Genomic DNA, 57,671 nt, shown 5'->3' on the forward strand with positions numbered 1-57,671 from the left:
GACGCGTTTCACCGTCTTTACCGGAGTATCGGCCAACACCGGGGGGCTCCTTATGTTTTCTGAAATGTGTTCTGACAGCGGAGGAGCGGGCCGGCCACCAGACGGGGGATGCTGGTGACCGGCCCTGTCAAAGGGGGCAATGCCTTACAGTCTGCGGAAGCCGCCTGTAGAGGCTCTGTACATCTCCTGTAGACCGGCTCGGCAGACTCAGCACCAGGCGATCAAGCGGTGGGGCCGCTCCAGGACCGCGGCCACATCGGCGAGAAACCTGGAGCCGAGCTCGCCGTCGATCAGACGGTGGTCGAAGGAGAGGGCAAGGGTCAGGACCTGACGGGATTTCACCTTTCCCCTGTGTATCCAGGGCCGGGGTCGGATGGCGCCGATCGCCAGGATCGCGGCCTCGCCAGGGTTCAGGATGGGCGTCCCGGCATCGACCCCGAAGACCCCGATGTTGGTGAGCGTGAGGGTACCGCCGGTCATGTCGGCCGGGGTGGTCCGGCCAGCTCTGGCCGCATCCACCAGGCTGTCCAGCGCCTCGGCCAGTCCGGCGAGAGACAGGGCTTGCGCGTTCTTGATGTTGGGGACCAGGAGGCCGCGGGGCGTGGCGGCTGCGATGCCCAGGTTCACATGATGCTTGAGCACGATCTCCTGGGCGGCCTCGTCCCAGGCCGCGTTGACCCCGGGGTTGCGGGCCACGGCGGTGAGCACGGCCCGTGCTGCTATCAGCAGCGGGGTGATGTGAAGGCTGTCGAACCCCGGCTCGCAGCGAAGCTCCCGCACCAGCTTCATGGTGCGGGTCACGTCTACCGTCATGAACTCGGTGACGTGCGGCGCCGTGAATGCCGAGGAGGTCACGGCCGCGGCGGTGGCCCGGCGGACACCTGTCACCGGGATCCGGGTCTCCTGCTCCGCTGGGTCTGCCGCCGCGGAGATGAGCCGGGTTGGCGTGGAGAGGGCCGAACCTGCGCGAATCGCCGCCGCGTGGATGTCTTCGCGGGTGATGACGCCGTCAGGGCCGGTCGGGCTAACGGTGGTCAGGTCCACCCCGAGGTCCTTGGCCAGTTTGCGGACCGGCGGCTTCGCCCGGACCTTCCTGGCGCTCGGATCGGGGGGAGGGTGCGAGCTGCCCGCCCGGCGGGGCCGACGCCGCGAGGCCCCGGGGGCGACCCCGTACCCGACAAGCACCGGCTCTCGCTCCCCGGACGGGTCTGGCACGGCCCGGGCTTCGCCCGCGCGGTCCTCCGGCCTGGGCTCCGGGCCACCGTGCGGTTCCGCGTCACCCGCGTCGGCGACGGCGATGATCACCGCGCCGACTTCTACTGTCTCGCCCTCCGCGAAGCGAAGTTCACGTACCACCCCGTCGAACGGGATGGGCAGTTCTACCACGGCCTTGGCCGTCTCGATCTCGCACACCACTTGGCCGTCGGTGACTCGGTCGCCGGGCTGGACGTACCATGCGAGAATCTCCGCCTCGGTAAGCCCCTCGCCCACGTCGGGCATCCGGAACTCGCTCAGGTGGGTCGCAGTTTCGGTCATGGATGATGTCCTCAGTAGGCCAGCGAGTGGTCAACCGCGTCGAGTACCCGGTCGAGGTCGGGCAGGAACTCCTTCTCCAGGCGGGCTGCCGGGTAGGGGGCGTGGTAGCCCCCGACACGCAGCACCGGCGCCTCCAGCGTGTAGAAGCAGCGGGTCGTCACACGGGCGGCGATCTCCGCGCCTGCCCCAAAAAAGACCGGCGCTTCGTGTACCACCACAAGCCTGTGGGTGCGCTCCACCGACCGCTGGACGGTATCGAAGTCCACTGGGGAGACCGACCGGAGGTCCAAGACTTCCAGCGACTTCCCCTCGGCGACAGCGGCCTCGGCCGCCTCCAGACACAGCTGCACCGTCGGCCCGTATCCCGCGAGAGTGAGGTCGGTGCCGGGGCGCACCACGCGGGCCTGGTGGAGCGGATCCGGCCGGGCGGACAGGTCTACCTCGGCCGTGTCCCAGTAGCGGCGCTTCGGCTCGAAGAAGATCACTGGGTCGTCGCTGCGGATCGCCTGCCAGAGCATCCAGTAGGCGTCCGTTGGATTCGACGGCGAGACCACCTTTAGCCCGGCGACATGTGCGAAGAGTGCCTCCGGTGATTCGCTGTGGTGCTCGACGGCACCGATACCGCCGCCGTACGGGATCCGGATGACCATGGGCATCCGGATGGTCCCGTGCGAGCGGGCGTGCAGCTTGGCCAACTGGGTGACGATCTGGTCGTACGCTGGGAAGACGAACCCGTCGAACTGGATTTCCACCACCGGGCGGTACCCGACTAGGGCTAGTCCGATGGCGGTTCCTACGATGCCGGACTCGGCGAGCGGCGAGTCCATCACGCGGTCCTGGCCAAAGTCCTTCTGCAGGCCGTCAGTCACCCGAAAGACGCCGCCGAGTGTGCCGACGTCCTCCCCCATGACCAGGACGGAGGAGTCTTCCTCGAGTGCGGTGCGCAGGGCCTCGTTAAGTGCCCTGGCCAGTGTCAGTCTCTCCGCAGGCATGCCTACTCAGTCTCCCCGTCGGCGAAAGATCGGTGGTACTCCTCGAACTGCTCCCGCTCCTCGTCGACCACCGCGTGGCCTTCGGCGTACACGTGGTCAAACACGGCCAGCCGGTGTGGGTGGGGCAGGATCCGCGTGTCATGGCGGATGCGGTGGGCTAGCTTGCGAGCCTCTTCCTCGACCTCTTCGAAAAACACCGGTGCGGTGTCGTCGGCGTGGGACAGGTGGGTGCGCAGCCGGACGATCGGGTCTCTGGCCCGCCAGTGCTCCACCTCGGCGGGGCGGCGGTAGCGGGTGGGATCGTCAGAGGTGGTGTGAGCGCCCATTCGGTAGGTGGATGCCTCGATGAAGAACGGACCGTTGCCCGCGCGTACGTGCTCCAGCGCGGCACGAGTCACGGCGTGTACGGCGAGGGCGTCGTTGCCGTCGACCTGCACGCCCGGGAAGCCGAAGCCGTCGGCGCGGCGGTACAGGGGACCGCGCAGCTGACGTTCGACAGGCTCGGAGATGGCCCACTGGTTGTTTTGACAGAAGAACACCACTGGCGCGCTGTGGACGGCGGCAAATGTGAAGGCCTCGGCCACGTCACCCTCGCTGGTGGCACCGTCTCCAAAGTAGGCGATCGCGGCGGCGTCGCTGCCCTTCTTGGCAAGCCCCATCGCGTAGCCGGTGGCGTGCAGCGCGTGCGACCCCACCACAAGGGTGTAGAGGTGGAAGTTGGTCTCCCTCGGGTCCCAGCCGCCGTTGGTGACGCCCCTGTACAGCTTGATGATGTCGAGAGGGTTGACGCCCCGGCACCAGGCGACTGCGTGCTCCCGGTAGCTGGGGAAGACGTAGTCGTCTGCGCGTAGCGCGTGGGCGGACCCGACCTGCGCTGCCTCCTGTCCGGCCAGCGGCGGCCACAGGCCCAGTTCGCCCTGTCGCTGGAGGGCCGTGGCTTCGGTGTCGAAGCCACGGGCCATCACCATGTCCCGGTAAAGGGCCCGCAGTAATTCCGGATCATAGCCGGGGGTGCGGTCGGGGGGCGCCACGAGGGCGCCCTCGGGGGTCAGTAGCTGGAGCATGCCCGGGTCTTCGCGGTGTGACATGAAGGCGTTCAGCGCGTCCGCGAAGTCAGGCACGGCGGGCTCGTCGGTCCCTGGCGGGCGCTGGTTACCGTTAGCGGTCATATCGCTTCCATCTCGAGCGGCCAGGTGGTTCCACCGGCCGGGTCAGCTGCGGGTGGGCATGGATGTGCGGGGCGTACGGTCATGTCGAGGGGCGCGGTCCGGGGGTCGTACGGTCAGAAGCGGGGATCCCGAGGGCGATGCATGAACGTTGGTCCAGAGTGATTGCGAGTCAATGGGATCCGTGCGCAGGACGAGAGGAAGCCGCCGCCCGTCTTTGTGGTTATGTGATCACTGGGCTCGGCGCCGTTTCAGGAAATGAAGTCGTAGGACAGCCGGTCCTCGGTGTCTGGCCAGGTCTCGAACCGGCGCAGCCCGTACAACAAGGGCTGGTGTTCCTCGACGAGACGGCTGACCGCAGTCACCTGCCCCATGATCACAACGTGGTCGCCGACGACGTGGTGGGCGGTGACCCGGCAGTCGGCGATGGTGTGCGCTGCGTCGAGGAGGTGAGGGCCGGCGGCCTGGCCGGTCATCCGCCAGGGCACGCGGTCGAAGCGGTCCTGCGCCCCGGAGGCGAAGAGTTCGGCGGTGGCCCGGGCCCTGCGGTGCAGCAGATTGACCGCGAACTGGCCGCCAGCCTCAACGGCTTCGAGGGTGGGGCTGCCGTGGCGCATGCACACCAGCAAGACGGGCGGTTCCAGCGAGACGCTGCACAGGGAGGTGAGCGTCATGCCGCGGGGCACACCGTCGATGCCAGCCGTGGTGACGATGGTGACACCGGTGGGGAAGCTGGCCATCAGGGCCCTGAAGTCGGCCGGGTTCTCGTGGCTCATGGGGTGGTCTCCTGTCGGGACGCCGCGGCCACAGCTCCAGCGGGGGCCAGCCGGGCCAGGGTCTGCGTGATCTCAGCGGCCAGCACCTCGGTGAAGGCGGGGAACGTCTTCCCGAGGAAGTGGAAGTGGCCGCCCTGAAACAGCCGTCGGCGGAACTCGCCACTGGTCTCCTGTGACCATGCCGGCACCCCGGGCACCGGAGCGAGCGCATCGTCAGTGGAGGCGAACACGGTCAGGTCCGCCGACAGCGGCTCCCGCTCGGGGTCCGGCCGGTAGGAGTCGAGGGCGCGCAGATCGGACCTGATCAGTCGGAGGAACCGATCGCGGAACTCAGGAAGTTCATCGATACGGTCGGGCATGCCGCCGAGCCTGGTGAGCTGCCGGGCGAGTTCCGTGTCGGACAGGCTGGGGTCGAGGAGCCGTACGGCCGGCTGGATGCCGGCCGCCTGTCGGCCGGAGACCCCGACCCACACGGGCGCACGGCCGCGGGCCTGCAGGGAGCGGGCGGTCTCGGAGGCGATGACGGCGCCCAGGCTGTGCCCGAACAGGGCCAGTGGGGTCCCGTCGTCGAGGACCGTGATGTCCTCGGTGACCCGGGCGACGAGCGAGGCCATGTTGGTGAGCGGGGGGTGCGCGTACCGCTTGCCGCGGCCGGGCAGGTCGAGCAGGAGCAGGTCCCAGCCGGGTGGGAGGACCCGGTGCATGGGGTGGTACACGCTGCCAGAGCCGCCCGCGTGCGGGATGACCACGAGGCGGAGTTCGTGTGCAGTGGCCGTCCGTGGTCGGATGAAGGCGTCGGTGGCCGTGGGGGTTCCCATCCCGGCGGGGTTGGTGGGGGCGCTGATTCCCGTCCCGGCGCGGCTCATGCGGTCACCGCCGCTCCGGCCGCCGTCGCCAGAATGCTCTCGGCGAGCTTGCCTATCAGGTCACGCAGCGGCATGTCGAGGGAGAGCTGATCAGCGGTCAGGCCGACCTCGTAGCGTTCTTGCACCTTGGCGATGAACAGCGTCGAAATGAACGAATCGCCGCCCACGTCGAGGAAGGAGAGGGCGGGGTCCAGTTCCTCGGCTTGCAGAACGTCCCGCAACTGCTCCATCAGGTAGCCGGTCAGCGCTTCCAGGCCCGGAAGCCCGGGGGCGGCCGGTGCGGCGGGACTGCCGACGGCCGGGCGGGGTGCATCGGCGGCGGGCTCGTCGATCCAGTACCGCTGGCGGCGGAAGGGGTATGTGGGCAGCTCTGCGGTGAAGCGGGCGCCCGGGGCCCGGAGGGCGGCCATGTGCAGGTCGGCTCCGTGGATGAAGAGGACGGCCAGTGCAGCGTGTAAGAGGGCGGGCGCGTCTTCGGGACGGTTGCCCGCGAGCGGCAGGGTGTGGTGCTTTCCTGCAGCCCCCCAGGTGAGCTCGGCCCGGGCCGCCGCGGTGCCGGCCACCGGGGTACGGTCGCCCGGGCTGTTGTCAGCCCGTCCGGGCCGTGTGCGTACGCCCAGCCGATCGAGCATCGTGCGGAGGCGGCTGGTGGGGTCCGGGGACACGCTTTCCGGGACGGCCAGGTCCGGGTGGGCAGCGCTCAGTTCGGCGACGACCTGGGAGAGCGCACCATCCGGGCCGGAGATGGTCAGCACGGGGCGAGGCGGCTGCACAGCGGCACCCACCGCATCTGGGGCGCTTCTGGGTGCCGTGGCCCGCCAGTCGGCGAGGGCGTCGGCGAGGTCCCGGGCGGTGGTGCCCGTGACGGCCAGTCGTTGAGGGAAAGCCGCCCGCCCGGCGCGCAGGGTGTGGCAGAGGTCGGCAAGCCGTTCGTCCCCGGTCCGACGGAGCAGGGACCCGACCTCGTCGGCGATCCGGTCCAGGGCCTCCGGGTCCTTGGCCGACAGGGTGAGTAGTTCGGAACCGCGCGGCCCGGCGGCCGGGGCGCCTTCGTAGGCCTCTAGGACGGCGTGGACGTTCGTTCCGCTCATGCCGAAGGAGTTGATCCCTGCGACCCGGCGGGACAGCCCGGCCGGCCACGGCTGGACGGTTCGGGGTACCTCGAAGCGCAGCCGCTCCCACGGGATGTGGGGGTTCAATTCGCCGTCCTCGGGGTCGGCGGCGGCGGGAATCACCCCGTGCTGGAGCATGAGCACGGTCTTCATGACGGACGCGATGCCGGACGCCCCTTCCAGATGTCCCAGCCGGGACTTGACGCTGCCGATTGACAGCGGGGTGTCGCGTCGTCGGACTGCCTCGCCGAGCACCCCGTCCAGCGCTCCGATCTCGATCGGATCGCCGAGGACGGTGCCGGTGCCATGGGCCTCGACAAAACCCACCTCGGCCGGGTCGATCCGGGCGTCGGCCAGCGCCGCTCTGATCACCTCCTGCTGGGCTGGGCCGTTAGGCGCTGTCAGGCCGGAGGCCGCGCCATCGTGGTTGACGGCGGTTCCCCGGATAACCGCAAGCACCGGCCGGCCTTCGGCTTCTGCGTCGTCCAGGCGCATAAGCGCCACCATGCCTATGCCCTCGCCGCGTCCGTAGCCGTCGGCGGTGGCCAGGAAGGACTTGGAGCGGCCGTCCGGGGACAGGGCCCGGGTCTGACACAGGGAGACCATGAGGCTGGCGGAGAGCAGCAGGTTGGCGCCCCCGACCAGGGCGTACCGGCACTCCCGATTGCGTAGACCCTGGACCGCGAGGTGCAGGGTGGTCATTGAGGAGGAGCAGGCGGTCTCCACCCCCATCACGGGGCCGGAGAAGCCCATCGAATGGCTGATCCGTCCGGCACCGAAACTGAGTCCGCCGCCGGTGATGTAGTACGGGTCGATGCTGGACAGGTCCGAGCGGTCCTCGTTCCGCTCGCTGTACTCGGAGGTCATCATCCCGAGGTAGATACCTACGTTGAGACGGTCGGAGCGGCGGACGGCGATGCCTGCCCGCTCCAGTGCCTCCCAGGCGGTTTCCAGCAGCATCCGCTGTTGCGGGTCCAGGAGCCGGGCCTCGCGTCGGGAGATTCCGAAGAACTCCGCGTCGAAGTCGGCTATGCAGTCAAGGAAGGCGGCCCGGTCGACATAAGAGCGCCCGACCCGGCCGGGGGCAGGGTCGTACACGGCCCGCAGGCTGGGCCGGTCCTCCGGCACCGGAGCCAGCGCGGTGCCCTCCCCGCACAGGAACGACCAGTAGGCCTCGGGTGAGTTGATGGTCGGCGGGAGTCGCAGGCCCATGCCGACGACGGCCACTGGGGCGTGTCGTTCGTCCGACAGCTCGGCGATTCTGGTCCGCAACTGGCGGGAGAGCCTCAGCTGGTCCTCCATCAGCGCGCGGATTCCGTCGGTGTCCATGGGGTCACTCATGCCTGCGTCTCTCCTTGCTGGGCGGAAACGTCGCTTCGGACGGCCTGGACGAGCTCTTCGAAGGACAGCTGCGAGAGGTCCGGGGGACCGGCGTCCTTCTCGTGACGCGGGCCGGTTCCAGCGTCGGGGGTACCCGCGGCGAACGGGGCAGACAGGGCGCTGGCCCTCCCCGGGCCGCCCGCGGCCGTGGTCGCCGGGGCGCCGGTTTCCGAATGCGGCAGCTTGAGGGCCGCGAGGATGTGGTCCGCCATGCGCGGGACTGTGGGGTGGTCGAGGGCAACCGTGGCCAGCAGGTCCACGCCTAGAGCGTGAGAGAGGCGGGTCCGCAGGTCGATCACCATGATCGAGTCCAGGCCCATGTCGGCGAAGCTGGTTTCGTCGTTGTCGGAGGCGGGCTCGCCGAGGGTCTCTCCGGCCGTCTCGCGGATGAACTCCTGCAGGGCCTCTGTGCGGGCGTCCGGGTCCAGGTCCCCTAGTCCCGCGCTGAACCAGCCCCGTGGCCGGTCGCCGGCTGTCACGGCGTCCCGCTCGGGGCCGGAGGCGAGGGAGGCGAGCAGCTGGGCCCTCGGATGCCCGCCCAATTCCGCGGTCCAGCGGGTTGGTGCGATGTCCACGGCGGTGATCCGTGCGGGCCCGTCGACCGGGGCATCCAATACGGCCGTCAGCACGGGTTCAGCCGCCTCATCGGTGAGGGGGCCGACGCCGATTCGGGTGGTGGACCGACGGACCGCCTCAGCTGCGGCCAGCCCGCCTTTCCCTTCTGGTATCCATGGCCCCCAGGCCACGGCGGTGGCGGGCACGCCCGTTGCGCGGAGTATCTCGGCCAGGCCGTTGAGGTAGCCGTTGGCCGCGGCGTATGGGGTCTGCCCGGCGGAGCCGAGGACTGCGGACGCCGAGGAGAAGAGAACGAACGCGTCGAGCTCGTGGTCGCTCAGTGCCTCGGCGAGGGTCGCGGCGCCGTGCGCCTTGGCGGCGAATACCCGCTCGATGCTTTCCCGGTCTACGCGGGCGAAGGCGCGGTCGTCCGTGACTCCGGCCAAGTGCAGGACGAGGCGCAGGGGGTGCCCATCACCGGCTCTGGCGATGGCCCGGGCACAGTCGGCGGGCCTGGTGACGTCGCCGCGCACGAGGTGGACACGGGTGCCGGTGGCGGTGATCTCGGCGATCTGGCGCCGGGCCTCGTCGTCGGGCTCCGAGCGAGCCATCAGGGTGACCGCAGGGCAGCCGTGCCGCGCGAGGATGGCCGCGCTACTCAGTCCGAGCGCGCCCAGTCCGCCAGTGATCAAGACGGCGCCTGTGGGGCGGTCGGCGTCCGCGCCCGGCACGGCAGCGGGTACCAGGCGGGCGGCCTGGATGCCATCGGAACCGACCGCCAGCCGGGTCTCGGGGAGTCCGGCGTCGAGGCCGCGGCCGAGGGCGCCGAGCAGCGCGTCGGCGTCCCAGCCATCGGTGAGGGTGATCCGGATCAGCCGTCGGTCCGTCTCCTCAGCTTCAACGGAGGCCAGCAGTCCCCATAGGCTCTCGCGCACGGGGGCCTGCGCGGCGGTGCTGGAGGCCAGGACGGCGTAGGGCACGGCAGCCGGAACAGTTCGGAGGGTGGCGACGACGTCGAGCACGGCCTCGGCGGCCTCTCCAGGGTCGGTGTCGGCGCCTGGCTCGGCGAGGAAGCGGGCGTCGACGATCAGGTCGGCATCGGCCAGGCCGGCCGCGGCGAGGTCCGCCGCGGCCGGTCCGGCGGTCCGGCGGTCCGGGCTGTCCAGGCCAGGTGCGGTCACCCGGTGCCCGGCTTCCTGGGCGGCCTTCGCCAGCGCCCGGCCGACCTCAGTGCCCGAGCCGAGAACGACCAGGTGCCGAACGGACGGCTCCAGGGTGGCGGACTTCTGGGGGAGTTCGGTCCAGGCGAGGCCATAGGTGTGCTGGGTGCCTTGTCGGAGCGAGGCCTGGAGCAGCGAGCGGGAGGCGAGCCGGAACCGGAAGCCGTCCATGGCCAGTACGGTGGCGCCGGTGCCGTCGAAGATGTGCAGGTCTGCGGTCTCCACCTGGTGGAAGCCCGATTCGGGGGCGTCCCGCAGGACGGCCCGGACGTGGCCCCAGAGCGGTCGGCCGGGCACCGGTCGGCCGGGGAACGAGACCCGGGCGGCGGCGAACGGGATGACCAGCGCCTGCTCCTGGCCGGCCGGTTCGGGGTCGCCCTCATGTACGGCGAAGCTGACGGAACTCTGCAGGCAGGAGTCGAGCAGCCCGGGGTGGATTTGGTAATCCTCGGCGGGCTCGTTCATTTCATCGGGCCAGTCGAACCGGATCAGCGCCTCGTCACCGCGGATCCATGCGTCGCCGACCCAGCTGAACGAGGGCCCCAGGAGATAACCGATGCCCCGCAAATGGCGGTAGAAGGCCTCCCCGCTGAGGTGTCGGTCGGCTCCGGCGATGAACATCTCGGGATCGGGCGCGGCCCTCGGACCGCCCGGGTCATCGTTCAGGAGGCGGGCCGTCAGATGTTCCTGCCAGTGGCCGTGTTCGGGATCGAGCAGACTCTGTACGCTGACGGTGTGGGTGCCCGTGTCCCGGTCGGGTGCGCGCTCGATGACCTGGAGCTCGTAGCGTTCCCCATCGTGCAGGACGAGGGCCCGCGGGAAGTGCAAGTCCTCCAAGACGACGTGGTCGCCATCGCTGCCAAGTGCGGAGAGCACCGTCGCGGTCTGCGAGGCGCCTGCTACCTGCACGGTGCCGAACAGACGGTGGTCGTCGAGGTGCGGCGGGTAGACGGTGCTGCGTTCGGTGACGAACACCCGGCCGGTCAGGGCGGGCGAACGGAGCTCGGTGCCCCATGGCGGACCGGCCGGCGCAGCGGCGGATCCGGAGGCGGAAACGTCCGCAGCCTGTACTTCGGCCTGCGGGGCGGCCGTCCCCGGCTCCGCGCACCGCCAGTGGGCGCTGTCGGCGAACGGGTAAAGCGGGGCGTTGCCACGCTGGACGCGGCGCGGTGCCTGCATCGCCGCCCAGTCGATGTCCCCGCCTAGCTGGTAGAGAGCCTTCGCCGCGGCCGCCATGGCGGCCCGGTCTCCGCTGCCGCGAAGCAATGAGGGCACCAGCCGGGCGGTTTCACCGCCAGGGGCAAGTCCGCCTGACCGGACGAGGTTGACCAGGGTCCGGTCCGGCCCGATCTCCAGGCAGACGTCCACGTCCAGCGCGCCCAGCTGCCGGGCTCCGTCATGGAACCGGACGGGATTGCGGGCATGCTGGACCCAGTAGTCGGCGTCGAAGGTACCGGGTCCGGCGGGCTCCCCGGTCAGATTGGAAATCAGCGGGACCTGCGGGTCGCCGAACTCCAGGGCGGCGGCGGCCTCGCGGAGCTCCGACCGTATCGGGTCGAGGAGCCGGGAGTGGAAGGCATGCGAGACGGTGAGGCGGGCGGTGCGCACCCCGTCCGCAGCCAGTTCACTGGCGAACCGGTCAATTTCCTCGGGCAGTCCGGCCACGACGGTCGACTCGGCTGTGTTGACAGCCGCGACGTCAAGCAAGGTGCCCGTGATGCGCCGTAGCACTTCGGCCTCGGGTGCCTGTACGGCGAGCATGGCGCCGCGCTGGGTCCCCTGCATCAGCGCGGCTCGTCGGGCGATCAGTTGGAGTCCGGACGGAAGATCAGTAACCTCGGCGTGGACGGCTGCGGCGACCTCGCCGACGCTGTGGCCCATGACCACGGCGGGGGTGACGCCCCAGGACTCCCAGAGTCCGGCGAGAGCCAGTTCCAGGGCGAACAGCGCCGGCTGGGTCACCCGTGTCTCGTTCACGGCGTTCGGGTCGTCGCCGTACAGGGTGAGTTCCACGAGCGAGTTGCCGAGCAGCGGGGCGAGCCCGCGGTCGCATTCGTCGAAGATCTCTCGGAACACCGGTTCAGTCTCGTAGAGTTCGCGTCCCATGCCGAACCGCTGGCTGCCCTGTCCGGAGAACAGGAACGCGACTTTCGGCTGACCGGCCGGGCGGGCCGGTAGCGGGGTGGCGAGCTGGGCGGCCAGTTGCTCGCGGGTCCTACCGAGCAAGGCCCATCGGTGCGGAAAATGAGCGCGGCCGACGGTTGCCGCGGCTGCCAGGCCAGGCAGTTCTGTGTCCGAGGCCGCAGCCAGGCGCTGTTCCCAGGCGGCTGTGAGCCGTTCCAGGCCCGCCTCGTCGGGCGCGGAGAGGGGGATGAGGTGGGGGGGTCCGGCCGAATCGCCGTCGCTTGTGGCGTTGGGAGGTCCGGCCGGTGGCTCGGCGATGATCACGTGGGCGTTGGTGCCGGTGAGTCCGAAACCGGAGACTCCAGCCGCCCGCGGATTCCCGCCGGAACGCCAGGGCGTGGGGGTGTCCACCACCCTGACGTTCATTTCGGCCCAGTCCACGTGCGGGTTGGGTTCCGCGAAGTGGAGGTTGGCCGGGATGAGATCGTGTCTCAGCGCGAGGACGGTCTTGATGACGGCGGCCATGCCGGCGGCCGACTCGCAGTGACCGATGTTGCTCTTGATGGAGCCGACGTGCAGCGGCTCCCCGGGCTTGCGACCGGGCCCCAGAACTCGCCAGGCGGCGCCCAACTCGATGGGATCGCCGAGGGCGGTCCCTGTTCCGTGTGCCTCCAGATAGGAGATCTGCGATCCATCGAGGGAGGCGTCACCGAGAGCCTCGGCGAGCAGGCTCTGCTGGGCGGTGCCGCTCGGGGCCGTGAGCCCGGACGAGGCGCCGTCCTGATTGACAGCGGTGCCGCGGATCACCGCGAGCACCCGGTCCCCGTCGCGCTCGGCGTCGGAGAGCCGCTTGAGGATCAGGACGCCGCAGCCCTCGGCCCGGACGAACCCGTTGGCGTCGGCGGAGAAGGTACGGCAGCGTCCATCGGGTGACAACATGTGAGCCCTGCTGGCGGAGACGGAGGCCATCGGGTCGAGGATGACGTTGACGCCGCCCGCGAGAACCGCGTCGGACTCCCTGCTGCGCAGTGACCGGACGCCCAGGTGCAGAGCCACCAGGGAGGAGGAACAGGCAGTGTCCACGGCCAGCGCGGGGCCGCGGAGCCCGAGGGTGTAGGACAGTCGGCCCGCGGCGGCGTTGAGCGAGGTGCCGGTGCTGTAGTAGGCGTCGAGCCCGTCAGCGCCTGGTGCGGCCAGCACACGGGCATAGTCGGCATAGCTGATGCCGATGAACACCCCGGTGCGGCTGCCGCGAAGGGAGTGAGGGGCGATGCCGGCATCCTCCAAGGCGTGCCAGGAGGACTCCAGCAGGAGCCGCTGCTGCGGGTCGAGGTTCTCTGCCTCTCGGGCGGGGATGCCGAAGAAGGAGGCGTCGAAGCGAGCGATGTCCTTCAGGAAGCCGCCCTGGTCGGTGGTGATGCGGCCGGGCGCGGTGCCGTCGCCGTGGAAAGCCACACGGTCGTAGCGGCCTTCGGGGAGGCTGCCGACGGCGTCGCGGCCCTCGTGCAGCAGGTCCCACAGTTCCTCGACGGAGTCGGTCTGCGGGAACCGGCCTGCCATACCGACGATGGCGATTGGTTCGGCTCCGGGCTGCTCCTCCTCCGTGCCCCGCTGCTGCTGGTCCCAGGCGGCAGTGGCGGACGCCGGTACGGCTGGTGCGGAGGCAGCCGCAGGGCCGGGCATCGGGACGGTCGCGGGCACGATGGTCGGGGCCTTCGGGTCCTCCGGAGCCGCGGTCAGGATGTAGTCCGTGATCCGGGCGATGGTCGGGTGGTCGAAGACGTCGGCCGCGCGCAGCGACACTTCGAACGCCTGCGCAAGCCTGTCCACCAGGTCCACGGCCATGATGGAGTCCAGGCCGAGGTCGAAGAACCCCGCATCGTCCCGGACTGCCCTGGCTGAGTCAAAACCGAGCTGCGCGGCGACGATCCGAGCGGTGTGGGCACGGGCCGCGGCAGTCCGTCGCCGCTCCGGCAAGGCGGCCAGCTCAGCTGCGACGGAGGGTTCGAGCACAGCCCGCACAGCCTGGAGCGTGCCCCTCGCTGCGTCAGCAAGCTCCTCGGCCTTCATAGCCGCGAACAGGCCGCGCGGGCGGATCCGCGACATGACCGACCGGAACCGGGCGAGGTCCAGCGGGCAGACGACCAGATGCCCGGCGGCCCCGGCAGGCACGGCCAGAGCGGCCCGGCCTGCCCTCGCGTCCAGGGCACCCACCCCCACTCGGGCGAAGGTCTCCCGGGACGCAGCGTCGGCCATACCCGACTGGCCAAGGTCCCAAGGGCCGTACGCGAGGGAGGCCGCGGGCAACCCCAGCCCGGCCCGGTGCGCTACCAGGGCATCCAGGCCACCGTTGGCCGCCGAGTAGGCAGCGCAGCGCTCGCTGCCCCAGATTGCGGAGACCGACGAAACAGTGACGAAGAAGTCCAGCGGCCAGTCCAGCGAGGCTCGGTGCAGCAGCCAGGCTCCGACAAATTTGCCGCGCAGCGAGGACTCGAAGGCGGCGGTGTCGGTCTCCGCGGCCGGTGTGCGCTCCAGGGCGCCGGCGGCGTGCAGCACGCCGCGTACGGGGGGCATTCCGTCCAGCCCAGTAAGCGCCGACGCGACGGCTTCGGGGGTGTCGCAGCCGCCGGCCCGGTACACGGAGCGCACGCCGGCGGCTTCGAACCTGGCGAGCAGTTCCTGTGCCTCGGCAGGGAGTTCGGCCTCTTCCCGGCGGCCGATCAGAAGCAGGTTGCGGGCGCCGCGGGCGACGAGTTCGGCGGTCAGCTCGCGGCCGACGCCGCCGAGCGCCCCCGTTACCACGTAGGTGGCATCGGCTACGGGCGCTAGCGGTACTGCGGGGTCCTGGGCCACAGTCAGTCGGGCGACCAAGGCGGCTCCGCCACGGATTGCGACCCGATCCTCAGCAGGCTGGGCATCGGCGGTGGCATCGGCCTCCCGTACGACGAAATGCAGCAGGGCATCGAGGTCTGCAGCATCTGGTTCGGCCGGCAGATCGGCCACGCCACCCCAGGCTCCGCCCAGTTCCAGGCCGAGGATGGGGGCCAAGCCGTGCAGCAGCCCGTGGTCGGTCGCGGCCACGCGGTCGTGGGGGCCGGTCCGGCAGGCGGTCCGGGTGAGGACGAACACCCGGTGCCCGGCCCTGTCCCGGTCGAGCGCAGCGACGGCGTCGGTGACGGCCGCGCAGAGGGCGGCGCCCGGCCTGGCCGGCTCGGAGTCCGCAGGCGGGCCCTCAGGCAGGGTGGAGGCGCGCAAGGCCAGCAGCAGCGGGATGGGGTCCTGTCCAGTCGGTGCGTGAGCCTCCCTGACGGCGGCCCACCCGGCCGCGTCCTGGGGAAGTTCGGCATGCGTCCACCCAGCGGGCAGGGCGGGTGCAGACGGGGCAAGCACAGTCCCGGTCAGTCCCAGTCCAGCGGCGCGTCCGGCTAGGGCGGCGAGCAGGGAATCGTCGTCGCCGGCCAGGAGCACAGTTCGACCGGGTCCGGCCGAGGCCGGGAGTTCCAGGCCCTGCCACGCAACCTCGTACGCTGGGGTGGTGTCGGCCAGGGTCCCGTTCTCGGCACCGATCGTGAGACCAGTCCCAGTGCCGGTCGTGGAGTGCGGGGCAAACCGCTGCCGCTGCCACGGGTATCCGGGCAAGTCGAGAAGGCGGCGAGGCAGCCCGGCGGCGGGGTGCGGGGCGTCCCGGTCCGACTGGTCCTGGACCTCGGCGACCATCACGTCGGGGGAGGCCACCCCCGCGGCGACGGCGCGCAGGGCGGTCGCCGCGGCGCGCGGGCCATCGGCCGTGACGACGGCCCGTACGTCGAGCCGGGTGCGGCCGGCGGTCACGGTGTACGCGAACGCTGGGTAGTCGGCAGGAGCGAGGCCGTCCAGGACCTCGGCGTACTTCGTTGCGCGAGCTCGCAAGGCCTCGACGGTCTTCGCGGAGACCTCGAAGCCTGTGACCTGCTGTGGCGAGTCCGCCGCGCCGTCTGCGGCGTCCGCCCCCGACGGCGGTTGCGGCAACTCGTCGGGCAGCAGCGGCCCGACGACGGCGTGCGCGTTGGTGCCGCTCATCCCGAAGGAGCTGACCGAGGCGCAGTCGCCTGAGCGCGGGGACCAGTCCTCGAGCTCGGCGGGGACTGCCATGCCAGTGCCGGACAGATCGATGCGCGGATTGAGGTGGCGGAAGTGGACGACTGGTGGGATCTGGCGGCGTGCCACGCACAGCATCGCTTTGATCAGGCCCGCGACCCCGGCGGTCCCTTCCAGGTGACCGAAGTTGGTCTTTACCGCGCCGACCGGCAAGGGCGCTCCGCCGTTGCGACGCCCCAGGGCGGTGGCCAACGCGTCCATCTCGATCGGGTCGCCCAGAGCGGTGCCCGTGCCGTGCGTCTCGGCGTAGCCAACGGCCGAGGGGTCCAGGCCGGCATCGGCGAGCGCCGACTCGATGAGTGACACCTGGGCCAGGACGTTGGGGGCAGTAAAGCCGCTTGAGCGCCCGTCTTGGTTGACGGAAGTGCCCCGGATCACGCCGAGCACGCGGTCCCCGTCGGCCAGCGCGTGGTCGAGGCGCTTGAGCAGCACCACGCCGACACCCTCGCCGCGCGTGAAGCCGTTCGCGCGGGAGTCGAAGGTCTTGCACAGACCGTCCGGGGACAGCGAACGGGTCTCCTGTACCAGACGCATGGTCTGTGGAGACATGATCAGGTTGGCGCCCGCGGCGAGGGCGATCCTGCATTCCCCCTTGCGCAGAGCCTGCACCGCCAAGTGCACGGCGACCAGCGAGGAGGAGCAGGCCGTGTCGACGGTCATGGCCGGGCCAGTCAGGCCCAGGGCGTAGGCGACGCGGCCGGCGGCGAAGTTGTGGCCGTTGCCGGTGGCCCAGTAGGCGTCGGGTTCGCCTTCGCACCATTCCCGGTAGTCCTGCCACATGACGCCGAGGTAGAGCCCGGCGCGGGCCTCGGCCAGGACGTCGGCCTGCACACCGGCGTGCTCCATGGCCTCCCAGGCCACTTCGAGCAGGAGTCGGTGCTGCGGGTCGAGGTGGCGGGCCTCGCGGGGGCTGATCCCGAAGAACTCGGCGTCGAAGTCAAGGACTTCATCAAGGAAGCCACCGCGCTGCGGCAGTCCGTCCCAGGCGTCGGCGAAGGGCCCCTTACGATGCTCGGGCATGGGCCGTACGGCGTCGCGGCCCTCGGCAAGCGCGGCCCAGTATCCGTCGAGATCCTCGATGCCGCCAGGCAGCCGGAGTCCCGCCCCGATGATCGCGACAGGCTGGTTGCCATGCCGTTCGCCGAGTTGCTGACGAAGGCTCCGGATGGTGTCCATGGCCCGGGTAAGGGGCGTCTGCTTGCCTCCTCCGGAGGCGCTTTTTTCAGGCATCGGGGTTCCTTGCGGTTGTGACGGGGCGGGGATCGAGGGGCGGCCGAACGGAGCGGCGGTCACTGCTTCTCCACAGCGGCGTCGGTGATCTGATCGGCCAGGGCCTTCGACAGGGTGCGGAGAGTGCCGTAGGTCCACAGCAAGGTGGGCGATAGGCGCATGCCGAAGGCGGCCTCCAGCCGGTTGCGGAGTTCCAGGCTCATCAGCGAGTCCAAGCCGAGGGAATCGAACAGGGCGTCGCGGTCGAGGCGTTCAGGGGCAAGGCGAAGCACCCGGGCGGCCAGTTCGCGGACCTTGTCCTCGGCCAGGGCGGGCCTGTCCTTCTCGGGAGCCTGGTGCAGTGCGGTCAGGAACGCGCTGCCGGTAGCGACGGCGGCGCCGTCCCGCAGCCCGGCGTACAGCTCCCGCCAGGCGCTGAGCGCGGCGGTGTCGGGGGCGGCGTCGAACCAGCGCCGCAGGTCGATGGGGACATAGCCGAGCACGGCCCGGTCCTGGCCGAGCATCCGGACCAGGGCTGCCCAGGCCTCACCTACCGGAAAGCTCTCCATGCCGCGGTCGCCCAGGCGGGCGCCGGCCTGTTCACTTCGGGCGGCCAATCCGACGTCCGCGAACGGTCCCCATTGCACGCTGAGCGCGGGCAGGCCGCGTCGGCGGCGGAGTTCTGCGAAGGCGTCCAGGTAGGCGTTGGCGGCGGCGTAGGCGGCCTGTCCGGCGTTGCCGACCAGGGTGGCGGCCGAGGAGAACATGACGAAAAAGTCCAGCGGGTCCTGGGCGGTTGCAGCCTCTAGACTGCGCACGCCGTCCGCCTTGGGCCGGAGCACCCTGGCCAGCTGGCGGGGCGTGATCTGGCTGATGGTGGCGTCGTCGACCACACCGGCGGCGTGCACCACACCGCGCAGCGGGGGCAGTCCGCGGTCCCGTAGCCCGTCCAGGGCCTGGCGCAGACCAGCCCGGTCGGCGACGTCGCAGCGCAGCACCTCGATGGTGGTCCCGGCAGCGCGCAGGGAGTCCAGTTGGGCGGCGGTCTCCTTGGAGGGTGCAGACCGGCCCGCCAGGACGAGGGTCCCAGCGCCGAGTCCGGCCAGGAAGCCGGCGAGGGAGACACCGAGGGCGCCCAAGCCGCCGGTGATCAGGTAGGCGCCGTCAGCTCGGAACCGGCCGCCCGGCAACGGCTCCGGGGCAACGTGGCTCACCGCGCCGAGGTCTGTGAGGACCAGCCGAGCGCGGTCCGGGGCGTGGTCGAGCCGGATGGTGGTCCCGGTGGTGGTGCTGCACTCGTGCCGGGTTACAGGCAAACCTGTGAACCGGCCGTCGGCGACCAGGTCCCACACCTCGACCAGCAGGGTGGCGAAGACCTCGGGCCGGTTCCGCAGGAGTCCATCGAGGTCCACCGAACCAAAGGTCGCCCCGACGGGTACGGGATGCTGTCCCAGGGCCGGGCCGGGGGCGTCAGCCCCGGTGGCATCCTCGACGAAGCGGCCGTCGGGCGCCAGGAGTTCCCAGACCTGGTGGGCCGCTGCGCCGGTGCGGGGGCCGAGAGCCACATCGGCCCCGAGGCCGCCGGTTGCTGCGCGTACCGCGTCGGTCCAGTCAGGATCCGCAGGGTCGAGGACCTGTTCAGCGCCGGCATCGAGGAGCGCAGCGGCCTCTTCGGCGGCGGCTGCTCCGACGACCAGGACACGGGCGTCCAGGACGCCGGCGGCCTGGACCGCAGCCAGGGCTTCCGGCAGGGTCGGCGTGTGGATCAGCACGGTGTCGCCTGCCACCACGCGGCCGGTTCGGGTCAGCGCGTACCAGGCGGCGGCTGCCGGGAGGACCAAGGCGGCGGCCGCGGCGTCGTCCAGTGGGCCCGGGACCCGTACCACGTGTGCCGCGTTGGCCAGGACCTGTCCGGCCAGGGCCCCCGGGACCACCGCGACCACCCGGTCGCCGGGGTGCAGGCCGGTCACCCCGGCACCCACGTTGGTGATCCGGCCGGCGCATGCGCGGCCGAGCGATGGCACGGCCCCGGCCTGTCCGGTACGCAGGGCGGCCAGGTCCCGGAGGTCGGCCGGGGACACCACGGCAGCGCTGGTCTCGATGAGCACCTCACCGGTCCGGGGCGTGGGCAGGGTGAGAGGCAGGAATTCGGCGCTGTCGTCGGCTCCGGTGCGGGCAACGCCAAGCCGGAAGGGCTGCTTGACGGTCCGCCAGGGGCGGGCGGCCAGGTCGCCATTGTCGTCGCCGCGGACGATCCTGGCAGCCAGACGGCTGCCGCGTCGCAGTGCGAGCTGGTCGTCAGTGTCCTCTTCGAGGAGGACGGCGGCGCACTCCGCGGTCCAGTCGGGGTGCGAGGCGTCCACGTCCACGAGTCGGGGCCGCAGTTCCGGGTGCTCCCGCTGGAGCACCCGGCCGTAGCCCCAGTAGATAGCGGCGCCGGGGTCGGAGGTGTCGTCGGCCGCGGCACTCTGCGCTCGGTCGGTGAGGATCACGAGGCGGGGCAGCGCGGGAAGGGCAGCGCAGGCCCGGACCACCGCGGTGAGGTGAGCCAGGCCGCGCTGTTGGGCGTCCGGGCCGACACAGGCACGGGGTGCAAAGAAGACGACACCAGCCAGGTCCGCGGCGGCCTGGCCCAGCGGGAGGTCGGTACCTGCACCAGTGTGCTCGGCGTCAACACCGGCCTCGGCCAAAGCCTCGACGAGGGTGTCGGCGCTGCTCCCGGTGCCGCCGCAGACAATCCACCGGCCCGTGGCCGCGGCGGTGCCGGGGTCGGATCCGTCGTCCCCGGCTGTCTCCTCGGGGGTAACGTCGGCCCAGTGAATCTGGTGCAGCCGCTCCGCGCCGGGATCGGTGCCCCGGCCGGTGGGCAGCGGCCGGAGTTCCAGGCCTTCCAGTACCAGCAAGGGCCGTCGACTGGCATCGAAGATTCGGATGCTGAGAGTGCCGTCGGAGGCCCGCACGGCGTGAGACCAGAGCGCGGTGGCAGGTTCGTCCCCGGAGGGCAGCACCCGGATCGCCCTTACGGAGGTGGGCATCAGCGCCTCGCCCCCGTCGTCGAGGGCAAGAGCCACCTGGAGGGCGGCGTCCCAGAGGGCGGGGTGCGGGACCCGGGGCCGGGCCCCGGCCCACAGCTCCTCGGCTAGGCGGATCTCACCGAGTACCTGGGTGCCCGAGGGGTGCTGGCGGAGAGAGTGCACGCCCTGGAAGGCGGGCCCGTATATCTGTCCGCGGGCGGTGCACTGGCGGTAGAACTCTTCCGGGTCGACGTTCAGTCCGGCCCCGTCGGTCCGGTCGCCCCAGTCGGGGAAGGCCGGCGGGACGGCGGCCGACCCGCCGGTCGACTCGGCGCGGGCGGTGGCGACGACGTCCCACTCCTCGGCGCCCACAGGCAAGGACAGCAGCCGGAACTCACCGCCGTTTGTGGTGTCCTGCCATTCGGCGGTGAGCCGCACCGGCTCCTCGCCTACGGTCACCTCCCGAGTGAAGGTGACGTTCTCCAGCAGGGTGGGGAGCCCGCCGGTGCGGGCCTGAGCGGTGTGCAGAGCGACCGCGAGCATGCCGGCGCCGGGCAGGAGCGCGGTGTCGTACAGCTTGTGGTCGGCCAGCCACGGCAGCGCGGCAGTAGTCAGTTCGATGGCACCCTGCCAGGCCCCGGGACGGCCGGGTGCCGGGGAAAGCGTTGCTTCAAAGCCCTGGGCGGCGCCGGCGGAGCGGTGGCTCTCGGCGGGCCAGAAGCTCTGGCGTTCCATCGGGTAGCCGGGAACGGGGAAACGGCTGTCCAGAGGCAGTGCGGCAAAGGGCTCCAGGCCGGCGGTGTACGCGCGGGCTAGGGCTTCGGCCATGTCTCGGGCGCTGCCCTGGCCGCGGCGCAGGGTGGTGAGCAGGGCGAGGTTCTCCTCGCGTCCTGCCGCCTGCTGCTCAAGGGCGGGCTGCAGCACGGGGTGCGGGCTGATTTCGACCACATGTGTGAAGCCTTCGTCGAAGAGACGCGCCATGGCGGAGACCAGTTCGATGGGCTCGCACAGGTTCCGGACCCAGTAGCCGGGTCCGAGTGCGCTGCCGTCGACCAGAGCGGCGTCGACGGTCGACATGACCGCGACGTCGCCGTCAACCGGCCGGATTGCGGCGATGGCGGCTGTGAGGTCATCGCTCAGCTCGGCCATCCCCGCGCTGTGGGAGGCGTAGTCGATGTTGACGAGGGCACAGTACGTGCCGTCAGCCTCCAGCAGTTCCTTGAGGGCGAGGATGTACTCTGAATCCCCGGACAAGACACAAGAGTTCGGGCCATTGTGGGCAGCGAACGAGACGCTGTCTTCGAAGCCCTCCATGGCACGGACGGCGGCTTCTCGGTCTAGGTCGACGGCGAGCATCAGACCGCGCCCGGAGACCCTTTCGGTGATGAGGACACCGCGCCGGGCGAGGATCATTGCGGCGTCGTCGTAGGAGAGGGATCCGGCAAAGGTGGCCGCGGTGATTTCGCCCTGGCTGGTGCCCAGAACCACGTCGGGGGTGATCCCCGAGGCACGCCACAGTTCGGCCAAGCCGAGGGACATCGCCCATAGGACCGGCTGCAGGATGTCGGTGCGCTCGGTCCAGGTGTCGGCGATGCCGAGACCGGATGCAGCACTCTCTGCCGCCTCGTGCGGGGCGAAGATGTCGATCAGGTCCCAGTCGGTGTACGGGGCGAGGGCCTTGGCGCAGCGGTCGACGACGGAGGCGAAGAGGGTGCTGTCGCGGTAGAGCTCCACGCCCATCTCGCGCCACTGCGAGCCTTGGCCGGGGAAGACGAACACGGTGCGGCCGTGCGGCACCGCGCGCCCGATGTGCGGGGTGGGGGTGTCAGGGACCTCAGCGGTACCGTCGTCCTGGTGTGGTTGGTCGGCGGTGAGAGTGGTGAGGGCCGTGTCGGCCTGCGCGAGGTCGTCGACGACGAACGCGGCCCGCTCGGGGAAGTGGTCGCGGCGGCGTCCCAGGGTGCCGGCCAGGTCCTCGACAGTGCCGGCGGGGCTGGCTGCGGCGAGCGCGTCCTGGAGCTGGGCGGCGCGCGTGGCGAGGACGTCGGTCCGGTGCGCCGAGAGGGTCACTACGGGGGGGAGCCCGGTTGTAGCGGCCCTGCGGGGGCGGGCCGTGCTGTCGGCAGCCGTGATGTCCTCTGGTGGGGAGGCAACGATGACGTGGGCGTTGGTGCCACCCCAGCCGAAGGAGTTCACCCCGAGGTAGACGGGGCCCGCGGCCGGCAGGGCGAGCGGTTCGCGCACCACGCTCAGGTTGAGCGCGTCAAAGGGGATGTTGGGGTTGAGCTCCTCGGCGTGCAGGGTCGGCGGCACCATTCGATGACGCAGCGAGAGCAGCACCTTGATGAGTCCGGCGAGCCCCGAACTCCCTTCCAGGTGACCGATGTTTGTCTTGATCGACCCGATCGGCAGCGGCTCCCCGGCTGGGCGGGAGTGGCCCAGGACGGTGCCGAGGGCTCCTGCCTCGGTCGGGTCGCCTCGCTTGGTGCCGGTGCCGTGGGCTTCCACGTACGACAGGGCGGCGGCGGGCACAGTTCCATGGTCGTAGCTGCGGCGGAGCAGGTCTTCTTGGCCCTCCTGGCTGGGGCTGACCAGGCTGCCGCCGCCGCCGTCGTTGTTGGTAAGGGTGCTGACCAGGACTCCGTGGACGCGGTCGCCATCGCGCAGGGCATGGGCGAGGGTCTTGAGATAGACGGCGGCGACACCCTCGCCGCGGACGAAGCCGTTTGCGGACTTGGCAAAGGAGGCACACCGGCCGTCCGGGGAGAGCCCACCGAAATGGGTCAGGCCGATCGTGACATGCGGGTGCATCATCAGGTTGGTGCTGCCGACAAGGGCGGCGTCGATGTCCCCGCTGCGCAGGGCGCGGGCGGCGAGGTCGAGGCCGACCAGGCCCGAGGAGCAGCCGGTGTCGACGGCAAGGCTCGGACCCCGCAACTTCATGAAGTACGAGAGGCGATTGGCGAGGATGTCCCGGCCGGTGCCGACCAGGGTGTGCGAGGTGTGGCCGGCGCCGCGTGCCTTGCGAAGCAGCTCGTAGTCGTGCCAGACGGTGGCGACGTAGACGCCGGTACGGCTGCCGGCCAGGTCCGAGGCCCGCTGGCCGGCGTCCTCCAGGGCCTGCCAACCCACCTCCAGCAGCAGCCGCTGCTGCGGGTCCATGGCGGCTGCCTCGCGCGGGGAGACCCCGAAGAAGCCGGCGTCGAAGAGGTCGATGTCTTCCAAGAAGCCGCCGAGGGCGGGGATGCGCAGCTTGGGGTCGAGCTGGACCGCGGTGTCCCAGCGGTCGGCGGGAACGGGACGGATAGCTTCGCGGCCGTCTATCAGGAGCTGCCAAAGGCTGTCGGTGTCCGGGGCTCCGGGGAAACGGCCCGCCATGCCGACGACGGCGATCGGTTCCTTGGGATCGGGTGTGGAATGTGCGTTCATTCGCTGCCTTTTCCTCCTGGAGGGATGGACCGGGTCCAGGCCGCACCATGCGTGCCATGAGGGGCTGTGACGTTGCACGCCGTGCTGCCCGGATGGGTCCGGCGTCTTCGGGCGCGGACCTCGACAGTCCCCGGGGGCACCGGATATCCGCGCTTCGCCTGGTTCCAGGCTAGGAATCGGGCCGTTGCGGGGAAACCCCCTGCTCCACCGGGCCGGGCGTTTCCCCGCATCCCCCTGTCGGGGGCATAGGGGTTGGGCTACAGGCCCGCGCGGAGCCTCATCCGGACGAGCCCCTTGCTGGCGTTGATCATGCGGGGGCCGAGCTCCGGCGGCGCGTCCTTGCGGCACCACCTGGCGTTCATCGCCATCTTGGCCGGGGACATCGCGAAGCAGCGGGTGTCGCGCTCGCCGAATCGGAAGGCGGGTGCGATGAAGTCGGCGTTCCTGATGTGCGCCAGGATCTTGCGGGCTGCGTCTCCGGGCTGCTCCGTGCCTGCCTCGACCGCTTGGCACAGCTCCCGGGTCAAGTGGCCCATCCGGTTGAATCCGGCGCTGACCGGGAGCGGGGAGCCGGGGGCGCCGTGCTCTTCCAGCTCGCGGAAGACCGCGTCGTCCCCGGTGCGTTCGAACCGGTAGTAGGTGTCCTCCAGCATGACGTTGCCCAGCATGGTGCCGAGCATCCAGGTGCGGTTCACCGCGTTCCACAGCTCGTAGTTGCCGAATCCGACGAAGGAGCTGTAGACGATGTCGTCGTGGAAGTCGAACAGGCCCTGCTGGAGCTCCTCCAGGTAGCCGAATCGCTCCATCGACCAGTCGCCGTCCTTGGCAGCCTGAATGATGCGCCAGCCGAGGGCGTTGACGAGTTCCATGGTGTTCGTCAGGCCGCGCGAGTAGAGCGCGTCGATGAATCCGGCCGCGTGCGAGGTGAGGCAGAACCGCTCGCCGACGACCTGCTTGGCGGAGTACTGGAGGCGGCCGGTGGACACCCACGGCCGGATCGCCTTGGCGTTGCGGAACTGGTGGGCAATCTCAGGGAAGCGGGTGAGGAAGTCGTCGAACTCCTGCTGCGGGCTCCGATCATCCTTCGGGAAGTGGCGCGGGTCCAGGGTGAGCCCCACACTGCACAGTGGGTTCAGAGACTTAGCGTTGTTGTCGAACGGGATGACCCACAGCCAGCCGCCGTCGAAGACGTGGTGAAGCGTGCCGTGGTGCCAGGGGTTGGGCTGGTCGTGCCGGGCTGCTGCAGGCGACTTGTCGAACGCCTCCACTCCCACCATGTGGGTGAACAAGCAGCGGGAGTGGGTGCGGGCGCGGGTGGGGGTCTCGCGCAGTGAGAACTTCTCAGCGAGCGGTGAACGGAAACCGCTGCCGTCCACCACGTAGCTGGCGCGGAACTCCTCGCCACTGTCGGTGCGCAAAACCGCGCCGGTGTCCGGATCGGTCTCGATGTCGACGATCCTGGTGTTCAGCCGCGGGCGCGCGCCGTACTTGACGGCCACGTGGAAGAGGTACGCGTCGACGTCCTGCCGGAACAGGTGAGTCTCGGTGCGCAGCACGGAGGGGACCACGAGCTGGTTGATCTCGCGCGGGTCCTGCATCCGGCCTTCGCGGTGGTAGACGAAGCCGAAGTTCTGCTTCTGCCCGCAGTTGCGCGAGACGTTCTCGCAGATGCCCTTGAAGCTGGAGAGGGCGCGCAGTTCCGGTACCCGGTAGCGGTCGGCGATCAGTCGGGTCATGCCGGAGGTGTAGGGGATGGTCGACTCGCCGACCGCAAACCGGGGGTGGGTTCCTGCGTCAAGGAGCAGCACCTTGACGCCGTTCCGCGCCAGGACCGCGCCCAGCATGCCCCCGGCCATGCCGCTGCCAAGGATCGCCACATCGTATTGATCAGTACGCTTCATCGTGTTCCTGACTCTCCTCGTGAGGTGGTGGGTGGCGGGTCAGCCGTTTTTCTGAGACTCGGTTCGGCCTCAGGCCCTGGGAGCCGGACTCACTCACCCGCGGCACGGGGCAGGTCACCCCGGGTCCGGACGCCGAGCTTGCGGAAGATCCGGGTCAAGTGCTGTTCGACCGTGCTGACGGTGACGTTGAGCTGTCCGGAGATCTCCTTGTTGGTGAGTCCCGCGGAGGCCAGCTCGACCACCCGCCGTTCGGCAGGGCTGAGTAGTTCCAGGGTTTCCCCGCGCACCGCCGCGGGGGCACCGATCGACGGGACGGAGACGGCGGACCCGGAGACACCGGCCGAGCCGGCCCCGGGCCGGCAGGCGGGCAGCGGGAAACCACACGCTTCGGCCAGTCTGGCGGCCCGGCCGAAGAGCGTGTCGGATGAGGAGACCCGGCCGGATCGGAGGTCGGCCGTCCCCAGTTCAACGAGGGCGCCGGCTAATTGCAGCTGGTCTCCGGACTCATCCAGCACCGCCACCGCGCTGCGCAGCAGCGTGCCGCGCTGAGACGGGCGGCTTGCAGCGGCGAGCGCCCGCAGCGAGATGCCGCGGGTACGGGTAAAGGCCTCGCCCGCCAGGACCAACTGTTCCCGGGCGAGTTCGTGGGCGCGGCCGGTGGACGCGAGGGCGAGGTGGGCGCGAGCGGCGCCGGAGCGCCACGGTATAAGTGAGGGCTGGTCCAGTCCCCATCCCCGCATCAAAGCACCGCAGTTGGTGAAGTCGTCGAGGGCGGCTTGGGGCTGTCCGGCGGCGAGGAAGTGGGAGCCGCGCGCGTGCAGGTAGTACAGACCGAAGCGGCTGCTGAAGAGTCCTTCAGGAAGTGGGACCTCGAGGAGTTCTGCCGCGGCCTCGCGGGCGCCGAGGTCGGTGTTGGCCTGGATCAGGTTCGCAAGTGGTCCCCCGATGCAGACACCCCAGCTCTCCGCGGGCACCTGGGCGAGCGCAACCTTGGCCAGCCGGCGGGCGTCCAGCGGGCGGCCCTGACGCAGCGCGATTCCGGCCCGCAGCGAGGAGAACTCGGCAATCCACAGGGGGACTCGCCTGCTGTGCGCCTCGGAGAGCCAATGATCGCACCAGTACGCGGCCGCCTCAGTGCGGTCCGCGAACAGCAGGGTGGACACAGCGCAGGTTAGCCACTCGTGAGTATTCCTACCCAACCGCATTACCCGCATGGCGCCCTCGGCGGCGGCGACAGGCTCCGGGGTGGGCCCGTGGCGCAATACGTCGGACAACGCGGCAGCACCCCGACTGCGCGGGTCCCCGGCGAAAGCGGTGTGTCGGGACGGGCCCGCCTCGGCGATGCTGTGTGGCACCAACCCGGGATAGGTGACGGATAGCAGCTCACGAGTGGCGCGGGCCTCGGCGGCGGCGAGTGGGTCTGCAGAGCCGCCGTTCCGGCGCGTCATTCGTTCGATGGCGTCGGCGGCCTCATCGTATCGGCCGTGCCACAGCAGGTACTTGGCGAGCATGACGGCGTGCTGGGCGGGTAGCCGGCCGTCGCGTAAGGCGTCGGCGAGCTCGACGAGGTGACGGGCGCCCATGCTGGGGTCAAGCATCCAGGCGGCACCGGCCAGCAGGGCCTTGAGACGGAGCCGCTCGCCCTGGTCGCGACAATGCCGCAGCGCGGTATCGAGGCATGGCCGGGCGAGGGCCGGGCGCCCTGCCGCAAGGTGCCGTTCGGCAGCCTCCCGCAGTTCGGCCACAGCCCACGGGGCGTCCGCCCGGTCGGCGGCGACGAGGTGGCGGGCAACCCCAACGGCGGGCGCACCTTCCTCGTACAGCAGCTCGGCAGCCCGGCGGTGTAGCACGGCGAGCTCCTCGCCGGTGCATCCAGCCAAGGCGCCATCGCAGACAGCGGTGTGCCGAGGGCGCCCATCGGCGAGCAGCCCGGCGTTGTCGAGGGCCCGCAGACCGCGGGCGAGGACGGCGTCCTCGACTTCCGCGAGGCGGGCCACTGTCTGCGGTCCCGGGCTGTCCTTGTGTAAGACCGCCAGGGCCTGGGCGATGTGCAGTAGAGCGGGCCAGCCGCGGTGCAGGCAGCCGGTGGCGGCGTCCAGGAAGGCCTCTCCCGGGTCGAGCCGGGGGGCTGGACTGTTCGCCGTATGCCGGCCGTCCTCAGCGAGTGCCTCCACCAGCAGCGGGTTCCCACCACTCACGGCATGGCATCCGGGGGCCAGCAGCCGGGCCGGGCCAGAGCCGAACTGGGTGGTGAGGAGCGCGGCAACCCCCTCGGTGGACAGCCGACCGAGGGTGAACGGCCGATGGCCCGGCAGGCGGCGGAGCGCGGCGTGCAGCCTCGGGTCGGCGGTGCGGGACAAGGAGCACTCGGTCATGATGAGCGCGAGCGGCGCGGTGGGCAGCCGCCGGAGCATCAAGAGGATCCCGTGAAGGGACAGCTCGTCCATGAATTGCACGTCGTCCACGCAAAGCATCAGCGGGATCCGGCGGGCCTGCTCCTCCACCACAGTGCAGAGCCGCTGCAGGGCGTGGGATTCCTCGGGGTCGAGGGCCGAGGGCCCCAGCCGGGTGACGATGCTGCCGACCGGGCCTGCCGCGCCGAGGCTCTCGTGGTCGCTCTGGCCGGCCAGTGCTGCCAGCGCGGCTCGGTCGGCCGGGTCATGTGGGATGTCACGAAGCAATTGGCCCAGAACGGCGCCAGGGGTGCGGCGTTCGGCGAGCGAGCCGCCGGCGTTCAGCACCTGGAAGCCGAACTCCTGTGCGGCGGTTGCGAGCTCGGCGAGCAGGGCGGTCTTGCCACAGCCGATCCCGCCGGTTATAAGGGCCGCCTGGCCCTCTCCGCGAGAGCTGCGCACGATCATGTCGGTGAGTACGGTCAGCTCCTGGTCCCGTTCGACCAAGCGCATGGTGGATGTCCCCTTCCGTGCTGTCCGTTGCGCGCGTCGCCCGAGGGGGCCCGCTCCGGCTCCGGTGTAAAGACCCCCGGGCCGTGATCTCGTCGGGCGGGCCGGTTCCCGTCAGGGGGAGGCGGCGCCGACGTGGTCCCGGGCGATGCTGTCGTCAGGCGCGGCGTGGAGCCGTGCCCCCTGGATCCGGGTCAGCAGCGGACCAGTCATCACCGTGGTCACCATTGCCATCACGACCATCAGCGAGTACAGCTGGCCGTCCAGCAGTCCAAGTTTGAGGCCGACTCCGAGAATCACCAGTTCAGTCAGTCCTCTGGTGTTCATCAGCGCGGCCAGCGAGGCGGCGGACCTAGGGTGCAGCTTCTGCGAGCGGGCGCCGAGGTAGGTGCCGCCGAATTTGCCGATGACGGCCACTACGAGGATCAGGGAGAGGTCCAGCAGCCCGGACAGGCCGATTCCGCCGAGATCCACCTGAAAGCCGGCGACCACGAAGTACATGGGCAGCAGGATGGCGGTGAGGTGGCTGGTGCGGTCGTGGATGTCAGCGCGCAGGGCCTGCGCGCCTTCCCTGGGTATGACCAGACCGAAGAGGAAGCCGCCGAAGATGTGGTGCATGCCCATGGCCTCGGTGGCGGCGGCGGAGAGTAGGGCCCCGATCAGCACCACGGCGAACTTGAGCGGGCCGGCGTGGGCAGCCGTGTTACTGGACACCAGGAAGCGGCGCATCAGGGGGCGTACGACCAGGAGCATGCAGGCCAGGTAGGGCAGGGTGAACAGGACGAGCCAGTGCCGCCCGTCGGCGCCGACCGAGGCATTCACCCCGGCAAGTGTGGCCCAGGCCGCGACGTCGACGAACGCGGCCGTGGCCAGGGCGATGCCGCCGACGGCGGTGCGGCTCAGTCCGCGGTCGGTGAGGATGCGGGCCAGCACCGGGAAGGCGGTCACCGAGACGGCTAGGCCAATGAAGACGACGAAAGCTCCGTGGTTGGCGGAGTCGTGCCGGGGGAGTAGGGCGAAAGCCAGACCGATCCCGAGCAGGAAAGGGACAGCAGTGGATCCGACGGCGGCGGCGACGGCGACCCGCCCGTTGCCGCGCATCGTGCTGCCCTCGATTTCCAGGCCCACGGTGAACATGAACAAGGCGACACCCAGGTTTGCGACCCCGGCCAGCATGGGCCGGACCTCGTCGGGGAAGAGGGCCTCGCTGAGCGCGCCGTCGAGCAGGGTGGGACCGAGCAGCACGCCACCGAGGATCTCGCCGATGACGGGCGGCTGATTGATCCGGGTTGCGAGGTAGCCCAGTCCCCGCGCCATGATCAGGACGATTGCAATGTCGAGAAACAGAATCTGTATCTGATGGCTAGTCATTTCCCCCGTGCCTCGTCGATCGATTGCGGACGCGTCTGTGCTGTCACGCGGAGAGCCCTGTGGCGGCCGACGCGCGGTCGCGTCGGCTGCCACAGGGGGCTTCTAAGACTCGATGCCTTCAGGCGTTGTGACGTCCGAGATCAGGTCGTCGAGACTGATATGAAATAGCGGGTGGTTGCCGCTGAGACCGGAGATCAGCGTGACGAAGTCGTCGGCAGGCTTCCGCTCGTGCTCGGGGTCGATCATTTCCTGGGCGAGGCTGTGGTAGAACTCTTTGTACTTCGTGCGGTCGTAGAACCGCTCGACGAATTCCCTGATCTCGTCGAAGAATCCGGAATAGGCACTGGCGTAGCGGTCGAGCGCCTTGGTTTCGATTGCCGGGTGCTTGATGATCTGGTCGACGATGGAAGCGAGGGTACTGCCGGCCAGGGTGGCCAGGGCCACACCGGTGGAGAACAGCGGGTCGACAAAGGCGGCGGTGTCACCAACCAGCACCCAGCCGTCGCCATGGAACCGATCTGAGTGGTACGACCAGTCACGGGCCGTGCGGAAGCCGGCCGACTGACGGGCGTTGCGCAGCATGTGCTTGAGCTTGGTTGTGCGGTCGCGTTCGGCGTGGAAGAGGTCCTCAAGCGATTGGCCGGCTTCGCCCGCAGTGGCTGACCGGGTCACGTAGCCGACGCTGATGGTGCCCTTGTCGATCGGGATCGCCCAGAACCAGCCGTCGTCCAGGCCCTCGATCAGGATGTTGGTGTATTCATCGCCCGGCAGACGCTCGCAGTTGTCGTAGTAGGTCCAGACCGCGACGTTGCGGAGCTCGTCGTGCCACTTGACGTCGGTGTAGCGGCGGCTGAGCACCCGTGCCTGTCCGGAGGCGTCGACGACGAGGCCGGCCCGGACCTCGCGTATGCCGTCGAGTCCTCGTAGCGCGTAACGGACACCGACGACGCGACCGTTCTCTTCGATGGGCTCCTTGACGGTGGCGTCCTCGATGATGTGCGCGCCGAGTTCGCGAGCCCGGTCGAGGATCATGGCGTCCAGGTCGGCGCGGCGGGTGTGGAAGGCGTAGGGGTACTTGCCCTTCAGGAAGGCGAATTCCCACGGCACCTGGTTGTTGCCCCAGACCAGGCTTCCGCCGTACTTCCGCTCGAATCCACGCTGGTCCATCCGCTCGGTCAGCCCGAGTTCCTCCATTGGGCGCATGAATGCTGGGATGAGGGATTCGCCGACGTGGTAGCGCGGAAAACGCTCTCGGTCGAGTACGAGCACACGGTGTCCGCGCTTCGCGAGGAGACCGGCCGTCGTGGCTCCGGCCGGTCCTCCCCCGATGACGATGACGTCGTAGTCGGGGGAAATACCGTAAAGACTTGCCGACATTCGTTGACCTTCCTCTGGACCGATGCAGAAAGCTGGGCGAGGTTCGGGGGTTCGGGCCCGTTGTGTTTCGCCTCGTTAGTCTGCAAGGGCCTTCTGTAGAAGGTCTTCATCTCATCTGGACGTGCCCTGGTCGTCGGCTATGTGGCGGCAGGCAAGGTGGCGGAGGCGCCGATGGCGAGGTCCCACAGATTCTCCCGGGGCCGCCCGGTGGACGCCCAGGCGTCGCGGACCCGGGCCAGGGGTTCCAGCGGTGCCTCCGCGGACAGCAGAAAGGTTCCCCAGTGCATCGGGGCCATGATCCTGGCGCCCAGGTCCTCGCAGGCCTGCACGGCCTCCTCCGGGGAGGTGTGCACGGCGGCGAGCATCCAGCGTGGCTCGTAGGCGCCGATGGGAAGGATGGCCAGGTCGATGCCTGGGTACCGGGCACCGATCTCACTGAACCAGTGTCCATACCCAGTGTCGCCGGCGAAGTGAACGCGGCGGCCATCGGGCTCGGTCAGCATCCAGCCACCCCACAGACTGCGGCAGGTGTCAGTCAGCCCCCGCTTGCTCCAGTGGTGGGAGGGAACGAAGTCGAAGCGGACCGGGCCGATCGGTCCGGGCAGTTCCACAGCCTCCCACCAGTCGAGTTCAGTGACGTGAGTGAAGCCACGGCGGCGGAACCAGCCGCCGAGCCCGGCCGGGACGAGGAACGGGGTGCCCGGGGGCACCCGGTGCAGTGTGTTGCTGTCCAGATGGTCATAGTGGTTGTGGCTGATGACGATGGCGTCGATGTGCGGGACGTCTCGCCAGGCGACGCCGACCGGTGTGATCCGGGCGGGGGTGCCGACGATCCGCCGGGACCACACAGGGTCGGTGAGGATCGTCAGGCCGCCGAGGCGGACGATGCAGCTGGCATGCCCGGCCCAGGTGAATGCGAGGTCGCCAGGCCCCACGTCGGGTACCGGGCACGGATCCACGGGTAATTCGGGGACCTGGGCGAGAGCCTTCGCGGACGGTCGCAGCCGTTGTCCGCGCAGGGCGAGTCGGACGAAGTCGGTCACACCGGGCAGCGGGGAGGTGAGCCGGTCGGCGAAGGAGGTCGGCCAGCTGCGGATCTCCCCGGTCCGGCGCGGCGTGGACAGGGGCGGATGAGCGTTCGCGGTCATGGGAGGACTCCTTTCCCAGGGGCGCAGGACAGAGACCGCCCCCGGCCTGGGCTGGGGGCGGCTCCGGTAGTGCGTGACCGGGTGTTCAGGCGGTTGTGGTTCCCCGGACGAGCGCGCCGCCGAGAACCGCATCGATCATGTCTCGGATCTGTTCGTCAGCCAGTGGGCGACCGTGCCCGAGGAAGAGGCGCAGGATCACCACGCCGCCCAGCATGTCGACGATGCCGATCAGGTTGACGTCCTGCCGGACGAGGCCCTCTTCACGGCCCCGGACGAGGACAGCCTCGACCGCGTCGCGCCACGGGCAGACCCAGGTGTCCATGTGACTGGACGGGAAGTCAGGGTCGCTGACGGCCTGTGCGGCGAGATGAGGCAGGAGCCTTCCCTCGGGCGCGGTCAGTAGGCCGTCCCGAAGCCAGCAGGTCATGGCGAACAGGTCCTGGTGAAGGTCGCCGGTGGTCTCGACGTCGAAGTCGGCCATCAACGTGTCGAGCGCGCTGATGATCATTTCTTCCTTCGACCGCCACCGCCGGTAGACGGTGGCACGGCCCACTCCGGCCCGCCGGGCGACCTGGTCCATGGTCAGCCCCTGGAACCCGGATTCGCCCAGCAGTGTCACCGTAGCCCGGAGAATCGCAGTGTCCGCGTGGCGGCTACGAGGTCGCCCCACGGGACGGGTTGCGCTCTGTCGGCCTTCACGCGTCTCGTACATCCCGTCAGCCTCTCGGTATGCCCACCGTGGTAGACCAAGTACGTTCCGAACGACTCATCGTACGTGCTCTGCCGTGGAAGCGTAGGAGCCAGACGAATCGGCCTCCGCATGGGCGGGCCCGGGGTCGGCGCTCTTGGCGGGCATCCAGGCGAAAACCACCGCGGCCAGGGCGAACAGCACCACCGCGCCGCCGACCAAAGCCACGTCCATGCTGTCCACGTACGCTTGGCGGGCGGCCTCGGCGAGCCGTTCGCCCTTGGGGCCGATCATGTCCGCAACGTGCACGGCGGCGCCGACGGTGTCCTTGGCCGCATCGGCAGCCCCCTCGGGCAGGTTGCTGACGGCCGGTTCCATGTCGTCTCGGTAGGCCGTGCTCAGGACGCTGCCGAGCACCGCTACCCCGATGACACCGCCGACCTGCCGGAAGGCGCTGGTGGCGCCTGAGGCCTCACCGGACTTGTCGTCGGAGACAGTGGACAGGGCGGTGTGCATGGCGATGGCCAGGGTGAGTCCGATGCCGATGCCGAGCATCAGCTGGCAGGCGGCGACTTGGGTCTCACTGGAGTCGACGTTGGTGGTGGAGAAGATCAGTAGCCCGCCGGCCATCAGCAGCAGCCCGACCGTCACCGGACCGCGCGGCCCGACCCGCGGAGCGAGCCGCTCGGCGGTGCCCGCACCTACCATGACAGCGAGCACTACCGGCAGCATGCGCACGCCGGTCCCCAGCGAGGAGTTGCCGAGGACGGCCTGAAGGTAGGGGCTCAGCATGAAGAGGAAGCCGGTCATCGCGAAGTGCACGAGCAGCAGAGCCGCGATGGAGGCGCCGAAATGACGGTTTCCGAAGCTTCGCACGTTCAGCAGCGGGTGCGGGGTGCTCCGCTCGCGCAGCACGAAGAGGAAGAGGAGGACTACGCCGGCCGCGGAGCCGCCCAGGGTCTCGGCACTCAGCCAGCCCTCCTCTGGTGCCCGGGTCAGAGCGTAGGTGAGTGCACCGAGCCCGGCGACCGAAAGGGCCGCGCCCTGCCAGTCGAAGGTGTTCTCCCGTACGCCGCGGTGCTCGGGGAACAGCAGGAAGCCAGCCACCATGGCCACCACCAAGATCGGAATGTTGATCAGGAACACCGAACCCCACCAGAAGTGTTCCAGGAGCCAGCCGCCGGTCAACGGGCCGATGGGCAAGCCGAGAGCCACGCCTGCGGACCAGATGGCCAGGGCCCGGGCCCGCTCCTGCGGGGCGAATAGCACCGGCAGCATGGCCAGCGACACGGGTGTGACAATCGCCGCGCCGAGGCCCATCAGTGCCCGGCCGAGGATCAGTTCGCCGGAACTGTCGACCAGCGTCGCGTAGGCCGACGCGGCCCCGAAGACCGCCAGACCGACCAGCAGAAGGCGCTTGCGGCCCATTCGGTCGGCGAGGACACCGAACGGCAGCATCAGACTCGCGAATACCAGCAGGTAGGCGTTGTGGAACCACTGGAGATCGGAATTGGACGCGCCTAACGCATCGACGAGCTCGGGCATCGCGACATAGAGGATGGTTGCGTCCAGGCCGTTGACCAGCACGCACATCACGAGGACGGCAAGTGCCCACCAGCGCTTCGGGCTACTCCAGACCGCGGATGCGGACATGGGTCTCCCCCTTTCCAGAATTTTGATACGAGACTGCCTCGTATCAAAGCACTGGCGCCACAGTCCCGCACCCCCTAGGACCCCGATAGGGGGGCGGTTTCAGCCTCTCGGGTGACTGCAGGGCGCACGGCTTGTCCCGCACACCAGACAGCCCGGCCCGCACCGAGCGGGCCGGGCGGCATTACCTCCGGGCGCCAGAGCAATACCTCACGGGCCGTCAACCGGTATGCAGTTCCCCATAGGCGGGCGGAGAAGCTGCCCGCAGCGGGCGCTTCGCCGTAGGCGCGCCGGGCTTGTGCTGCGCTTCCGCCATCTCCTTGGCGTAGGCCATGATCAGCTCGCAGATCCGGTAGTTGCCCGAGCCGGTTCGCTCCAGCAGTCCGAAGTCCGCCAGCAACTCCAGATGACCTATCATCTCGGAGCCCTCTGGGCACGGTGCACCGCCCGGCTCCGGCAGTCCGATGGCCTCCAGGTCGACCACACTCAGCAGCCGGAACAGCCGCGCGGTCTTCTCCGGCAGGCTGCGGTAGCTCGCCCTGAGCGCCGCCCGGGCGCTCAACTCCCTGTCCCCTGCCACCGCCAGCAGGTTGAGCCGGGCGGTCGGGTCCTCATACAAGGTGGCGAGCCGCTCTGGGGAGGTGTAGGGGTCCTCGAGCAGCGTGGCCGCGGTGATGCGGATGCCCAAGGGGATGTAGGCACACAGCTCAACAAGTCGGTGGACGGCCTTGCGGCTCCCCTGCGCCGCCTTCTCGCCCAGCAGTCGCAATAGCAGGTCCGCCGCGGTCTCTGAGTCCAACGGCTTGAGGTTGATCCGGTGCGCGCCATAGCGGGCCACGAGCCCGCGCTGCGGCCGACGCCCCGTGACGATTACGCAGGTAGTGCCCTGCGGGATCAGTGTCCGGATCTGATCCACGTCGAGGACATCGTCCAGCACCACCAGCATCCTCTTGCCGTGCATCAGGCTCCGGTAGAGCACCACTCGCCCTTCCAGGTCGGCCGAAAGGGAGGATGTCGGGACGCCGAGGCTCTGCAGCAGCCGGGCCAGCCCCTCGAGCGGCGTCAGCGGGTGCTCGCCGGCCCCACCAAAATCCACGTACAGCTGTCCGTCTGGGAATCGGTCCAGTGACTCGTGTGCCAGCTCTAGGGCGAGCGCGCTCTTGCCCACGCCCGGCGGGCCGTCGATCGTGATGATCGGGGTAGCTCGACCGCGTTCCGGGGCACCCTGTTTCAGCAGCTCGCGCATGCGCAGGAGTTCGGCCTGGCGCCCGACGAACACGTGTGCTCGAGAAGGGAGTTGGCGAGGCGGGGCGGGTTCTGGCGCGGCTGACGGATAGCCGGCCGCGCCGACCTGCCGCCGACCCGCTGTCAGGGCCTCCGACGAGGCCGAGGCACCTTCCTTGTCCACGGTTCCGGAGAGGATCTGCTGGTGCAGGCTGCGCAGTTCGGCCCCTGGCTCGATGCCGAGCTCCTCACTGAGAAGGGTGCGGGCCTCGTTGTAGGCTTGGAGGGCGTGCGCCTGCCGGCCGCATCGGTAGAGGGCGAGCATCAGCAGGCAACGCAGCTTCTCCCGAAGCGGCTCCTGGGCGATGGCCTCGCCGGTCACCACGATGGCCTCCTCGCAACGGCCCGCGACGATCATCCCGGCGATCCAGTCCTCTGCGGCGGAAAACCGCATCTCGCGCAGCCGGTTTTGCTCCAGTGCCGCGAAGGGCCCGGGCACCCCGGCGAGCGCCTCCCCCCGCCATAGGCCGAGGGCCTTGCCCAGGCGGCCGAAAGAGGCTTCCGACTGCCCGTCGGCAGCCATCCACCTGGCCTCGTCGCAGTGACGGGCAAATAGCGCGGCGTCAACCGATTCCAGGGGCAGACGCAGTTCATACCCACCAGCCGCGGACAGCAGCAGCCCACCGGATTCTCGGCCTCGGCGGTCGGGATCGAGTACCCGCCGCAGGCCCGCGATGTAGGTGTGCACTCCGTTGAGCGCCGTGTCGGGGGCTTCGGGCCCCCACAACGCGTCGATGATCTGCCCGCGGCTCACCACGGTTTCCCGGTGAGTAGCCAGCAGCGCGAGTAGCGCCTTCTGCTTGGGCGGTCCGATGGCCAGCTCTTTATCTTCTCGCCAAAGTCTAAGCGGTCCGAGCAGTTGGACGTATAACTCGTTGGGTGCGGCTGACATGAGAACATCCCCCCTGACATGTTCCATACGTGTGGTCCTGCAAAGGATTGCTGGCCGTTGGCTCGGCATGACTCGCCCCCTGGCGAACGCGGTCCGCGTTCGACGCCCGGCACGACTCACCTCTCATACGTGCTACAGCCACGCTGTAGGCTCTCCTCCCCTCTCGCCCGTTGCGGCGCCAGCGTGCTACACGCGACTTTTGGTGGCGTCTTCAACGGGCCGAGAACCCTGCGCCTCGCTTCCACGACTCCGTAGCGCTGGACATTGCTGATTCCGGTCGCAAGGACCGGCGAGCCCACAGCTAGATCATGGAACGTCCTGGTCGTGGGGCGCATCGCAGACACTGTGCCTGCTTGATTCCCCATCTGCAACGACCTGGATACATCGTGTCACGGAGTATTCTCGGCGCGCTCGCTGGTGGGTACACATTGCCAAGAAAGCGGAGGCGCGTTGCTCACTCACGACGGCCGAGTGGACCGGGAACTGCAGCGCCTGCCGAGCATCACACGGACGCTATGACAATCTGGCCGATAATCACTGCTTCGAGTTCGAGATCAATCTCTCAACAGCGATGGCGGCGTGGTAGGCGGCAGCTACGATGAGGCCCCGACCCCTGCACGCCCCAGCCGGGGATCGTCCGCAGATCGGCGATTCGGCAGGGCAAGCGCCGCATGCCGGTTGCGATTGCGTGCGCCCTCCGCCAGGATCTCTGCCTGGCTGACGGCCTGGTCATCGATAGGGAACCGCTCTCGCTTCGCCTGCTTGTCATCACATCGCGGCTTCTTCGCCTTGAACCGTTCCATATCAGGCCCCCCTTGATGGTCGGTCACCAGCCTCCGACAGACGAAGGCGACGGCACAAGGGCGCCTCACGCCGCACCTCGGCGCGGTGAGCGGCGGTTCGGCCCGTGTCACGGCACTCTGCGTGAGGCGACCGGCATCGTCCTGGCGGAGGTCCGGGTCACCATCCCGCGTCGGCGGTCGCTGCCGATCGCACGCGCGGCCCGGCAACCACTGCAACCGCTTTGCGTTGCGCTTCTGACCTGCTGTGTCAGGCCAGACCCGACTTCCGGGTCCGGTGTTTCACCACCGCAGTGAGCCCCACACACGAGGCCCCGGGACCATCCGTATCCCGGGTGCCTCGCGCGGGTCCGGTTCAGCGGCAGGGAGGTGGCGGCGTCACGCCCATTCCATGCCCAGGTGGTGTAGCGCGTCGCTGTCCAGGAGCGGTGTTTGTGATGAGGAGAGGGCGGTCTGGCCTGGGCTGATCAGTTTGGTGTGCGGCTCTGGTCAGGCCGTGCGGGTGCCTCGGTGGCCGTGGCGATCATGGGGTGTCGGGTCGATGGTGGTCATCCGACGTGCGGCTTGGCCGCATCACCGCCATGACCTCAGAGGTCATCGACCCTCCGGGAGGCCCTGCGGCAAGGTGAGGGCAACGGATCCCGGGCCGGCGCACTCCGGCTCGGTATCCGCCCCTGACCAGCCGCATTCCGTTGAGGAGCGTGACCCGATGACCTTCGACTACAACGCCGCCGTCGCCCGCTACTTCGAGGCGTGGAACGCCACCGACGCCGACACCCTCGCCAAGACCGTCGCCGCCGCCTGGACCGAGGACGGCAGCTTCACCGACCCGCTGTCCGAGGCCCGTGGCCACGCGCAGCTCGCGGCCGTCATCTCCGGGATCCATGAGCAGTTCCCCGGCTACGAGATCCGCCACACCGGCACCGCCGACGGCCACCACGACATGGTCCGCTTCACCTGGGAGATGGTCTCCACCGCCGACGGTTCGGCACCGGTCGCCGGATCCGATGTGATCACCCTGGCCGAGGACGGCCGGATCCGCTCCGTCCTCGGCTTCTTCGACCGCGTCCCTACGGAGTGATGAGCTCTCCCAGGGCGGCGGCGGTCTCCCGGTCGGCCGGGATGAACGTCTCGATGGCCAGCTCGGAGACGGTCACATCCATGGGGGTGTTGAAGGTGGCGATGGTGGAGATGAAGGAGAGCACCCGGCCGCCGTGCTCGATCATCATCGGGAGGGCGAACGGCGTGTGGGACCCGGCCATGGCGCTCTCCCGGCCACCGCTCTCCGGCAGCGGATAGGCCGACACCTCCTCGTAGACCGCGCGCAGCGCGGGGGAGCGCATCAGCGAGAGCTGGCGGTCCATCTGGTCCAGCAAATGGGCACGCCACTCACGGAAGTTGCGGATACGGGGTGCCATGCCCTCCGGGTGGAGGGTGATGCGCATCGCGTTGAGCGGGGGAACCAGCAGATGCCTCGCGACGCCCTCCATCAGCATGGCGATCCCGCGGTTGGCCGCCTGCACCTCGTAGGTGCCGTTCATCACCAGCGCGGGATAGGGCTCATAGCCCGTCAGCAGCCGCTCCATCCCCTCGCGCAGCGTCCCCATCGACGGGTCGTCGACCGACCGCTCCGGATAGAGCGGGGCGTAACCCGCGGCCAGCAGCAGCGCGTTGCGCTCGCGCATCGGCACCTCGAGATGGTCGGCGAGCCGCAGCACCATCTCCTGGCTGGGCCGTGAGCGGCCGGTCTCGATGAAGCTGATGTGCCGGGAGGAGGAATCGGCGCGGAGCGCGAGCTCCAGTTGACTGATGCGTCGGCGGGTCCGCCATCCGCGCAGCAGCTCGCCCACCCCGGCCGACGTGGCAGTTGTCATGGAGCGAAGGTAACCGAACCCGGAGGACGCACGTGGCAGGGTGGGACGGGCCGACCCGTCACCGGGACGAGCCGGACCGTCACCCAGGACGAAGGGATCCGCCATGGCAGTCGAGCCGCTCGGCCAGCAGGAGATCGAGGACCGCCTCGAAGCGCTTCCCGGCTGGTCCTACGCCGACGACCTGCTCTCGCGCCGCTACGCCTTCGGCGGCCATCCGCAGGCGGCCGCACTGGTCGCGGAGATCGCCCGGATCCAGGAGGAGCTGGGCCACCACTCCGATCTGACGCTCGGCTACAACACGGTCGGCGTCACGGTGAACACCCACAGCGTGGGCGGCAAGGTGACCGAGCTGGACTTCGGGCTCGCGCGGCGGATCGAGGCTGCGGCCTCGGCGCACGGCGCACGCTCGGCGTGAGGTGACCAATCCGCTGCCCGGACGGCCCCGAATACCCGGTGGAAGGTACACCGGTGGCCGGTCGGTGCGATGAGGGCGCCGTCGGCCCTGCTTGCGGGAGGCAGACCGATGAGCGATATGGCCGCTGCCCTGGCCCCCTTCGCGGAACGCCTGCTCGGCGCCCCGCTCCCGGTGCGGCTGTGCGCCTGGGACGGCAGCGAGGCGGGGCCGCCGGGAGCGCCCCGGGTGCGGCTGCGCTCCCGCCGGGCACTGCGTCGGCTGCTGTGGCGGCCCACCGGATCCGGCCTGGCCGAGGCGTACATCAGCGGTGACCTCGATGTCGAGGGCGAACTCACCGAGGGCTTGCGCGCCTTGTGGCGCGCGGTGCGCGGTCGCCGCGCGCCCGGACCCGGACCCGTCCTGGCCACCCGCGCCAGGGCCGCCGCCACCGCCGCCCGGCTCGGCGCCCTCGGCCCCTGGCCACCCGCCCGCGCGGCCTCGGGGGGCTCGGACGCCACGGCGGAGTTCCACGAACGGCTGCTGGACCCGTCCATGGCCCTGTCCTGCGCCTACTGGACCCGCCAGGACCCCGCCTACCGGCTCGCCGACGCCCAGCGCGACAAGCTGGACGTCATCTGCCGCAAGCTGAACCTGCTGCCCGGGGCGCGGCTGCTGGACCTCGGCTGCGGCTGGGGAGCGCTCGCCCTGCACGCCGCCGACCGCTACGGCGCGCAGGTCACCGCCGTCACCACGGTCCGCGAGGAGCGCGACCTGCTGTCCGAGCGGGTCCGCGAACTCGGCCTGGACCACCTGATCGATGTCGAGCTGAGCGACTACCGCGCGCTGCGGGGCGGCCAGTACGAGGCCGTCGCCTGTGTCGAGGCGGGCGAGTACGTCGACGACGAGCAGTACCCGGACCTCGTGCGTACCCTGCACCGTATGCTGCGCCCCGGCGGCCGGGCCCTGGTCCAGCAGATCTCCCGCCCGTCCCCGGCGGCCGGCCCGGGGCCGTCGCTCACCGCGTACCTCGCCCCCCGGCTGCGGATCCGCCCGCTCGGCGAGACCATCGGCCTGCTGGAGGCGGCCGGACTCGAGATACGCGCCGCGGAGTCGCTGCGCGAGCACTACGTCCGCACGGTCACCGCCTGGCGCGCCACCCTGGAGGCGGGCTGGGACGACTTCCGCCGTCTGGTGGGTGAACGCACCGCCCGCACCTGGCGGTTGAGGCTCGCGGGTGCGGCTCTCGCCCTGGAGGAGGGCCGGATGGGTATCGACCAGATCCTCGCGGTCCGCCCCACGGACCGCGGCGCCAGCGGTATGCCGGTCACGCCGGAGGCGTGGTACCCGGCGGGCACGGCCGTCTGACCATCGTGGCCCGGCCCCGACAACCCTCAGTCCCGCCGCCGGGCCCGCCGGAAGCGGGCCAGGCCCGCTTCCAGGTCGACGATGGGGTCCGGGTAGTCCAGGCGGGAGCGTTCGTCCTCCGGCAGGCGCCAGGGCGTATGCACGCGCGGGCCGCGCACTCCGGCCAGTTCCGGGACCCAGCGGCGCACATACGCGCCGTCCGGGTCGAAACGCCTGGCTTGGGCGAGGGGGTTGAGGACGCGGTTGGGGCGGGTGTCGGTGCCGGTGCCCGCCACCCACTGCCAGTTGAGCTGGTTGTTCGCCATATCGCCGTCCACCAGCAGATCCAGGAAGTGCTGAGCGCCGATCCGCCAGTCCGTGTACAGCGTCTTGGTGAGGAAACTCGCCACCAGCAGCCGGGCCCGGTTGTGCATCCAACCCTCGTGGCCGAGCTGCCGCATCCCGGCGTCCACCAGCGGATAGCCGGTGCGGCCCGCCTTCCAGGCGGCGATCTCCGCGTCATCGGCGCGCCACCGGTCGTGGCGGGCGCGGTAGTCGGTGTGCGCGGCGTCCGGGCGGGCGGCGAGCACCTGGTGGTGGAAGTCGCGCCAGGCGAGCTGACGGACGAACGCCTCGGCTCCCGCACCGCCCGACTCCCGTGCCCGGCACACCAGTTCCACCGGGGACAGACAGCCGAAGTGGAGATACGGCGAGAGCCGGGAGGTGGCGTCGCCCGCCAGGTCGTCGTGGTCGTCGGCGTATCCGTCCAGCCCCGACCGCCGCCAGGTGTGGAACCGCCGCCGCCCGGCGGTCTCGCCGCCCTCGGGCAGTCCGGGGGAGGGAGTGCCCGGGGCGAGTGAGGTCACCGCGGACAGTGGTTCGGAGCGCAGGCCCGACAGCTCCGGCAGCGGCACGGCGCGCGGGGCGGCCAGCACCCGGCGCTGCCCGATCCGCTGCCAGGCACGGAAGTACGGGGTGAACACGGCGAAGTGGTCCTTGCCCGCCGGGACCACCTCGCCCGGTTCGACCGCCGTCACCACCGCGCCGTGCACCCGCAAGGTCCGCCCGTCCGCGGCCAGCGCCGCCCGCAGCCGTGCCTCGCGCCGCCCCGCGTAGCCGCTCACCCCGCCCGCGATATGGACCTCGGTGGCGTCGATCCGGTCCGCCACCCGGCGGATCTCCGCCACCGGGTCACCCTTACGGAGGACCAGAGCGCCGCCGCGCTCCCGCAGCCCCGCGTCCAGGTCGGCCAGGGCGTCCGCCAGGAACGCCACCCGGTTGGGTACGGCGAACCCGGTGCGGGCCAGTCCGTGGTCGGCCACGAACAGCGGAACGACCTGGTCGGCGGCGCGGAGGGCGGCATGGAGCACGGGGTTGTCGCGCAGCCGCAGATCCGAGGTGAAGACGGCGATCGAAGTGGTCACCCTGTCCGTTTACACCGGCTCAGCCGGACGGGAACGTCATCAGCGCGACCGGGTCGGTCGTCGGCGCCTTCGACCCTCCGGCCGGTTCCACCGTGAGCCCCATGGCCGATGCCTGCCCGACCGGTCCGTGCAGCAGTGTCGCCGTGCCCCCGCCGGAGGTGTGCAGCAGCCCCGCCGGGCGCATCGTGCCGTTGTCGCTGAACCACAGCTGGTAGACCCGGCCCGCGGGCGGCTCGGGCAGTCCGGAGGCGAGGAAGGCCGCACGGTCCAGACCGCGGGAGACCACGACCGCGCCGGTCGCGCCGTCCTTGAAGCTGCCGGTGCGGGTCCGGGCGTCCGGCGCGGCCAGCACCCGGGCCAGCGCCTCCACCTCCACGACCCGCCGCTCGGCGCGGCCCGCCGTGTCCCGCGCGTCGGACGCCTGCCGGTACTGCCACACCGCGGCCCCGCCGAGCGCGGTGGCCGCGGCCAGACAGGCCGCCAGGGCGAGGCCGAGTGCACGGCGCCCGCCGCGCCGCCGGGGTCCGGCATGGGACTCGCGGGCCCCGGAACCGTCCTGGTGGGACCGGCGGTCGTCACGGCCGTCATGGGCCGCCACCCGCGGCGGCTCCTGACGGACCGTGGCGATCCGTCTCATCACCTCGTCCTTCATCAGCGGGGACGGCGTCAGCGAGGTGGCCACCGCCAGCCGCCCGGCGGTCTCCCGCAGCTCCCGCACCTCCTGTGCGCACGCCTCGCACACGGCGAGATGGCGCTCGAACTCCTCCAGCTCCCGGCCCGACAGCGCGTGCACCGCGTACGCCCCGGTCAAGGTGTGCAGATCGGCCCTGGTCATGCCCCGACTCCCATGCAGTCCCGGAGCCGGATGAGCCCGTCCCGAAGTCTTGTCTTGACGGTCCCCAGCGGCAGCGACAGCAGCTCCGCCACCTCCCGGTAGGTACGGCCCCGGTAGTAGGCGAGCGTCACCGACTGCCGTTGCAGCTCGGTCAGCGTCCGCATGCAGCGCCGTACCTGCTCCCGCTCCAGTCTGGCTTCCACCTGCTCGGTCACCTCGTCGAACGCGGGGGTACGGGCCAGCAGCGCGGCGCGCGCCTCACGGTCGGAGGCGGCCTGCGCGGAGCGCACCCGGTCCACCGCGCGCCGGTGGGCCAGCGTCATGATCCACCCCATGGCGCTGCCCCGGCCCGGCTCGAAGCGCGCCGCCGTCCGCCACACCTCGACCAGCACCTCCTGGGTGACCTCCTCGGCCTGGGCGGGGTCGCGCAGCAGACTGCGCGTCAGCCCGAGGACGGGCCCGCTGACCGCGTCGTACAGGGCGGCGAACGCGTTCTGGTCGCCCCGGGCCACCAGGTGGAGCAACTCCTCCAGGGCCGGGCCGCGGGCGGCCGGTCCGCCGATGTACACGGGTTCTCTCACAGGCCGTCCTTCCGGGATGGGCGATGCGGCGCATACGCAGGTGTCGTACCTCATTCGTCGCCCGCGGGGGCGCGGATTGGTGAAGCTGTTCCGAAGATGCGCAGGCAGGGCGCGGAGCAGGGGGAACCGGGGTACGGACCGGGGTGCGGACGCGGGTGCGGACCGGGGTCATTGCCGTTCCGGCAAGATTGGTTGGCGTCTCGGCGTGGCGCGGGGGACGCTCGGCACCATGACCGGACATCAGGGCGGGACCGCCCACACCCAGGGACATGACCACACCGATCTCGACTGGAACGTCCTCGGTCCGCACCTGGAGCAGGGTGCCGAGCTGAGCGGGCCCGTCCACCGCCAGGCCGCGGAGTGGATGCGGGAGCGGACCGGCCGGGCCGTGCGCCGGATCCTCGATGTCGGCAGCGGCCCCGGTGTGGTCTCCTGCCTGCTCGCACAGCTCTTCCCCGAGGCCGAGGTGGTCGCGGTGGACGGCACCGAAGAGCTGCTGGAGCGGACCCGGGACCGCGCCGCGCGCAGGGGGCTCACCGACCGTGTCACCACCCGGTACGCCGAACTGCCCGGCGACTTCGCGTCGGTGGGCGAGGCGGATCTGATCTGGTCCAGCAAGACCGTGCACCACCTGGGCGACCAGCGGGGCGCGGTGCGCGAGCTCGCCCGGCTGGTGCGTCCAGGGGGAGTGCTGGCCCTGGCCGAGGGCGGGCTGCCGCTGAACTGTCTGCCGTACAACGCGGGGCTCGGGCGGCCCGGACTGATGGCCCGGCTCGAGGTCGTCAACCGGGAGGCGTTCACCGCGATGCGGGAGGCGCTGCCGGACTCCGTGGAAACGGTCGACGACTGGCGCGCGATGCTGACCGAGGCCGGTCTCGACGGGGCCACGAGCCGTACGTTCCTGCTCGATCTGCCCGCCCCGCTGGACACCCCGCCCCGACGCTGGCTCCAGGCCGAGCTGGGCCACCGTTGCGGGGCCGCCGCCGACCGTCTGGCCGGCGACGACCTCGTCGCGCTGGACCGGCTGATCGATCCCGATGACCCGGCCGGGATCATGCGGCGGTCCGATGTGTTCGTGCTGAGCGCCCAGACCGTCCACAGCGCGGTGCGGACGGGATGAGACGGGGTCAGTCGGTGGTGAGGGTCAGGTTGTATGCCGCGAGGATCGGATTCACCGGCTGGTAGTACGTCGTACCGCCCCGGGTGCAGTCCCCGGAGCCGCCGGAGAGGACGCCCTGTCCCTCGCTGCCGGAGATGTACGGGCCACCGGAGTCACCGGGCTCGGCGCACACATTGGTGCGGGAGACGCCGTTCACGGTGCCCTCGGTGTAGCGCACGCTGGTGTTGTGCTGGAGGATCGTGCCGCAGTGCCAGCCCGTGGTCGAGCCGGAGCGGCAGACGGACGAACCGACCGGCGCCTGCTGCGAGCCGCTGACGACCACATTGGTGTTGTCGGCGCCGACCACCCACGGCTGCGGTGTCCAGTTGTTGTTGGTCTCCACCCACGCGTAGTCGTTGCCCGGGAAGGTGGACCCCTGGAAGGAGCCCTGGGCGACCCGGTTGTATCCGGTGGTGGTGTCCCCGGGATCGCCGCAGTGTCCGGCGGTGACGAAGCCGTTGCGGTCGCCCTGGGTGACCGAGAAGCCGACCGAGCAGCGTGCGGAACTGTTGATGTAGTACGCGTCGCCGCCGCGCAGATCGTAGAGCGGACGCGGCCGTTCGGCCGACTGCACGACCCGGACCACAGCGCGGTCCGCACCGCTGGCGGCGACGAAGTCCATCGCCCCGGCGGTGTTGGCCGCCTGGACCACCACGCTGTTGCTCTTGACGTCGACGTACCAGGCGGAGGCCGCGTCGACGGCCGGGGCGCGCTGTTCGGCGGCCTGGTCCAGAGCCTCCTTGGCGCTGGTGAGTTCCCTCAGGGTGTGGTCGACGACCGCGGCCTGGGCACCGCTGGCGGTGATGGTGCCCCGCTGGCCCCGGTCGGTGGTGGCGACCGTGAGCTCGGCGGTGTTGCCGCTCACCCAGGCGCCGCCGTAGGAGCCGCCGAGGCTCTTGCGCAGACCGGGCTCGGCGGCACCGGCCTGGTACTCGTTGTTGATCCGGGTCTTCGCCTCATCGGCCGTCAGACCGAGGTCACGCTGCATGGCGGCGAGCATGCCGGGCGGGATCTCCCGCCGCGGTCCGTGGGTGGGGTCTCCCGGGTCGGCGGCGGCGGGGGTGCCGGTGCTCAGGAAGAGGGTGGCTATGGCGAGGGTGCAACCGGCGATCAGATCAAGGCCATGACGGCGTCTGCGGGGCATGTTCTGTCTCCTCAGGCGTAAGAAAGCGGTCACATTGAGTGCCTTGCTGATCGCCAAGCGTAATTGTGGGTGTCGAGGACCGCTCGGTGGACGCCTGAGGCCGCCAGTGACGCGACACCGGAGGACCCCTGAGGGCCCCTGAGGAGGCGCGCAGGAGAACGCAGCTGAGGGGGTGACGGCAACAACGCCCCGCCGCGTCGTGCGCGGCGGGGCGGTTGAGCCGGTCGGCCGTCCGGCCGGTGCCGGGTCAGGTCACGTTGAAGGTGTCGGGGTCGGGTCCCAGCCGGTTGCCCGCGTCCATCGCCCCGAGGGTGGACAGGTCCTCCGCGTCCAGCTCGAAGTCGAAGACGTCGATGTTCTCCACTATCCGCGACGGGGTCACGGACTTGGGGATCACCACGTTGCCGAGGTCGAGATGCCAGCGCAGCACCACCTGGGCCGGGGACTTCCCGTGCTTGGCGCCGATCGCCGCCAGCTTCGGGTCGTCCAGCAGCCCCTTGCCCTGGCCGAGCGGGGACCACGCCTCGGTGGCGATGCCATGACGGGAGTTGAACGCCCGCAGCTCCGCCTGCTGGAGCTGCGGATGCAGCTCGACCTGGTCGATCGCCGGGGCGATCGAGCCCTCGGAGAGCAGCTGCTGGAGATGGCCGGGGTGGAAGTTGGAGACCCCGATGGCCTTGGCCCGGCCGTCGGCGTAGATCTTCTCGAGCGCCTTCCAGGTGTCCACGAACCTGTTCGCCTCGGGCAGCGGCCAGTGGATCAGGTACAGATCGAGGTAGTCCAGGCCCAGCTTGTTCAGCGAGGTGTCGAAGGCGCGCAGGGCGGCGTCATAGCCCTGGTCGGAGTTCCAGAGCTTGGTGGTGACGAACAGCTCGTCGCGCGCGATGCCCGACGCGGCGAGCGCCTTTCCCGTGCCCTCCTCATTGCCGTAGACGGCGGCGGTGTCGATGCTCCGGTATCCGGCCTCCAGTGCGTGCCGCACCGCGACCTGCGCCTCGTCATCCGGAACCTGCCAGACACCGAAACCGAGCTGCGGCATCCGGACGCCGTTGTTGAGGGTGATGAAGGGGGTCGTGCTCACGAGCGGTCGATCCTTACGTTGCATGCGGATACGTCCTTCCCCTGTCAACGATCAACGGCTGCGGCACATTCCCGCCACCCATTGCGCCCCCGGTCCGCCGCGGCCGGCCGGCCGGGTGAATCCTTCACCCTTTCGGCGTCATGGCACTACGTGTGGGGCGACGTCCAGGTCACCGAGGTGCCATGAGCGGCAGCGGATCCGCGATCTCCTCCCGGAAGCGGTGCAGGGTGTGGCCGTCGCGCACGGTGGCCCCCACCGCGACCGCCACCCGGGTCATCGCCTCGCGCGGCGCCCGGACCACCATGGCCAGCCGATACGTACCGCCGATCCGCACATGGGTGTGCCGGATCTCCCAGCCCGGGTCGGAGCACAGCTCCCGCCGCGCCTCCAGACAGATCCGCGTCCCCGGGTCGGCCCGGCCGTTGTCGAGGAACCCCAGCCGCGGCCCGAGATGGGCGGCCGGGGCGAACGGCGCGTCATCGGCCGCCTCGGTGCGCTGCCGCGGGGTCATGGACCAGGCCACCGGCTGGAAGGCGGTGGCGCCGTCGCGCACCGGCTCGGCCGACAGGCTCAGATCGAGGTTCACGGTGTGCAGCTCGGGATCCGGCGCGTCCCGGGCGCAGGTCACCGAACAGTGCAGCAGGTGGTAGACGGTGCTGTGCGCCTCGGCCCGCAGAAAGGCGGCCAGCTCCGGATCCCCGCCGACGAGCTCCGCCGTCACGGGTACGGACACCGGCCCGCCCAGTACGACGCGCCCGGTCAGCGCCGGGACGAGAGGCAGGGGTGTTTCCTCGGACGGCAGGGACAGGGTGCGTTCGGGAAGGTCGGGGAGAATGACATCGATCATTGCGTGCCCCCTCAAGCGGCTCAGTTCGGACAAAGCGGCTCAGGTTGTGCTCACAAGTGGCTTATCGGTGGGTCATCGGTGGCTCGTCAGTGGTACAGCGCCTCGACTTCGACGGCGTACGCCTGCTCGATCGCCTTCCGCTTCAATTTCAGCGAAGGCGTCAGCAGACCATGCTCCTCCGAGAACTGCGCGGCAAGTATCCGGAACGTACGAATTGACTCCGCATGGGAGACGGCGGTGTTCGCCGCGACCACCGCCCGCCGGATCTCGGTCTCCAGATCCGGGTCCCGGACCAGCTCGCTGGGCGGCAGCTCCGGTTTGCCGCGCATCGCCAGCCAGTGCGAGACCGCCTCCGGGTCCAGGGTGACCAGCGCCGCGATGTACGGGCGGTCATTGCCGACCACGATGCACTGGGCGACCAGCGGATGCGCCCGGACCCGCTCCTCCAGGCCCACCGGCGACACCGTCTTGCCGCCGGAGGTCACCAGGACCTCCTTCTTCCGCCCGGTGATGGTGAGATAGCCGTCGTCGTCCAGGGCGCCCAGGTCACCGGTGGCGAGCCAGCCGTCGCGCAGGACCGTGTCGGTGGCCTTGGGGTCGTTGTGGTAGCCGGTGAAGATCTGCCCCCCGCGCAGCCACACCTCACCGTCGTCGGCGATATGCACCGAGGTGCCGGGAATGGGTACCCCGACCGTGCCGTAGCGGGTGCGCTCGGGCGGATTGGCGGTGGCGGCGGCGGTGGACTCGGTGAGGCCGTAGCCCTCGTAGACGATGACGCCCGCGCCCGCGAAGAACAGCCCGAGCCGCCGCTCCATGGCGGAGCCGCCCGACATGGCGTGCCGGATCCGGCCGCCCATCGCCCCGCGCACCTTGCTGTAGACGACCTTGTCGAAGAACTGGTGCTGCATCCGCAGCGAGGCACTGGGCCCCGGCCCGGTGCCGAACGCCTTGGCCTCCTGTGCCTCCGCGTACCGCACCGCGACGTCCACGGCCTTGTCGAACGGCCCGGACCGGCCCTCCGCCTCGGCCTTGCGCCGCGCCGCGGCGAAGACCTTCTCGAAGATGTACGGCACGGCGAGGATGAAGGTCGGCTGGAAGGTCTGGAGGTCGGGCAGCAGCGCCGCGGCCGACAGATTGGGCTGGTGGCCGAGTTTGACCCGGCCGCGGATGGCGGCCACCTCGACCATCCGGCCGAAGACATGCGCCAGCGGCAGAAACAGCAGGGTGGCCGCCTCGTCGCCCGGCTTGGAGTGGAATGCCGTCTCGAACCGCTCGACGATGTTGTCGCACTCGGCCATCAGATTGGCGTGCGTGATCACACAGCCCTTGGGGCGGCCGGTGGTGCCCGAGGTGTAGATGATGGTCGCGGGCTGGTCCGGGGTCATGGCCCGGCGGTGCCGCTCCACCATCTCGTCCTCGACCGACTCCCCGGCGGCGAGCAGATCCTCCAGCGCTCCGGCGTCCAGCTGCCACAGCCGGGCCAGCTGCGGCAGCCGTCCCACCACCGAGCCGACCGTCATGGCGTGGTCCTCGTGCTCGACCACACAGGAGGAGACCCCGGAGTCATGCAGCGTCCAGAAGACCTGCTCGGCGGAGGACGTGGGGTACAACGGGACGCTCTGGGCGCCCAGGGTCCACAGCGCGAAGTCGAAGAGCGTCCATTCGTAGCGGGTGCGGGACATGATCGCGACGCGGTCGCCGAACCGTACCCCCCGCGCCAGCAGCCCCTTGGCGAGCGCCATCACCTCGTCCCGGAACTGGCCCGAGGTCACGTCCTGCCAGTGGCCGTCCGCCGTCTTCCGGGCGAGCGCCACCCGGTGCGGATCGTCGTCCGCGTGGTCGAAGACGGCATCCGCCAGTCCTCCGGCCTGGGGCGTGGTCGCCAACGGGGGGACGGTGAACTCGCGCAATACCTGCTCCTTGAAGCCGCTCCGCACAGCGCCGCGACGCTACCGGATCGAGCCACCGATGCGGGAGAGGCCCTTTGTGCCCGGAACATGCGGAATGCGCCGCGCCCGGTGAGGTGAAGGGCTGTCAACCGGGGCCTACGAGGGCGTTATTGCTGTGAGTCGCGTCCTATGCACCGCAGGTGTGGCTCATATGTAACGGATTTCTGCACGGAATCTCTCCGATGGTGGCACACGGCCCACCAGAAACGTGCCGACGGGACAGTTCGCCGATGCCCGCACAGCGGTGTCACAGGGCCGATTTCCGTACAACGGCGCGGAGTCGGGAGGTCCGGACACCAGCCGTCGTGACCGGTCGGGGGCCGGTGCCGGACCCATCACGATCAAGCCAGGTGTGGTCACCGTCACATCGTCGGGACGAGACGGCCTCAGCGGTGGGCCGACCGTACGCGGTCCAGGGGCAGACGGACCAGGGCGCCCGAGCCGGGGCCGTCGAGCGGGGCGTTGAACTCACGGATCCGGCGGAGTTCGGTGTCGCTCAGAGCCCGGTCGTAGAGCCGGAACTCATCGAGAGCGCCGGTCATCAGGGACCGGCTGTCCACGGTCTGGCCGAGATGGACGGCGAAGGGGGCGGTGCGGCTGACGGTGCCGGGGGCGTCGGGCGCGGAGGCGGAGGCGCCGCCGTCCACGCTGAGGGAGAGCCGCCCCCCGGAGCGGGTCAGGGCGAGATGGTGCCACTGTCCGTCGTTGTACGCCGTGGCTGTGCTCACCGATGCACTGGTGAAGGTGGAGAAGCCGTTGACCGTGGTCATCAGCGCCCGGATCCGGTTGCCCGCCGGTTCACCGCGCAGCCAGACCTGAGGCTGCTTGGTGCCGATACCGCCCATCCAGAGGAAGGGGTGCTGCCCGGAGGTGGCGGAGTAGCGGAACCACAGGCTCACGGTGAAGTCACGGGTGCCCAGCGGCAATGCGTCCCGGTAGGGCAGACGTACGGCGTCGTCGGTGCCGTCGAACGCCAGCCCGCGGCCGAAGCGGCCCTCGGCACCGGACGCTCCGCCGAGCACCGTCGCGGGCCGGGCGCCGGGGGCGTGGTCCTCGGTGGTGGGGGCGGGGGCGTGGCGCGGGCCGAGCCAGTCCTCGGTGAACCGGGCGAAGCGGATCTCGTCGCGTGCGTCGACCGCGCCGCCCTCGTAGAGCAGGCCGACGGTGTCATGGGAGATCGCGGTCATATCCGAGTAGCCGGACCAGTCGGTGGTGACCACCGCGCCGTCCTCGACACCGTCCCAGCCGCGGCCCTCGTCCCAGGAGGAACGGATCATCATGGTGCGGCGCCGGTCGGGGTCGGCGGGGGTGGAGAACAGCAGTCTGCCGGGGCCGTCGCGGCCCGCGTCGCGCAGCGGCAGGATCGACCCCTGCACCTGCGGGACGGGCAGGTCGGGCAGGGTACGGAAGGGCGCGGTGAAGCTCTCGCCGCCGTCCCGGCTGATGGCGTAGTCGCGGTGGCCGAGGTCGGTGCCGTCCTGCTCGCGCCCGCTGACGTAGACGGATCCGTCGGAGCGCTCCACGAGTGTCATCTCGGACGGCTTCTGCCGGAAGGTGCCGTCCGCCGCGATCGGGAAGGTGTCCACCGCGCCGATCTTCCAGCGCCTGCCCCCGTCGTCGCTGTAGGCGAGGGCGGCGTGGTTGTGGGTGATGCGGGTGCCGTCGTGGCTCTCGGTGTTGACGGTGAAGAGGAGACGGCCCTTGTGGCGGCCGTGCCTCAGCTGGATGCCGTGGACCGGGCCGGTGGCGTACCAGGAGTTCCAGGACGGTGGCAGCAGCGAGGGGCTGAGGTCCTCCGGGGCCGACCAGGTGGCGCCGTCGTCGTCGCTGTACTGAAGGTGCGGAGTGCGGTCACAGGGCACATCGCAGCTCTGGGAGTCGTCCCGGCCGGTGTTGTAGGTGCTGGCGAGCACGATCCGGCCGGTGCGCAGGTCCACGATGGGGGCCGGGTTGCCGTGGGTGTCCCCGCCGCCCTCGTTGATCACCTGGAGCGGCCCCCAGGTGCGTCCGCCGTCGGTGGAGCGCTTCAGCACCAGGTCGATGTCCCCGGCGTCACCGCAGTTGTCCACCCGGCCCTCGGCGAAGGCCAGCAGGGTGCCGTCCTTGGACGTCACGACCGCCGGGATCCGGAAGCATGCGTACCCCTGTTCCTCGGCGGCCTTGAACAGCACCTGCTGTTCCAGGCCCGGTCCGGTGCGTAACCCGGAACCGCCACGGGCCGCGGACGCGGGGGAATCCGAGTCCGCGGCCCGTACCGGAAGCGGGGTCAGGGCCAGCGCCGCGGCGGCGAGCAGCACCGCCGCGCGGCGTCGCCACGGTCTGGTGCCGGGGCGGGAACGGGGAACTGACGCCATGGTCACGACCTGCCCTTCGGACGGTCCGTCAGCGCCACCTGGACGGTGGGCGGCCTCTGGACGGCATCGGCATCTGGACATCAGGACATCAAGACATCCCATGTCTCAGGGGTGACTGCGGCAGAAGTTTCTCGTCTCACGGCCACCCGCCACAAGGACCCTGCGTCATATCTCTGTCACGCAGGGCAGGTTGGGGCCGTCCGGGGGTAGGCCGGGGGTCAGCGGGGGAGCAGCACGACCTTTCCGAGGTTGCCGCGCGACTCGATGATGTCGTGGGCCTTCGCGGCGTCCTCGAGGGGAAGCCCGGCGTGCACGGCGGGCCGCAGCCTTCCCTCGGCGAAGAGTCGCCACAGCTCGGCCCGGTGGCGTTCGTACAGCTCGGGGCGGGTCTGGGCGAAGCGGGCCATGGTCAGTCCGGTGATGGTCCGCGAACCGGACAGCAGTTCCCAGGCGGGCACGGTGCCGCCGCCGGAGTTGAAGAAGACCAGCCGTCCGCCGGGGGCGACGGCCGTCAGGGCGCGGGGCAGGACCTCACCGCCGACCCCGTCGAGCACGGTGTCGACCGGCTCGCCCCAGGACTCGTCCCCGTACACCACCACCTCGTCCGCGCCGAGGCCGCGCAGGAAGTCGGCCTTGCCGGACGAGCCGACGGCGGCGACCACCCGGGACGCGCCCTGGATCCGGGCGAGTTGGACCGCGAGATGCCCGACGCCACTGGCGGCGCCGGTGATCAGCACGGACCCGCCGGGGGCGAGTTCGGCGGTGGCGAGGGCGGCCAGGGCCACATGGCCGCTGCGGACGAGGGCGACGGCGTCCACGGCGGTCGCGCCGTCGGGGATGCGGGACGCCGTGAAGACGGGGACGGTGGTCACCTCGGCGTAGGCGCAGGAGAACGAGATCGCGACGACCCGGTCGCCGACCGCGAACCCGGTCACGCCCTCGCCGAGCGCGAGGACCTCGCCGGCCACATCGCCGCCGAGGACCCCGGGCAGTGGCGCCGTGCCCTCCCGGACCCGGCGCACCCCGGGCAGCGTGACGCCGATCGCCTCGGTGCGGATGAGCAGTTCACCGGGGGCGGGGACGGGCGGCTCGGCCTCCTCGACACACAGCACCTCGGGCCCGCCGTGGGCATGGAAACGGACACGGCGCATGAATGCCTCCAGGGATCGCCGGAATCATTGGGCGCGCCAACGGTATCTCATATTCATGGGTACCACCAACGTTGGGTCGGCCAAGGTTGGATAGACCAAGGTTGGTCAACCCCATGAATCGGCGAGTAGGCTGACGCCATGCCCGAGACCTCGTTCGCCCCCTCCTCGATCCGCGCCCTGCCCAGCTGGTTGCTCGGCCGCGCCGCCGCGCGCGGCCACCGGCTGGTGGCCGAGGCCCTGGCCCGTGAGGGGATGCGGATGATGCACCACGCGGTGCTGTCCGCCGTCGCTGAACGGGGACCGGTGTCCCAGGCGGAGTTGGGGCGCAGCCTCGGTATCGACCCCAAGGACATGGTCGGAATCGTGACCGACCTGGCGGGGGAGGGCCTGGTCACCCGCACCCCCGACCCCAAGGACCGCCGCAAGAACGCGATCGCGATCTCGGAGGAGGGGGAGCGGCGGCTGCGGCGCACCCGGCGGCTCGGGGACGAGGCGAACGACGAGCTGACGGCGGGGCTCAGCGCGGCCGAACGGAAGCAACTGGTCGCGCTGTTGCGACGGATCGTCGAACCGGGCGAGCCATGCGCACCGGACGGGGACGCGCGGAAGGGCTGACCGCTCAGCGGCCCGTCGCCCGGCCTTCAGGCCCCGTCGACCGCGCTCCGCAGGGCGATGCGCTCCTCGCCCGCGTACACGTTCATCGACGTGCCGCGCAGAAAGCCGACCAGGGTCAGCCCCGTCTCCGCGGCCAGGTCCACGGCCAGCGACGACGGCGCCGAGACCGCCGCCAGCACCGGGATCCCCGCCATCACCGCCTTCTGCGCCAGCTCGAACGAGGCGCGCCCGGAGACCAGCAGCACCGCCCCGGACAGCGGCAACAGCCCCTGCTGGAACGCGCGTCCGACCAGCTTGTCCACCGCGTTGTGGCGGCCCACGTCCTCCCGTACGTCCAGCAGCTCGCCGTCCGGGGTGAACAGCGCCGCCGCGTGCAGTCCACCGGTCCGGTCGAAGACGCGCTGCGCCGCGCGCAGCCGGTCGGGCAGGGCGGTGAGCGTCTCCGGCTCGATCCGCACCGCTGCCGCGTCGGCCGCGTCCGCCGTGTCCCTGCCGTCCTCTGTCAATGACCAGCGCGCGGTGGTCCGCACGGCGTCCAGGCTGGCCTTTCCGCACAGCCCGCACGACGACGTCGTATAGACGTTCCGCTCCAGCGTGATGTCCGGGACGGCGACACCGGGAGCCAGCGTCACATCCACCACGTTGTAGGTGTTGGAACCGTCCTCGGTCGCGCCCGCGCAGTAGACGATGTTCGCCAGCTCGTCCCGGTGTCCGAGCACTCCCTCGCTGACCAGGAAGCCCGCGGCGAGGGCGAAGTCATCACCCGGTGTCCGCATGGTGATCGCCAGCGGTTTGCCGTTCAGCCGGATCTCCAGCGGTTCCTCGGCCACGAGGGTGTCCGGCCGCGCGCTGACCGCGCCGTCCCGGACGCGGATGACCCGGCGCCGCTCGGTGACCCGTCCCATGTCGATCAGTCCCGCTTCCGTGTGTGGTTCCGTACCGTCCCATTGTCCGGTACGGGCCCCGTCCGGCACCGGCCCCGTCCCGGCCCCGTCGGGCAACGGTCGCGGGAGGGCCGTGCACACGGCGCCGAGCAGCGTCCGGCGTTCGCTCAACGCGCCATACGCTCCACCGCCTCCTTGGCCTCCAGCAGGTCCGCGTCGGTGAGCTGCCGGTAGACCTTGATGGCCTCGATCTTCTTGTCCTCCCGCACCAGCCTCGTCACCTCATCCATGCCGGGCTGGTCCATGGTGATCCCCAGGTGGTCCATGACCAGATCGACCTTGCGCTCGATCCGCGCGGCCCTGCGGTCCAGGCGCCGGATCCTGCTCTCGAAGGCGGGGTAGAGCAGGGCGACACCGAAAAGCATGACGTACACAGCAATTTCCATGGTCGGCAAGAGTAACTGCACGTCTTCCTCGGAGAAATGAGGAGACACCCAGTACAGGGCCGGTCCGCGCGCCCACCACCCGGGTCATCTCCGCGCCACGGGACAGTACGCCCTTGCGTACGGACCTCGCACGTGGCGTCACGCTCCGTAGGGAAGATCTCGTCGGCGGCGTGGCGCCTTCGTCGGCGGTGAGCTGCTGGTCCGGGCCGTTACGGAGGGCCCGGCGGCCGAGCGACTCCCCGGAAACGTCCCCGACCACCACCTGATTCCGGACTGACACCGAGCGTGACAATCATCCGCCCCGGGCCCACGTCACCCCAGGTCGGCGGGGCCGGGGGCGGTGTGCATACGCAGGTGAAACGCACTCCAAAACCTTGGTATCGTTGTCCATGTCGCCGCGGGGAACCGCGGGGCACACCTTGTCCGGGTGGCGGAATGGCAGACGCGCTAGCTTGAGGTGCTAGTGCCCTTTATCGGGCGTGGGGGTTCAAGTCCCCCCTCGGACACGATCAATACGACACGAGGTGTCGGCCGGGATTCGGCCGACACCTCGTTTTTGTGCTCGTGTTTTGGTGATCGCGCGGAGGTCGGGCGCGGCCCGAGTCGTCGGCTCGTCGAGGCGGCAGAGCCGAAAAGGCACATGAAGAAAGCAGGGCAGGAATTCCGGGCGGGCGAGGAAGAGCGCGCGTCCGGAATTTTGTGCTCAGGATTCAATGGGCGTGTCCACTGACGCGCCAACGCATGTGCCCTCGATGACCTCCGGCTGTTCTGTGGTGACGTACTGGGCCGCCGTGCTGATGGCGGTAATCCCTTCAGCGTCCGAGGGGCGGATCGTGTTACCCGGATGGGGTCGGGGGTGCGATGCGGGGAGCAATGGCCAGGGAGTAACACGGATTTGGCGTGCGACGCTGTGCGTACTACCGATGGATCATCGGTGCGCGTCCTTCCTGATCGATTCCCGGTCCCCCCCGGTTCAGGTTGACAGGGCGCGTGGCGCGGGCGGGTGCACGTCATCCGCCCGCGCCCGTCCCTCAGCTCGTCCGCATGGCGGCGGCCGGTATCCCTTCCAGGAGAAGGGATACCGGCCGCGATACCGGTGGCGGAGCGGACGTCAGAGGCGCCGCACCCATGCCGCGGCGCCGTGGCCGATGGCCAGGTAAATCACCGCGGGCAGTGCGTAGTTGAAGAAGACCCGCACGTTCTCCGTGTCCATCGTGAAGATGTCCTGCGACCACCAGGCGAGCCAGTCGGCCATACCGTGAACGAAGTCGACGAAGACATTCGCCTGATTCGCGTCGAGCAGGTACAGCAGGATCCACAACGCCAGAAAACCCGCGGCGATGTCCGCGACGGTGTGAATGACCAGCGCTGTCCTGTCTGTCCCGAGACCCCTCGCATTGCCTGCCCGGCGCCGAGGGGCGGCATGGGGAGTGCTGGAGTCGTCAGGGTATGGGCGATGTGCATTGTTGTTGTGCGGACCGTTTTCCGCTCTGTAGCCATGGGGATAACTCATGAGCCTCCTCTTGCCGGACCGGCCCCGCCGAAACCTTCTTCACAGTCGTTTCACACCGGCTTTCTCGGCGCGTTATCAATTCTTCTCAGGAGCACATCCATCTGCCTGCCCGGTGATCTTTTGAGGCGGCGTCAGCTATGAAATATCCGCGGGTAGTTGTCGTTTCACGGTGTGGACCGGATGAGCCCTACTTGTCCGTCACGGAGAACCCGCCGCGGATGCCGTCACCGACCATGCCCGGTTTGCAGGCGGTCGTGTAGGACCCGGCCTTGGTGACCTTCACCTTCATGGTGCGCGAGATGCCGGGGCCGATGCCCTCGACTTCGCTGACCACCTTCTTGTCCGGGCTGTAGAGGTAGAACTCGGTGATCTTGCTGCCCTCGTTGGTGATCTTGAAGGCGATGGACCCCGTGGGTGCGGAGGTCCGGGAGAGCTCGCAGGCGTCATCGGCCGCCCGGACGCTGATGGCCCCCGACGTGCCGCCGTCGCCGCCCTTCTCCGCGCAGGCGGTCAGCAGGGTGAGCGGGGTCACGGCCAGCAGGCTCA

At 70.3% G+C, this 57,671-nt stretch carries 36 protein-coding genes and 1 tRNA gene (1 of these 37 running past the window's edge); 6 read left to right on the forward strand and 31 right to left on the reverse strand.

Annotated elements, in window-relative coordinates:
* Positions 1-207: 207 nt before the first annotated feature.
* The 17 genes from JK363_RS30275 to JK363_RS30355 all read right to left on the reverse strand — a co-directional run bounded on the left by JK363_RS30275 (position 208) and on the right by JK363_RS30355 (position 37,533).
* The gene (locus tag JK363_RS30275; protein ID WP_201879853.1) at positions 208-1,536 is read right to left on the reverse strand and encodes a dihydrolipoamide acetyltransferase family protein; all 1,329 of its coding nucleotides are present in this window, start codon (positions 1,534-1,536) and stop codon (positions 208-210) included.
* An 11-nt stretch (positions 1,537-1,547) separates the two neighbouring features.
* Complete coding sequence (locus tag JK363_RS30280) at positions 1,548-2,528, reverse strand: alpha-ketoacid dehydrogenase subunit beta (RefSeq protein WP_201879856.1); 981 nt, start codon at positions 2,526-2,528, stop codon at positions 1,548-1,550.
* Positions 2,529-2,530: 2 nt separating this feature from the next.
* Positions 2,531-3,697, reverse strand: coding sequence for a pyruvate dehydrogenase (acetyl-transferring) E1 component subunit alpha (gene pdhA, locus JK363_RS30285; protein WP_201879858.1), 1,167 nt, complete (start codon positions 3,695-3,697; stop codon positions 2,531-2,533).
* Between the two features lie 248 nt (positions 3,698-3,945).
* Positions 3,946-4,470 (reverse strand): flavin reductase family protein, encoded by a 525-nt coding sequence (locus JK363_RS30290; protein WP_201879860.1) that lies wholly within the window; start codon positions 4,468-4,470, stop codon positions 3,946-3,948.
* Positions 4,467-5,336, reverse strand: coding sequence for a thioesterase II family protein (locus JK363_RS30295; RefSeq protein ID WP_201879862.1), 870 nt, complete (start codon positions 5,334-5,336; stop codon positions 4,467-4,469). The genes JK363_RS30290 and JK363_RS30295 overlap by 4 nt, the downstream gene beginning before the upstream one ends.
* Positions 5,333-7,789 carry a beta-ketoacyl synthase N-terminal-like domain-containing protein gene (locus JK363_RS30300; protein ID WP_201879864.1) on the reverse strand — a complete coding sequence of 819 codons (2,457 nt, stop codon included), beginning with the start codon at positions 7,787-7,789 and terminating at the stop codon, positions 5,333-5,335. Before JK363_RS30300 ends, JK363_RS30295 begins: the two co-directional genes overlap by 4 nt.
* Entirely contained in the window at positions 7,786-17,094 is a 9,309-nt protein-coding gene (locus JK363_RS30305) for a type I polyketide synthase (protein ID WP_201879866.1), read from the reverse strand. The genes JK363_RS30300 and JK363_RS30305 overlap by 4 nt, the downstream gene beginning before the upstream one ends.
* Before the next feature lie 59 nt (positions 17,095-17,153).
* Positions 17,154-23,516 carry a type I polyketide synthase gene (locus JK363_RS30310; protein WP_201879869.1) on the reverse strand — a complete coding sequence of 2,121 codons (6,363 nt, stop codon included), beginning with the start codon at positions 23,514-23,516 and terminating at the stop codon, positions 17,154-17,156.
* 257 nt (positions 23,517-23,773) lie between these two features.
* On the reverse strand, positions 23,774-25,417 hold the full coding sequence (locus tag JK363_RS30315) for an NAD(P)/FAD-dependent oxidoreductase (protein ID WP_201879872.1): 1,644 nt from the start codon (positions 25,415-25,417) through the stop codon (positions 23,774-23,776).
* An 89-nt stretch (positions 25,418-25,506) separates the two neighbouring features.
* A complete protein-coding gene (locus JK363_RS30320; protein ID WP_201879875.1) occupies positions 25,507-28,323 on the reverse strand; it encodes a helix-turn-helix transcriptional regulator in 2,817 nt (938 codons plus the stop codon).
* Between the two features lie 111 nt (positions 28,324-28,434).
* Positions 28,435-29,637 (reverse strand): cation:proton antiporter domain-containing protein, encoded by a 1,203-nt coding sequence (locus tag JK363_RS30325; RefSeq protein WP_236076217.1) that lies wholly within the window; start codon positions 29,635-29,637, stop codon positions 28,435-28,437.
* Positions 29,638-29,793: 156 nt separating this feature from the next.
* On the reverse strand, positions 29,794-31,068 hold the full coding sequence (locus JK363_RS30330; RefSeq protein WP_201879881.1) for an NAD(P)/FAD-dependent oxidoreductase: 1,275 nt from the start codon (positions 31,066-31,068) through the stop codon (positions 29,794-29,796).
* Positions 31,069-31,205: 137 nt separating this feature from the next.
* Complete coding sequence (locus JK363_RS30335; protein ID WP_201879884.1) at positions 31,206-32,216, reverse strand: MBL fold metallo-hydrolase; 1,011 nt, start codon at positions 32,214-32,216, stop codon at positions 31,206-31,208.
* Positions 32,217-32,301: 85 nt separating this feature from the next.
* Entirely contained in the window at positions 32,302-32,928 is a 627-nt protein-coding gene (locus tag JK363_RS30340; RefSeq protein WP_268981104.1) for a TetR/AcrR family transcriptional regulator, read from the reverse strand.
* A gap of 54 nt (positions 32,929-32,982) precedes the next feature.
* Positions 32,983-34,557: a DHA2 family efflux MFS transporter permease subunit gene (locus JK363_RS30345; RefSeq protein ID WP_268981105.1), complete on the reverse strand. Its 1,575-nt coding sequence runs from the start codon at positions 34,555-34,557 to the stop codon at positions 32,983-32,985.
* A 217-nt stretch (positions 34,558-34,774) separates the two neighbouring features.
* Complete coding sequence (locus tag JK363_RS30350) at positions 34,775-36,730, reverse strand: AfsR/SARP family transcriptional regulator (RefSeq protein WP_201879893.1); 1,956 nt, start codon at positions 36,728-36,730, stop codon at positions 34,775-34,777.
* A 593-nt stretch (positions 36,731-37,323) separates the two neighbouring features.
* Positions 37,324-37,533 carry a hypothetical protein gene (locus JK363_RS30355; RefSeq protein ID WP_201879896.1) on the reverse strand — a complete coding sequence of 70 codons (210 nt, stop codon included), beginning with the start codon at positions 37,531-37,533 and terminating at the stop codon, positions 37,324-37,326.
* 706 nt (positions 37,534-38,239) lie between these two features.
* On the opposite strand from JK363_RS30355, the gene JK363_RS30360 reads away from it, so the two are divergent.
* A complete protein-coding gene (locus JK363_RS30360; RefSeq protein WP_201879899.1) occupies positions 38,240-38,611 on the forward strand; it encodes a nuclear transport factor 2 family protein in 372 nt (123 codons plus the stop codon).
* Here the strand turns inward: JK363_RS30360 and JK363_RS30365 are convergent.
* A complete protein-coding gene (locus tag JK363_RS30365) occupies positions 38,601-39,404 on the reverse strand; it encodes a helix-turn-helix domain-containing protein (protein ID WP_201879902.1) in 804 nt (267 codons plus the stop codon). The genes JK363_RS30360 and JK363_RS30365 overlap by 11 nt on opposite strands.
* A gap of 103 nt (positions 39,405-39,507) precedes the next feature.
* Here JK363_RS30365 and JK363_RS30370 point away from each other — a divergent pair, with 103 nt between their 5' ends.
* On the forward strand, positions 39,508-39,819 hold the full coding sequence (locus JK363_RS30370) for a 4a-hydroxytetrahydrobiopterin dehydratase (protein ID WP_201879905.1): 312 nt from the start codon (positions 39,508-39,510) through the stop codon (positions 39,817-39,819).
* A 108-nt stretch (positions 39,820-39,927) separates the two neighbouring features.
* A complete protein-coding gene (locus JK363_RS30375; protein WP_201879906.1) occupies positions 39,928-41,163 on the forward strand; it encodes an SAM-dependent methyltransferase in 1,236 nt (411 codons plus the stop codon).
* Positions 41,164-41,189: 26 nt separating this feature from the next.
* Here JK363_RS30375 and JK363_RS30380 read toward each other — a convergent pair whose 3' ends face one another.
* Genes JK363_RS30380 through JK363_RS30390 form a run of 3 tightly spaced genes read right to left on the reverse strand, consistent with a single transcriptional unit; the run spans position 41,190 to position 43,982 of the window.
* Positions 41,190-42,566 (reverse strand): cryptochrome/photolyase family protein, encoded by a 1,377-nt coding sequence (locus JK363_RS30380; RefSeq protein WP_201879908.1) that lies wholly within the window; start codon positions 42,564-42,566, stop codon positions 41,190-41,192.
* Between the two features lie 19 nt (positions 42,567-42,585).
* Positions 42,586-43,401 carry an anti-sigma factor gene (locus JK363_RS30385; protein WP_201879910.1) on the reverse strand — a complete coding sequence of 272 codons (816 nt, stop codon included), beginning with the start codon at positions 43,399-43,401 and terminating at the stop codon, positions 42,586-42,588.
* Complete coding sequence (locus tag JK363_RS30390) at positions 43,398-43,982, reverse strand: sigma-70 family RNA polymerase sigma factor (protein WP_201879912.1); 585 nt, start codon at positions 43,980-43,982, stop codon at positions 43,398-43,400. The genes JK363_RS30385 and JK363_RS30390 overlap by 4 nt, the downstream gene beginning before the upstream one ends.
* 229 nt (positions 43,983-44,211) lie before the next feature.
* On the opposite strand from JK363_RS30390, the gene JK363_RS30395 reads away from it, so the two are divergent.
* Entirely contained in the window at positions 44,212-45,102 is an 891-nt protein-coding gene (locus tag JK363_RS30395; protein WP_201879913.1) for a class I SAM-dependent methyltransferase, read from the forward strand.
* Positions 45,103-45,109: 7 nt separating this feature from the next.
* Here the strand turns inward: JK363_RS30395 and JK363_RS30400 are convergent, their stop codons facing one another.
* From JK363_RS30400 to JK363_RS30425, 6 genes are all read right to left on the reverse strand, one after another.
* Positions 45,110-46,285: a S1 family peptidase gene (locus JK363_RS30400; RefSeq protein ID WP_201879914.1), complete on the reverse strand. Its 1,176-nt coding sequence runs from the start codon at positions 46,283-46,285 to the stop codon at positions 45,110-45,112.
* A gap of 247 nt (positions 46,286-46,532) precedes the next feature.
* Positions 46,533-47,366 carry an aldo/keto reductase gene (locus tag JK363_RS30405; RefSeq protein WP_307821919.1) on the reverse strand — a complete coding sequence of 278 codons (834 nt, stop codon included), beginning with the start codon at positions 47,364-47,366 and terminating at the stop codon, positions 46,533-46,535.
* A 169-nt stretch (positions 47,367-47,535) separates the two neighbouring features.
* Entirely contained in the window at positions 47,536-48,213 is a 678-nt protein-coding gene (locus tag JK363_RS30410; protein ID WP_201879918.1) for a hypothetical protein, read from the reverse strand.
* A gap of 86 nt (positions 48,214-48,299) precedes the next feature.
* Positions 48,300-50,123 (reverse strand): AMP-dependent synthetase/ligase, encoded by a 1,824-nt coding sequence (locus JK363_RS30415; RefSeq protein WP_201879921.1) that lies wholly within the window; start codon positions 50,121-50,123, stop codon positions 48,300-48,302.
* A gap of 425 nt (positions 50,124-50,548) precedes the next feature.
* Complete coding sequence (locus JK363_RS30420) at positions 50,549-52,516, reverse strand: sialidase family protein (protein WP_201879923.1); 1,968 nt, start codon at positions 52,514-52,516, stop codon at positions 50,549-50,551.
* Between the two features lie 218 nt (positions 52,517-52,734).
* The gene (locus tag JK363_RS30425) at positions 52,735-53,667 is read right to left on the reverse strand and encodes a quinone oxidoreductase family protein (RefSeq protein ID WP_201879925.1); all 933 of its coding nucleotides are present in this window, start codon (positions 53,665-53,667) and stop codon (positions 52,735-52,737) included.
* A 138-nt stretch (positions 53,668-53,805) separates the two neighbouring features.
* Here JK363_RS30425 and JK363_RS30430 point away from each other — a divergent pair, with 138 nt between their 5' ends.
* Positions 53,806-54,282 (forward strand): MarR family winged helix-turn-helix transcriptional regulator, encoded by a 477-nt coding sequence (locus tag JK363_RS30430; RefSeq protein WP_201879927.1) that lies wholly within the window; start codon positions 53,806-53,808, stop codon positions 54,280-54,282.
* A gap of 26 nt (positions 54,283-54,308) precedes the next feature.
* Here the strand turns inward: JK363_RS30430 and fdhD are convergent, their stop codons facing one another.
* Together fdhD and JK363_RS30440 are read right to left on the reverse strand one after the other, a co-directional pair.
* Complete coding sequence (gene fdhD / locus JK363_RS30435; protein ID WP_201879929.1) at positions 54,309-55,187, reverse strand: formate dehydrogenase accessory sulfurtransferase FdhD; 879 nt, start codon at positions 55,185-55,187, stop codon at positions 54,309-54,311.
* 146 nt (positions 55,188-55,333) lie between these two features.
* Positions 55,334-55,612, reverse strand: coding sequence for a hypothetical protein (locus JK363_RS30440; RefSeq protein ID WP_201879931.1), 279 nt, complete (start codon positions 55,610-55,612; stop codon positions 55,334-55,336).
* 421 nt (positions 55,613-56,033) lie between these two features.
* Here JK363_RS30440 and JK363_RS30445 point away from each other — a divergent pair.
* Positions 56,034-56,118: transfer RNA gene (locus JK363_RS30445), tRNA-Leu, on the forward strand.
* A 605-nt stretch (positions 56,119-56,723) separates the two neighbouring features.
* Here the strand turns inward: JK363_RS30445 and JK363_RS42930 are convergent.
* Entirely contained in the window at positions 56,724-57,125 is a 402-nt protein-coding gene (locus tag JK363_RS42930) for a hypothetical protein (protein WP_236076218.1), read from the reverse strand.
* Positions 57,126-57,312: 187 nt separating this feature from the next.
* Positions 57,313-57,671: the 3' portion of a cupredoxin domain-containing protein gene (locus JK363_RS30455; RefSeq protein ID WP_236076219.1), read on the reverse strand. It continues 40 nt past the right edge of the window; the window shows 359 of its 399 coding nt (coding positions 41-399); the start codon falls outside the window, past its right edge — the gene reads right to left on this strand; the stop codon is at positions 57,313-57,315.

Source organism: Streptomyces coffeae (genome assembly GCF_016741875.1).
Lineage (GTDB): Bacteria > Actinomycetota > Actinomycetes > Streptomycetales > Streptomycetaceae > Streptomyces > Streptomyces coffeae.

Excerpts from the sequence above, each read along its gene's own strand:
- JK363_RS30410 (WP_201879918.1), bottom strand. The coding sequence starts at position 48,213 with ATGATCGATGTCATTCTCCCCGACCTTCCCGAACGCACCCTGTCCCTG.
- JK363_RS30425 (WP_201879925.1), bottom strand. The coding sequence starts at position 53,667 with ATGCGCCGTGTCCGTTTCCATGCCCACGGCGGGCCCGAGGTGCTGTGT.
- JK363_RS30370 (WP_201879905.1), top strand. The coding sequence starts at position 39,508 with ATGGCAGTCGAGCCGCTCGGCCAGCAGGAGATCGAGGACCGCCTCGAA.
- JK363_RS30315 (WP_201879872.1), bottom strand. The coding sequence starts at position 25,417 with ATGAAGCGTACTGATCAATACGATGTGGCGATCCTTGGCAGCGGCATG.
- JK363_RS30300 (WP_201879864.1), bottom strand. The coding sequence starts at position 7,789 with ATGAGTGACCCCATGGACACCGACGGAATCCGCGCGCTGATGGAGGAC.
- JK363_RS30400 (WP_201879914.1), bottom strand. The coding sequence starts at position 46,285 with ATGCCCCGCAGACGCCGTCATGGCCTTGATCTGATCGCCGGTTGCACC.
- fdhD (WP_201879929.1), bottom strand. The coding sequence starts at position 55,187 with ATGGGACGGGTCACCGAGCGGCGCCGGGTCATCCGCGTCCGGGACGGC.
- JK363_RS30310 (WP_201879869.1), bottom strand. The coding sequence starts at position 23,516 with ATGAACGCACATTCCACACCCGATCCCAAGGAACCGATCGCCGTCGTC.
- JK363_RS30420 (WP_201879923.1), bottom strand. The coding sequence starts at position 52,516 with ATGGCGTCAGTTCCCCGTTCCCGCCCCGGCACCAGACCGTGGCGACGC.
- JK363_RS30385 (WP_201879910.1), bottom strand. The coding sequence starts at position 43,401 with ATGACCAGGGCCGATCTGCACACCTTGACCGGGGCGTACGCGGTGCAC.
- JK363_RS30340 (WP_268981104.1), bottom strand. The coding sequence starts at position 32,928 with ATGTACGAGACGCGTGAAGGCCGACAGAGCGCAACCCGTCCCGTGGGG.
- JK363_RS30430 (WP_201879927.1), top strand. The coding sequence starts at position 53,806 with ATGCCCGAGACCTCGTTCGCCCCCTCCTCGATCCGCGCCCTGCCCAGC.
- JK363_RS30395 (WP_201879913.1), top strand. The coding sequence starts at position 44,212 with ATGACCGGACATCAGGGCGGGACCGCCCACACCCAGGGACATGACCAC.
- JK363_RS30290 (WP_201879860.1), bottom strand. The coding sequence starts at position 4,470 with ATGAGCCACGAGAACCCGGCCGACTTCAGGGCCCTGATGGCCAGCTTC.
- JK363_RS30325 (WP_236076217.1), bottom strand. The coding sequence starts at position 29,637 with ATGGCGCGGGGACTGGGCTACCTCGCAACCCGGATCAATCAGCCGCCC.
- JK363_RS30365 (WP_201879902.1), bottom strand. The coding sequence starts at position 39,404 with ATGACAACTGCCACGTCGGCCGGGGTGGGCGAGCTGCTGCGCGGATGG.
- JK363_RS30320 (WP_201879875.1), bottom strand. The coding sequence starts at position 28,323 with ATGCGCTTGGTCGAACGGGACCAGGAGCTGACCGTACTCACCGACATG.
- pdhA (WP_201879858.1), bottom strand. The coding sequence starts at position 3,697 with ATGACCGCTAACGGTAACCAGCGCCCGCCAGGGACCGACGAGCCCGCC.
- JK363_RS30280 (WP_201879856.1), bottom strand. The coding sequence starts at position 2,528 with ATGCCTGCGGAGAGACTGACACTGGCCAGGGCACTTAACGAGGCCCTG.
- JK363_RS30350 (WP_201879893.1), bottom strand. The coding sequence starts at position 36,730 with ATGTCAGCCGCACCCAACGAGTTATACGTCCAACTGCTCGGACCGCTT.
- JK363_RS30275 (WP_201879853.1), bottom strand. The coding sequence starts at position 1,536 with ATGACCGAAACTGCGACCCACCTGAGCGAGTTCCGGATGCCCGACGTG.
- JK363_RS30375 (WP_201879906.1), top strand. The coding sequence starts at position 39,928 with ATGAGCGATATGGCCGCTGCCCTGGCCCCCTTCGCGGAACGCCTGCTC.
- JK363_RS30295 (WP_201879862.1), bottom strand. The coding sequence starts at position 5,336 with ATGAGCCGCGCCGGGACGGGAATCAGCGCCCCCACCAACCCCGCCGGG.
- JK363_RS30345 (WP_268981105.1), bottom strand. The coding sequence starts at position 34,557 with ATGTCCGCATCCGCGGTCTGGAGTAGCCCGAAGCGCTGGTGGGCACTT.
- JK363_RS30440 (WP_201879931.1), bottom strand. The coding sequence starts at position 55,612 with ATGGAAATTGCTGTGTACGTCATGCTTTTCGGTGTCGCCCTGCTCTAC.
- JK363_RS30335 (WP_201879884.1), bottom strand. The coding sequence starts at position 32,216 with ATGACCGCGAACGCTCATCCGCCCCTGTCCACGCCGCGCCGGACCGGG.
- JK363_RS30330 (WP_201879881.1), bottom strand. The coding sequence starts at position 31,068 with ATGTCGGCAAGTCTTTACGGTATTTCCCCCGACTACGACGTCATCGTC.
- JK363_RS42930 (WP_236076218.1), bottom strand. The coding sequence starts at position 57,125 with ATGAGTTATCCCCATGGCTACAGAGCGGAAAACGGTCCGCACAACAAC.
- JK363_RS30305 (WP_201879866.1), bottom strand. The coding sequence starts at position 17,094 with ATGCCTGAAAAAAGCGCCTCCGGAGGAGGCAAGCAGACGCCCCTTACC.
- JK363_RS30360 (WP_201879899.1), top strand. The coding sequence starts at position 38,240 with ATGACCTTCGACTACAACGCCGCCGTCGCCCGCTACTTCGAGGCGTGG.
- JK363_RS30355 (WP_201879896.1), bottom strand. The coding sequence starts at position 37,533 with ATGGAACGGTTCAAGGCGAAGAAGCCGCGATGTGATGACAAGCAGGCG.